Origin of the sequence: Clostridium sp. MT-14, assembly GCF_042436595.1 — a bacterium.
GTDB lineage: Bacteria > Bacillota > Clostridia > Clostridiales > Clostridiaceae > Clostridium_B > Clostridium_B aromativorans.
On sequence record NZ_JBHMIY010000001.1, the window covers coordinates 288,358 to 346,028 of the forward strand.

The window sequence follows — 57,671 nt, forward strand, 5'->3', positions numbered from 1 at the left end:
TTCGCACCTGATAATGATACAGAGAAAAACGAAAGTTACAATATCCAAAGGTTTTTTAGTATAAAATTTTTTCTCTATCCTGAATGCAGAATAGCTTTCCCCAACACTTTCAAAGTAAGTGCTTCATTATCTAGTTTTAAGCCGGACATAATACAACTCATGACCGAATTCAACATGGGAATGACTGGATTAATGTATGGGAAAAAGCACGGCATACCTACTGTATCTAATTATACAACTAATTTTTGTCAGTATCTGAATTATTATAATTTGGATTTTTTAAATAATTCCGTATGGGCTTATATGAGATGGTTTCACAATCAAAATAATTTGACCTTATGTCCGTCGGAAGAAATAAAATTTTATCTTAAAAAGAAAGGAATAGCAAATACAGATATTTTTTCAAGAGGCATAGATTCCAAAAAGTTTAACCCTGAATTGAGGAGTGAGGATCTAAGAATGCAGCTTGGCATCAATAATAAATTGGTGTTTTTATACGTAGGCAGGGTTTCACCCGAGAAAGACTTAGATATTTTAATTGATGCTTACGGACAAATCTACAATAAATATAGGGACAAAATAGCTCTTATTATAACAGGAGAAGGTCCATATCTGGATAAATGTAAAAATGATTTTCCAAAAAATACTATATTTACGGGATTTAAGAAGGGAAGAGAATTAGCACAAATTTATGCCTCCAGTGACATATTTGTGTTTCCTTCCTCAACAGAAACTTTTGGAAATGTAGTACTTGAGGCTATGGCTTCTGGCATCCCTGTTATAGGTGCTGACGCAGGGGGAGTTAAAAATATCATCGACCACAGAATTAATGGCCTTAAGTTCAAGGCAAGGGATATGAACGAGCTAATTGGTTTAATGGTAAAGTTAATTGAAGATGAAAATTTGAGAAACACATTAAGGACAAATGCCAGAAATACTGGGCTGAAAAGATCCTGGAATAAGGTTTTTAGCGGACTTATGGACACTTATAATAATATTTTACTTAATAAAAAGAATGGTGTTATCAGTGCTTAACTATGTTATAAAATCAGGCGGGACTAAAATTACAGCAAAAACCTATTGACGGTAAACAGTAAATTTTCAATGTTATATTTTCAAAAAAACGGATGGTTGTAAAAACTATTCGTTTTTTACTCCGCCGCAATACCAATCATAAAATTTTTCAATGCCCTGTCTTATATTAACTCTGGGATTATACCCAATGAATTTCTTTGCCCTGCTTATATCCGCATAAGTAATGGGCACGTCACCTTTTTGCATATCCATTCTATTGATAATAGCCTTTTTGCCTACAACATCCTCTATGATCTTTATTAAATCATAAAGAGAGATGATTTTACTGCTTCCAAAATTAAATATTTCAAACTCAAAATTTTTGTCTATCAAAGAAGCTATTCCATCCACTATATCGTCTATATATGTGTAATCCCTTTTACTTGAACCATCACCAAACATATTTATCGGTTTACCTTCATCTATATTCTTTGTGAACACGTGTATTGCCATTTCCGGTCTCTGCCTTGGCCCGTAAACAGTAAAGAATCTCAAGCAGGCCGTACTCATTCCATATAATCTTGTATAGGTTGAACAAAACAATTCTGCAGCTCTTTTTGCAGCAGCATAAGGTGAAATTTGAAGATCTACACTGTCGTTTTCTGAAAATGGAAGTTTTGAATTAACCCCGTATACAGATGAAGAAGAGGCTTCAATAAATTTTTTTACTCCTCTTTCAGCGCATACCTGAAGTAAATTTACAGTGCCTTTAATATCTATATCAACATATTCAAGGGGATCTTTCAGGGAGTTCCGTACACCCGCCATGGCAGCTAGGTGTATGACCAGTTCTATATCATTTTCAGCAAATATTCTATTTACCAAATCCCTATCAAGTATGTCACCTCTATATAGTGTATAGTTATCATTTTTCAATGCCATCTCAATGTTTTTTTCCTTTATTTCAGAAGCATAGTAATCATTAAAATTATCTATATTTATCAATTTGTATCCTAAATTCAACAACCTATCACACAAATTAGAACCTATAAATCCCGAACCACCTGTAACCAATATGCTGTTCATTTTCTGCCAACTCCTTCGTAATCAAAGCCAATCTTTTTCATTTCCTGTGGTTCATATACATTCCTAAAATCTAGAAACAGAGCACCTTTCATATTACTTTTAATTTCATTTAAATTCATGCTTCTAAATTGATTCCATTCGGTGGCTAAAACAACTGCTTCCGCATTCTTACAGGCTTCATACTCATTCTTGCAGTAATTAAATTGAATTTCAGAATAAAATTTCTGACAGTTATCCATAGCTATTGGATCATATACATTAACTTCCGCCCCCTCTTCAATCAACCTTTTGCCTATGTAAAGAGCCGGTGATTCTCTTAAATCATCCGTTTCAGGCTTGAATGACAATCCCCAAAGCGCAATTTTTCTACCATGTAAATCATTGTTGAATCTATTCTTTATCTTGCTGATCATTCTTTCTTTTTGTGCATCATTTACTTTTATAACAGTTTCTATAATTTCAGACCTCACACCAGCTTCTTTTGCTATATGTACTAATGCTTTAGTGTCTTTTGGAAAACAGCTTCCCCCATATCCTGGACCAGGATGTAAAAACTTGGAGCCAATTCTCCCATCTTGTCCCATAGCTTTGGCCAGTTTGTGAACATCAGCTCCAATTTCCTCGCATATATTTGCCATTTCGTTTATAAAAGAAATTTTAGTCGCAAGAAAAGCATTGGAAGCATACTTTATCAACTCTGCAGTTTCCAGATTAGTTATAACAAATGGCACACTTATAATATACAGTACTTTATAAATTTGCTTCATTATTTCCTCGGCTTTTTTGCTTTCAACCCCCACAACAACCCTATCCGGATGTGTAAAGTCTTTTACGGCAGCTCCTTCTCTTAAAAATTCTGGATTGGATACTATATCAAAGTCATAATTTACATTTCTCGCATTAAACACATCCCTTACCTTTGCTTTTACCTTTTGTCCCGTTCCTACAGGAACCGTGCTCTTATCCACAATGATTTTATATCCATTCATATATTTCGCCACTTCGCAAGCTGCATCAAGTACATACTGCAGATCTGCCGAGCCGTCTTCCAGTGGAGGGGTACCAACTGCAATAAATATAACTGTCGAATTTTCAACGGCATATTTCAAATCATTTGTGAAATTCAATCTGCCTTGATTCATATTTTTCTTTACTATATCATAAAGCCCAGGTTCATATATAGGCATTTCTCCATTTTTCAACTTTTCTATCTTATCCAAATCATTATCCATGCATATGACATTCATGCCAAATTCTGAAAGACATGCACCGCTGACCAAACCTACATACCCTGTCCCAATAACTGAAATATTGTTGTTAAACTGAACCATCAATTTACCCTCCCAAATACTAAAAATAATTAACGCTGTTAATTTTCTTCACAAGCCCTATGAATACATTTCTTAGCCTTTTTAAAATCTTTAGTATCTTTTTATTGTAATTTGCAAATCTCCAGTTCCCCAACAGTCAATATTAACTAAATTTCAAATAATCTTATATTTAATTACTCTTAACCACATTTTCACAACTATTATAGCATATGAGAAAGATAAAACACAGCATAAAAATAGGTGATCCCAAACTTCACTTATTTTATACAATAAGCCAGCCATCTAAAAAGCCTTCCTACATTTTCAAAAGAAACTAGTCTGCACAATAATTCAGTCAGCTTTCCAAACTTCCTATAAAATAAATTAAATGCTAAAAATGGAATCCATTGATTTTTAGATTTTGGCAGTCTCTTCATTATATTTTTAAACGTGTATACTTCTCTATATATCCATAGATAGCCATTATATAATTCTTCTGCTGTCATATTTTTGGGTTTATATACAACATGTGCAGTATTATAATTTGACAAATTATAATCTACAATTCTATCTTCTTCTATCAATGCTGAGTATAACTTTGTGCCGGGATACGGGGTGAGGATATGCGAAGTCACCGTTTCTATCTTATTTTTAATTATCCATTTCAATGTATCTTTAAATACGGAGATATCATCTTCATCTAGTCCGAAAACAAAACTTGCATTTATCATTATTCCTCTTTTGTGAATTTCATCTACAAGTTTCTCATATCTGTTTACACTGTTTTGTACCTTGTGGACACTGTCTATTGACCTGCTGTTTATACTTTCAAAACCTATAAACAGACTTTGGCAGCCAGACGCCTTCATTTCATCCAACAGTTCAGGCATGTCCACTATATTGGAAGTAACCGCTGCATTCCACTTCAGCTTAAGAGGTTTTATTTCCTTTAATAATTTTTTTGTCCATTTGGGATTCCCAATAAAATTATCATCAATAAACATTATATGTCTCGTTTTTAATACATTTATATCTTCAATCACATCATCTATGGGCCTATTGATATAAGTCCTAAGTACATTTTTGCAACTATTATAGCAGAAATCGCATTCAAAAGGACATCCTCTGCTTGTACTAATTATATTAGTATATAAATACTTTTTATCATCAATAATATGATAGTTTGGCGACACTATTTCTTTTCCGGCAATATTTTCCATGTCACAGTATATCTTCTTAAGTAAATTATTTTCTTTGTCCCTGAGAATTTTTATCCATACTCTCTCAGCCATTCCCACGCATATTGCATCAAAACTATCAGCAGCTCTCTCTGGATCTGCTGTAATATGTATACCTCCTGCAATTACTGTTACTCCACGATTTTGAAACTCCTTCGATATTTCCACCGCCCTGTTCATAACATCTACAGTAACAGTTATTGCTGCCAAATCCACAGGCTCGTCAAAATCTATCTTTTCAACATTTTCATTCTCAATAATAACTTCATGCTCCTTCGGCGTAAGATTTGCTATTGTGAGTAATGCCAATGAAGGGCTCATTCTTGTTTTCAACTTCGTATCCATAGGTCTTGGCAGCATTGCAGGTTGAATCAATTTAATTTTCATACATTGCCTCCTCAAACAAATTCAGCCAAATTATCGCGAATCATTTCTGTATTCCAAAATATCTCCAGGCTGACATTCCAAAGCCCTGCAGATTGCATCTAAAGTTAATAGTCGAATTGCTTTTGCCTTTCCATTTTTTAATATAGAGATGTTTGCCATGGTTATTCCAACTTTTTTCGAAAGTTCTGTGACACTCATTTTCCTTTTGGCCAACATAACATCAATGTTGATTATAATTGCCATGTTATTCACCTCAAATCGTTAGATCATTGTCTGATTTTATATCTACCGCATCTTTTAAAAGCTTTTGGAGAACAGCAGCAAAGACTGCGATCACAAATGAAGCAAAAGCAATGACCAATCCCAGTGCTACAATACCCGGGGCATCGTCCGCATTCGCTATAAGAACTAAAAATGGTATTAGTACTGCATATATAATGCTGATTGTAATAGCACAGTGTTTTATATTCTTCAAAGCTGTTACAGATAATTCCGAGAAGGCTTTGTTTCTGTCAATATAGCCTAAAAGTCTCAAGGCTTGGTACAATGCAGCAAAAAACGGTATTGCTGAAAGATAGGCACCTATTAAAACAGGCCAATAATGCAACTTTGGATAATGTTCTGCTGCTCCGTTAGCTATTGCAGGCAGGCAAAAAATGCATAATGCAAGTACTATAATTCCAACAAGAAAAACCACTATCTTTAAAAAAATTGTTGATCCTGGTTTCATAAAAAGCACCTCACTTATTTATTGTTTATTTGATTTTAACATATATTTTATTGTTTTACAATATATTATTATCGAATTAGATTGCATATTTATTGTTATTTTATTGTAACCCGATTTACAACCCTCAATAGCAATACGAGAAGCTACTTTGTAAAACTAAATGCAATGTTTGTAATCAACAACTTAATATTTGTAAAGGAAAATTTATCGAAAGATAAAAAGCATCCAAGTTTTAACCTAGATGCATTTTTATACTTAATAATTATCTATTATAAACCATGTGATCAGTCCTGCGACTAAATATCTTCACAGGTCAATCCTCTTATAATATCCTCAACTTTAATATTGGGATTGTGATATCTTCTGCGCCCGATTGTTTTCCTTCCATATTCTATTGCTTCATGTGGGCACCACTGAATACAGGCAAGACACCGCTCACAGCGATGCTGCCAAATCGGATTCCGGTCTTCTATTTTTATATTATTTACAGGGCATACTCTGGCACACAGACCGCAGCCGCTGCACTTTCCGCTCACCTCAAATTTTTTGTCCCATTCGGAGATCCCTTTGTATAAATAACTGCAACTGGCTATCTTACTAAGAAGCCTGGCCTTTCTTTTAATCGGCCAAACCTTTCCGCCCGCAACTGCCTCTGCAGCTTCATCTGCCTTTTTCATTGCATTTTCTATAAGCTTTTGTACAACATCTTTGGCAAAGGCTTGATACTTCACGATATAATTTCCAGGCATTTTTACTCCAGCTGCATAGGACAGACAAACACCCTTTTCTTTCAAAATATCGTCCAGCATTCCCAAAGTGTCCGCTCCATTCCCACCGAAATTTATAAATGCAAAGCAGTAAGTTCCTCTAATGATATTGAGGTTTTGTGCAAAGCGTTTTACAAGTCTCGGTAATCCTATATAAAAAACGGGAAAGACGAAACCAATCGGATTATCAGGACCGCCAACAGGTTCATCCGTCGCCCCTACAGCCATGGACTTAATTGTACAGTTCTCAAGTCCCTTTGCGATTTGTCGGGCTATTGACAACGAATTGCCCGTAGCGGAAAAATAATAAATTGTCGGATTCATTACATGTGCTTCCTCTTTTATTGTTCTCCTGACTATTTCCCCAGCATTCATTTATTTCACACCCTTAATAATTATTTATCATAATTATACCTTATAATCAGAAAAATTAAATTATCTGATCCAATCATTTAATTTTTATTCACATTTGACGGTCATAAGCCTGTCTATAACCCCAGTTCAATGGTTTCAATTAGTATATAAAGTAGGAGTACCGTTTATTATAACAAATTTCCCATAACTTGCACTACTCTGGTTACCCCTCCAAGACTTAGTAGATGTTCTCCTGCTTTTTTAGAATTATTTATATAAATAGATGTTCTGTTAAAATCATCAATTGTACTCTTAATTGTTTCTGAGGGACCCCATACATCAAGCCTGTCATAATGCTATTCTGACTTCCACGATTTATATAGGCTACAGTTTCCGGTATGAGTTTACTAAAATCAAATCTTTTATCAATATAGATATTATTTTTCTCACATGGATTTATTTGTTCCGCTGCAATATATATCTGAAAATCAGTTCCTTCAAATGCTTTAATCAAATTATCTACAACTGTCCTCGGCTTAATTGTTCCATAATCCAACTTGTAATCTTCTTTTTTTCTTGAACTCTAAATAATTGTGCCAGCTTGACTAATCTTTTTCCCATAAACATAGGAGCTCCAAATGGTGATGAAATTGGTGCATAATAGTTTTTTACATTCTCTATGTTTCTATAATTAACATCTTCCCCGTTACAGGATTTCTACATAGCCTTCTGTTCCATTAACCCGGATTCTCTGTCCGTCATTTATCAGTCTGGTGACATTTTCTACTCCCACAACTGCCGGCAAACCATATTCACGTGCGATAACTGCTCCATGGGTCATAAGTCCGCCAACTTCGGTGACCAGGCCTTTTATGGATACAAACAATGGTGTCCAGCTGGGGTCAGTAAAGTAGGTTACCAGTATATCCCCCTCTTCCAGATCAGCATCTTCCATATTTAAAATGACACGTGCCCGTCCCTCTACAACTCCGGAAGAAACAGGCAGACCTGCAATAGCTCCTTCCGGGAGATTCTCTTGCTTGTATTCACCTGCAATAATTTCGCCATCAGAGGTGATAACCCGCGGCGGAGTTAGTTTTTCATATGATTTGTACTCCTCTTTTCGCCTTTCTATGATCTGGTAATCCAGTTTATTTGTGCATACCACTTCCCGAAGTTCTTCGAAGGTGAGATAGTATATATCTTCTTTTTCATTAATAACGTCCGCTTGGACGAGCTTAACGGCTTCTTTCAGCAAAGCCTGCTTATAAATGAAGTAGCGATTAACCATGCCGTACTTTGGATATTCCCTAAACCCGCTGAAATTCCGGATCAGATCTATCATTCCTTTTGTTTCTCTGGCTTTTTGTTCACCATCCGCTAATTGCCTCAATTTATCCAATAACTCCTGTTCTTTTTTCAAAGCTTCCTGCCGTCCCTCCTCAAATTTCCGCCTACCAGCTTCAGGCTGGAAATTTTTGATGTTACTGAGAATCATGGGAACAAGTGCAGAGGGTTTTTCGCTCCAGCGAGGTTTGGTAATATCGATTTCTCCGGCACACCGCATTCCGTATTTATTGAGATAAGCACAGACAGCCTCCCGGGTTTCCTGTCCGCCATTAAACTTAACCAGGTCATCCAAAAAATTATCATCTTTTACATGTTGTAAATAATCAATTATCTGCGGATAAGGACGGATAACATCTGCTACATCCAGCAGCGCCAGCCCCATTTCCGAGGTAATATTGTTTGGCACAGACTGAGAAAGGATGTCTGCTGTGTTTTTTTCACCTAACCACTTCTCCATTTTTTCATTGATCCATAATGAAGCATCCATAGCAGCCATAAACACACGGGAACTTTGCGTGTCAAATAAAACCCTCCTTAACTCCTGAATATCTTCCAGAATAAAATCAAACAAATCCGATCCTGATGACCTCCGCATATTTTGTTTCAGCTCTTCTATGGATGTTTCACTACTTTTAATCAAATTAGAAACAACTAACGGATCGCTTTTGATCTGTACCCGGAAACCTGCAGATGACACAATTTTATTGCCTTTATCTGAACTCTGTTCTTTTTTATCATCTGGTACGAATTTTATAAAATCTCCTCGTTCTATTACAGTCATGAGCGCATCTTTCATAAGCGGATCGTGCTGTCCCATGGTATCCAACAAGATTTTCCTGCTGTCAGAGGAAGCAAGCATCTGTGTAACATCAACAAACAGCCTTCCGCCAGCTTTATGCATGGGTGCTCTGGTGGTCATCAGGAAAAAAGACAATCCCAACGGTTTCATGGGATCGGTCATCATTTGCTGGTGACCCACGGATACATAAACATGATTTTTCTGATCATCTGCTTCAGGTATGGGGTACAAAGTAGTGATTGGCCGGCTCTGCACAATGTAAAACGTATCATCTGCCAGACACCATTCCATATCCTGGGGACAGCCGAAATGTTCTTCGATCTTCCTTCCCAGATGCTCAAGCTGCAAAATCTGCTTCTCCGACAGCACTTGCTTCTTCTGCTTTTCAGGCTCAATCTTCTTCTCTTTCGTACCGCCGTCTTTTAAGGCATAAACAGCCAGTTTCTTGATGGATATCTTCTTATAAATAATTCTACCCTCACGCACCTTATAGTTATCTGCATTTACCAGGCCGGAAACAAGTGCCTCACCAAGTCCGAAGCCGGCATCAATGGACAATACCTTCCTATTGGAAGCGACGGGATCGGCAGTAAACAAAATCCCTGCCGCCTGAGGGAAGATCATCTTCTGAACAACTACAGACAGGTAGACTTTACGCTGGTCAAAACCATTTCGAAGGCGGTAAGCTACTGCCCTCTCGGTAAACAGCGATGCCCAGCACTTGCTTATATGCTTTAGAACGGCCTCCTTTCCGACAATGTTCAGATACGTGTCCTGCTGACCTGCAAAGGAGGCCGTTGGTAAATCCTCTGCAGTTGCACTGGATCGTACTGCATAGGCATTTTCTTCTCCGAGCCTTGCGAGAAAGCGGGTGATCTCTTCACTAATATCTTCAGGGATGGCTGTGTCTTCGATGATCTTTTGGATTTCACCACTGAGTTTACTGATTTTATCTCGGTCTCCCGCTTTCAGAAGTGATAACTCATCCAGTAATTCATCAATGGACGGCGTTTCCTCGATAATTCTTTTAAAGGCTTCAGTAAAAACACAGAAGCCATCTGGTATGTGTATTCCTTCAATCCTGGAAAGTTCCCCCAGATTTGCGCCTTTACCTCCCACAGCCATGAGCTTTGTTTTGTCAATGTCCTTAAAGCCAAGCACATAAGAACTCATATGTTTACCTCCCTTGGGTTCCACAATAATCCCTCCAACAAATCACATTAACGTGCTATTGCATTATAACACTGGCAGTTGGGAACAAACAGTCTGCATTTACAATTATTTATATGTTATAATTAAGATGGGAATTGTTAAATATTCAAAGAAGGAACTTTATTTTCACTTGTAACATCCACTGTTTATCCAGAAAGCATCCATTTTCAATTCACTATGTCACATGCTCATAATTTATCTCTTATCTTTCCCTGTCATATACCTGGCAGTCATCTTACTCATGATTTTTCCCATTTTTAAAGGAAACAGATAGCAGATCAATATCTGTATCTTTTGCCCCAAGCTATGGCAGATAATAAAAGATTTATTTTGTATGTGCTTTGCAAGACCGGTACCGACCTTTTCCGGATCGACCATAAATTCTTTGGGAACAGGCAGAGGTTCTGCTGATTTTGTCCTGGTAAGAGGCGGGTGAAAAATATGAAAACTGATGCCGTAATTTTGGTACTCAATATTAAGACACTTGGCAAGTGCTTCAATCGCATCTTTACTTGAAGAATAGGGACTGATATTGACAAATCCCATCACACTAACGCAGGAACTTGTAAATATGACTTTGCTGTTCCTTTGACTCTTCATATAAGGCAAAAGCCTTGGATAGATGAAGCGCTCCGTAATAGTTCACTTCCATTACATGATGATACGTTTCCTCACTGGTCTGCTCCATACTTTCAAATGTACACAGTCAGGCATTATGTACAGCACAATCAATGCTCCCGTATTTTTTGACGCTTTTACTTACGCAAATCTCCATTTGCTTCAAGTCGCGAACATCACAGGTCAGCGAAAAAAGAGAATCATATTCTTCACACAAACTGCTGAGATTGTCGGTTTTTAAATCCAGAACAGTTACATTATAACCTTCTGATAAAAGCTGCCTGGCCAGATAATAACCGATGCCATTTGCTGCCCCCGTAATTAAAATGTTTTTCATAGAAGACCATTCCTTTCAAATGATTTAAAGATTATTATCTTTCCACGAACCTAATCCTGCTACTATTTCATCTTCTATATATTCATTCCAAGGTATATTTTTACTTTTAACAATTGTCTTCTTAACGCTCCTTGTTGATATTTATATTTATGATGTTGATCCTCGGTCTTTTATGTCATAACGCTTCTTACAAAGCGGCTGCCAGTTGCTTTCATACCAGAACAAAGTTCTGCCACTTCTGCTTTGAACCCTCTAAAAAATCATCTCACCCGGTTTATAGCCCTCAGGCAATTCTTCTTCACTTAAAAACTTGAAATTGTCATCACCCAGTATGGGTAAAAATGCTTCATATGGAATCCTGGAAAACTCACAGGCATAATTGCTGGCTCCGAACCATTTGCCCTCCTTGCTGCTCAGGTTCAAGTCTCTGGCAAATTTTGTATAGTTCGAGCAATCATGAACCACTAAATCCCACTTTTCTTCATCGGCTGTTTTCATGAATTTCAAAGTCAGTTCCCTGCTCCAGATTGGAGATATGTAACCCTGCCTGGAAATATACATGTCTTCTCCATAATAATTGTTTATGTTATTCTCATTCAAGTGTAATTCTGCACAATTGATAAAATCAAGTTTTGTCTCCAAGATGTCCTGCTTTTTCATGAAAAAAATTTGGAAAAACTCAGGAGTCATTGGAGTTTCAATACCTACACTTTTAATATATTTTTTTGCTGTTCCGATATTTTCAATCACCTTGTCCGAACACTCAGAAGCACCCAGGTTGAAACGTATCTCGTCAAGGCCGGCTTCACCTAATGCTTTCAATGTTTCCTCTGTAGCTAAAATGCCATTTGTATACAGATGTTGATGAACTTGAGCATCACTAAATTTCCTTATTACCGGATAGTACTTTTCTATTTCCATAAACGGCTCTAAATAGACATAGCAAATGCCAGTGGGTTTCTTCTGAATGGAAAGAAGCAAATCAATATCCCTGTCATAAAATCTTGTGCCTCCAATTTCCCACATACCTTCGCCCACTGGAGGAATATTTTCCAGCTCTCCATAATCATAACAGAACTTGCACTCAATGTTGCACTTGTTGGTTTTCCTGATTGCATTCAGACCAGTACCCAGCAGGCAGGAACGGCATCCCCGGGGAAATTTACTTTCATTTCCCACAAAAAAAGTTCTGTTCTTCAAGCTTTTCAAACCCTTAATTTCCGACATTAACATATCATTTCTATAATCGATGGCTGCCTCAATTTGCGCAAAGGCAGAGTAAACAATCTCCTGCTGCTTTGTCATAATTTCCTCTTCCTCAGGCAGTGTTGAAAAAAATTCAAACCATTTCAGCGCATCTTTCTTTGAAATTTTCATAATATCCTCCTATAAGTTCGCCTTTTACAGTTCTAATTCTAACTCTTTCTTTTGCTGTATGGCAATTATCAACTCCAATATAACTCATAACTACATAAAAAGTCTCCTTGCCCCGTCCTTATTATACCATCATCATATAAAAACTAGCTCAATATCAACATACCAAGCTAGTTTCACTTTAGAATTTTTTCAATCCATCAACAGCATCTTCTTCAGAAGATACAAAGAAAATATCTCTTCCCCTATTACTTTCATATATAAAATCTTTCAGCGGCTTGCTTGTGTAGACGGAAAAATCGCCGACAATGGCTACTTCACTGCCATTGTCAGTAATTTTTTTATATTCATAACGGGATTTTCCTCCTCATAAATTTCGATTTTTATCTCTAATGTTGACTTATATATAAGATTCATGTGTATAATTATTTCATCAGAATTTTGCAGAGCCAAAAGTACATCGCGGAATTTTTTATTGCGGTGACACAGGTTACCTTACTCAAAAAATTCTTTACAATAAGCCACAGTTCCCTTAATGTTATCAAGACTTCCCTTCTCAAGTTCCAATGCCATAAACGATTCATCCGGTACATCAAATGGTGCCTTAATCCCCCATGTGTTTGCAGGTTTAAATCCAAATCGAGGATAATACCTGTCATGTCCAAGAACAATTACAGATTTGAAGCCCATTTCTTCTGCAAGCTTCAGACTTTCCTCAATCAAGCCTGTTCCAATACCTTTGTTCTGATATTCAGGCAAAACCGAAACAGGAGCCAGTGCCAACGATTCGTATTCCTTTTCACCATCTTTAATAATTAGCTTTGTCATCAGGCTATGACCTACAATTTTTTTGTTAATTTCGGCAATAAGAGAAAGCTCCGGTATAAATACATCGCTTTTTCTCAATTTAGCTACCAAAAACTGCTCTCTATGATCACTGTGCTCTTCATTTTCAAATGCTTTTTCCACCACTTTTTCGGAAAGTCTGCAGTCTTTTTCAGTTTCCTGTCTTATAATTATATCCATTCGTAAATATCCTCCTTTCCAATATCTCAATTGTGAAGTTTGACTCTCCATGTTCCTTCCAATCTTTTTGAAGTTCTTTGTTAGGATGATTTCCTAATAAACAGATTTATATATGGATGTTTTTCCAGCGCCATTAACACCGGCAAATAATACTTTTATGATATTGCAGAATATTTTTATCCAATGGGAATGCTTTATTTATACTTTTGCTCTTGACTATCAACACCTGCATACAACCTGGTAATCATAGTGTAAAACAAATGGATTTCTTCATCAGAATACTCATGAAACAAGCTATTGAGTTTTTCATTGTGAAAATAAAAAACTTCCTCAAAATAGCTATCACCTTTTTCCGTTAGCTGAATTGAGGTGTTTCGCTTATTAACAGGATTTTTCCGAATGGTTATAAAACCTTTTTTCTCCAGTGATGCAGCCAATTTCTTTATATTTTGTCTGGAGGAACCTGACAATTTCCCCAAGTGAGTAAAGGTGGTTTTACCAGTTGTATGTTTTATCATCACAAGCAGCATAAATTGTTTCAATGTAAGAAATGGATCGGCTTTATCAAAAATTGTCTGCAGACGATTTTGCAAAATAAATATACTCGCAAAGATACCACGTGTTTCTTTTTCCCGCTCACCGCTATAATTTTTAATCATATCATCAATCTGCATAACGTTTTCCCTTTCATTAACAAAAACTTATCCATTATATCCATTTACATTATAGTAACTAGTTGCTATAATGTAAATGGTAACTAGTTACTATATTGATGTCATACATCAAGGAGGGCTGTAATGAAGATGAATAAAACAAGCAACTTATTGGTGATTTTCATTATCATCTTAGCATCAATTGCTTCTGCATATGGTTTTTTTTCAAATAATGCTATCAATGAAAATCAAACAATTCAGACTATTCATAATGAAACCGTCAGGCTTTATGGGAAAGGATTATATCATAATGAATCAGTATCTATGGCAGCACAAGTAAGAGCTCAAGACGTTGTTACACTAGTCTTTGCCATTCCCCTACTGCTGGTTTCGTTGATTCTGAACAAGAGGTCCCTCAAAGGAAAATTGTTGTTGGTAGGAACATTAGGTTATTTTCTATACACCTATATGAGCTATTCGTTTTTAGCAATATACAACAATTTCTTTCTGATTTATGTGTTACTGATGTCACTGTCGTTTTTTTGCATTTATAATCAATATTACTTCACAGCAACTGCAGAATTTGGAGAAATGCTTTTCAGCCGCCATGCCCAGTAAGCCTGTTGGAATTTTCATCATCGTTATCGGCATTATTATAAGTTTGATGTGGTTAGGCAGAATCGTTCCCACCATTGGTAATAATACTGTGAATGGTTTGGAGCATTATACTACTTTCGTTATTCAAGCAATGGACTTAGGAATTGTCCTTCCAGTGACTGTAGTAAGTGGTGTTTTGCTATTGCGAAAGAAAAGTTTAGGTTACTTGCTTGCCCCAATCATTATCATTAAGGGCATAACATTACTGTTAGCTATTGATGTGATGGCTATTTCCATGGCAATTAGCGGTGTTTCAGTTTCGCCGATTGAATTAATTTTATTTCCATTATTTACCGTAATATTTGCTGTGATTTTGTGGATAATATTAAAAAATTTTAAATCAATAGATAATACTTGCACATATAAAGAAACGATTTAGTTAAATCAAAGCATTTTCATAGCCTTTTAGCACAAACTCTCTCAATGCCGCATTCAAAATTACGCTCCGTCTCTGCAGTTCTAAATCCAGCAATTTTATAAGCATGCAATGTCCCCCTTTTTTTATCTGTCAGGTAAATAAATTATATCATTATTTACCTGACAGATTAAAACTCCCTTGGTTATAAAGAACTCCAGGACTTTTCTGAGAGTTAACATATATTTCTATATTATTATTCTAACACATACTAACCGGACAAAATGAATTATTAAAATCAATACTTTCAAAACTTAGGCACTTAAATTTCATCCAGGGATTTTTGTTTTGTTTCAACTCCTAACACAGCAATAATAAATGCCACTACTACAAGTATGCATCCAAGTACTATAAAAACAGTCCTGGTATCATAGTTTTTAAGTATCCATGCTACTCCATAAGGACTGAATATAGTTGCCAGCCTTCCTACTGCATTACAAAATCCTGAGCCTCTAAGTCTTATGTCTGTGGGAAACAATTCCGGAACATAAATGGCAAGGCCAAGTGTAAGAAGTATATATATAATTACAGTGAGGAAAAAACCCATAGTCAATATTACAGTCATAGTATTTTGTGAAGCATATGCATATCCAAGTGCTCCTGCTGCAAGCATAAATATAGTAAGGCACCATTTACGCCCTAATTTATCTACAATAAAACTCCCAATTAACGCTCCAAGAGGTGCACCTATCATCATTATAGTTGTATATCCCAATGATTTAGAAACATTTATGCCTTTTCTCAAGAAAAATGTAGGTGCCCAGCTTACAAAAGTATATATCAAAGTATTTATTGCAATCAGCACTACACAACCTACAATAGTTCTCGAGATCATATTTTTACTGAATAAATCACTAAACTTCCCCGATTCTTTATCATGTTCCTTCCTTATGACATTAGGTTGTGCTATGGAATTATCAGCCTCCTTCTCTGCTTCATGGTAAAATATATTTACAACATGCTGTGCATCTTCTTCCATTCCTTTGGATTCATACCATCTTGGGGATTCAGGCATACTTTTTCTCATATACCATACAATTACGGAAAATACACCTACAAATACAAACATCCATCTCCAGCCAAACCGTGGTATTATAAGATATCCCAGAAATGCAGCCGCCGGTGTAGAAACGTTCGTTATAAGCGAAAGCATGGACATCCACTTTCCCCTCGTTTTTGAAGGCACAAATTCTGCAAGCAGTGCATATCCTGTAACAATTTCAGCACCGAGTCCAATTCCCATTATTCCCCTGCAGACTATTAAAAAAATCATATTTGGGGAAAATGCAGCTACAAGAGATGCTCCACCAAATATCAAAAGGTTCAGCTGATAAGAAAATTTACGTCCAAAACTGTCTCCTAAAAATCCAGTAATAAGTGACCCTATCAAAAGTCCTAAAAAAGTTACAGAAATAAAAGCAGCATTTAAGCTTATGCTTGACCATCCACTTTTTAACAGCACACCTAAAACTCCACCTGCCAGATATACATCAAATCCATCTAAAAATATTCCAAGACCGATGAGCCATAAAATTTTATAGTGTAATTTGGATATTGGAACATAATCCATTTTTTCAGAAATATAATTGACTTCTTCCATTAAAATACCTCCATTTAGTAAACAAAAATTTAATATATAATTTCACTGGCCAGTAAAAATTATTTTCTAAAAACAAGCATAAAAAATAGACCTTTCCATGGGGCGAAAGGTCTATCGCGGTACCACCCAAATTTATAACTTGAATATTTTAACGGCGTCACTGCCGGCAGAATCCTACTAATTTTCAGATTGCAGTTTAAGGGTGAGTTTCAATACAGTATAAATGTGCTTTTTCACCATGGGCACTCTCTTTAAAAGTATATCTGTATTTACTTATCCCTGGCATTACTTTTACAATATTAAGTTTTCATCAAAATAAAAAAGCGGTATTGTTTCTCTTGGAGCGAGAAACAATACCGCGGTACCATCCAAATTTTTTTCTTTATAAAATAACGGATTCACCCGATACAGTCTACTTGTATTTCAACCGATAACTCAAGGACGAGTTTTCAATACATGAGTATTGTGAATTTACAGCAAACATCACTCTCTTTAAATATCATATATTTACTTGATTCCTGTCATAGTTCTTAAATTTAATTTTTTCTAAATTATAGTACTAATCTTATATATTGTCAAGATTTAGATTTGATGAGGGTAGCTGTAATTTGTATATATTTACAGATTAATGCTACACCATATATATCTACTTCCAATCTGATATATTATATTTAGCCAATAATTCCCGTGATAATTTCATGCCTTCATCTGTAATTGCTACAGACTTAGAACGATGGCTCCCCTGCCGGATATAATCTTCCTTATCCAGTTCATTAATAATGTCGAAATCATATCCCTTCCAAGCCATATCCAAATCTGATCCAAAATAATCACGTTCCTTAAATCTTGTTAAATACATCAACAGCATGGTCAATTCTTTAACTGCTTTCTTCGGATTAGTCTTATCCATAATAAAATCTCTTCTCTCCGTGGTAAAATTACAATTTCATTGTTATACAATTTTTATGCCCATCATCATACTACAATATCCTTTTATTGGCAATCTTTTTTTCACTCCAGCCAAGTCTCTTTGACCAAGCACGAAGCTCATTACTTTCTACCTTGTCTTCACTTTCATAAACAGTCCCTAAAAAATTAGCAAATCCACTTAGTCCACCTACATCATCAATCAAAAAAACTCCATCTTTATAAATACAAACCGGCCTATGCTCATTCAGCACAGTATCATTTGCACAGACAATCTCTTCATGCGAAACAAGCCCGCCTTTAATCAGGTCTCTGTAATTGTCTTTCTTAGTTATGATAATAGTCCAATTATCCCCAAAATCATATTTATAAATGAGCTCCTTTGCTACCGGAAACAACCTTTTTTCACCAAGCAGTTCATGTTTACCTGCTAAAATCTTGCTAACTTCCAATCTCTCCAACAAGTTTTTTGTTCCACCCTCAATGATAATAGAAGAATTCATTTCTTCAAGAGTCAACTCAATCAAAGGAGCTTTACGCAAAATTTTAATCTCCTTGCCCTCAGCCTTTTTAGTCCGTTCTATGTAATCTTTAAATGACTCCCTAACATCAATCATCTTAAAATCATCCATGAGCCGCTGCACATCTCTTTTAGCAATTTCCGGATGCTCCAGTTTTCCGCCATAAAAATACGGTCCAATATATTTCTTCTTAATCCATGCACTTATACTGCCTTTTTTATAATCATCATCCCAGAAAATATCTCCCTCTGATTCGGACGGAGGCTGAAATAAAATTCCCACTAAATCCGACCAGCCTTTAACAGTGCCACTGGTCAGTTTTTGATATACTTCTTCCGGTAGATGAAAACTGCGTAAGTGTGAATTTCTCCAGCCATAAAGTTTTTGTATTGTATAGTGTAGATTATGAAGCGGCATATCAGATGGTATAAGAATATCTCTGCATATGGACTTCCCCGTAGAAGATTCTCCATATCTTTTAAGCATTATTTTCTGGTATTCCGTCAGGTATTCATCTTTCAATTCCAAATGAAGATGAACCGATGTGATTTCTTTTTTATCACCTCTTATTTTGTTTTTCATTTTGTCCTCCTTCCCAATTATCTTTATTTTTAACTTTGAACCACCATATGCCATTCTGCATTACATAATGCATCCATTCACTGCTTTTATCAAATATTCTACCCTTGTTATCAATACAACACACTCCACGTATCAGTAGACAAGCTATAGATATAATTATGCAGAAATATTAGCTTTTTTATTGCAGAATCTTTCTACTCCAATTGGGAATTGTATTTCTTTTCCATTTAACTGTTCCGTTGCATATATAGGCTGCGTATTTAAATTCATTTGTATTATCATATATATTTATTTCATTACATATACCCAGTATCTTTTTTAAATTATTCAATGATTAATAGTATCTTCTTTCTATATCTCTCTCATAATAAATAGATCTATATATGGATGTTTTTCCGGCACCATTTACTCCTGCGAATATAGTATAAATAGCCATTACTCTTTACCTATCACCTTTTTTTGCTCTCTTTGAAGCACTAAATCCGATAAAGCAGCATAAAAATCTTGTTCTTCTTTTGTCTTTGATTTTTTAAACAGTTCTTTTAAATCCTCATATGAATACCTAAGAAACTGCTTATACAAACTACTTTGCTGATTTATTTTTTCCATAACGATTCCCCTTCGATAAATATATCTTTATACTATATTGTACCCTAATATAGTGCTCCCATAAATAGCTGTACTTAACTGAATTTAAATTTTCAGGAATCTCACCTTTCTTTATTAAAGAGCAATAACTTCTTCAACCATTTTGGCACATGCTTAACTTTTTTATTTTTAGATACAGACTTTAATTAAATAGTAAATAAACTTAATCGTTTTTAAGTTTCTCTTTTAAAGAATTCAACATTTTCATTTTCTCACTGTCACCTTTTACATCTGGATGATATTTTTTTGCAAGTTTAGTAAATCCTGCTTTAAGCAGTTCCTTAAAAAGTTCACTTTCCTCCGCTGTCAGATGATAAGGATTAGAATTCCTCTGCTTGTTAATTTCTTTCCATCCTTGAGATTTGTAAAATCTTTTAGCCTCATTATATGTATTGAAATTTGTATTGTAGTTATAGTTGATTATATTTACATACCATTTTTTGAAATGCTCTTCATCATTGAAATTTTCATCATATTCTTCTTCATAATATATCATATACTTTATAATCTCATTTTCTTTTTCCTTACGCAAATGCAACCTATACTGGTTTTTAGTGAAATTATCTTTGAACTCATACTCATAAAAATCCTCAACTGACTCTATTACCATTCGCTCAAAAGACTTTTTCTGTACATTCAACTTATCTTGTACCTTATCAAATACCTTAAATTCTTCTAAAAGACTCATTATGTCATACCTATAAAACGATGAATCCCCAGTCTCCTCAGCATGGAATATTTCTTTCTCATCAAAATCAAACAGATGTATTTTGTTCCCATTGTCAGAGCAATAATCCACTGAGTACTTGTTTCGATACCCTTTTAAATATTTGCTGATTTTTACACACATAATCATTACCGCTCCCAAAACTACTATTGCCTTAAAACTAGCCAATAGTTTTGAATCTGCTATAACTAATTTCAGTATATCATGAAATTTAATAGAGTTAAATATTTAAAATTTTTGAATATAAATCATATAATTATTGATTCTCTATATTACATTATTCCTGCCCGGGCATAAAAGCGCATCATTTTATCAACTCAAATCATTTTAATTCTAGGTAATAAAAAATCAGCTTATATAACTACAACAAGCCGATTTTAGGAATGTTTTTAAGACAAGTTGTACTGCAACGCGGTATTCCATTTGAAATAAAACTGCCTGCAAATGCTCCGACTGTCTTTGGTTCACTTACCAAAAAACAATTTGATACTGAAATTAACAAATGTATGGACGATATAAAGAATAGAATATTAATTCTCAAAAGCATCTATCGAAAGATAGGTGCTTTTCTTATGCCAATTTTTAGGAAAGGACATGAATACTTATGGGAATACTACCCAGCCTTTCCTGATCACAGGATAATCCGGGAGTCAAACACCGACCCATTGCTCTTGGTATAAACTATTTCAACTCAATCAACTTGTCAAGAATTTGTTTTGTCAAATCCTTTTGTTGTGCCGCTGTTAAATTGGTTGAAGTTCTGATCACAACTGTTCCATGTACTTCGTGAGAACCAGAATTAAACATTTCTGCTCCATCAAACGCTGCTAGGTAAGCATTACGAGTTTCTGCATCTTTCTTAGTTGGATAGACTTCAATACATCCACCTGCATCAGTTCCTTTATCAACAATATCTCTGCCATCCACTTCTTCAGTCACATCTTTGTCAGTAAAATAAACTGCAGCGGTATATCCACCTTGTTTGTTAAGATTACCGTTCGGATCATTATTTTCTGTTACTGCTTGCGTTCCTGTGATTGAAGATACTTCCTTCAATCTTTGAATTACAAAATCGCTTGTTGGATTTGTAATTTGCTTAAGCTGCTTCACGCTGTTTTCAAATGCTTCACTAGCTGATTTCAATTCACTAATTTGTGTTGAATAGTCAATTGGCTTTTCTAATTCTTTGGTAGCTTTTTCGATTGCATCAGTCTTTTTAGGAACTTCGGGAACAGATACTAATGCTTTCTTGGCACTGTTATCAGCTGATTTTAGCTTACCTAATGCCGATGTATCATAAGCTTCTTTCTTAGAATTTATCAACTTTTCAGAATTATCAATCGATGTTTGCAGTTCCTTATTTTTTGCTTCAACTTTTTTCTTTGCAGTATCAAACTGAGTAACGGCTTTTTCATGTGGTGAATATACCTCAAAGTAATAACCACAACCGCCTGCAGCAATAACCAATAATGTGATAATCCCAATAATAGCTTTTTTCATTTTGTTCACTTCCGTTTTTTTGTCCATATCCTCATAATTCACGCCACACACCCCTGTCCTCAGCATTTATATATTATATTTTCTATTATATACATTCATACTGACATAGACTGTCAGCAACAATAAAATTACCTATATGTAAAAACAAAAAAGCCAATTAAGATGATTGTTCGCCTTAACCGACTCTTGAATTTCATTATTCAATTACAACCTCTTAAAAGCTTCTAAAATTAACTTGAAAGATATAGCAATTTTTAGAGTATATAATAAACCTACACTAATAAGAGCACAGCTACTAAAGTCTTCCTGCTGTGCTTTTTAATGAAATTATCATATCCACACGTATTTTGATAGAAAGTCAACACTTAAAAATTAGCCCTCTTTTTTAATTGAGAGGGCTTATTCTTAGAATAATATTTTCGAACCAACATCACAATTCATTTTCACAATACAATTGTCCGCAGGCAGCGCCAATTTCAGAACCAAATTGTGTCCTAACAGTTGCACTAACGCCTGCTTCCTTTAATGTACTGCAAAACTGGTTGATAGCACTCGATGGTTGAAATTTAAAAGTTGTTTTATTCGTAGAATTATAAGATATCAAATCAATATGATATAAATACTCCCATGAACCACGATTTTTCAACAAACCTATAACTGCCTTTGCATGTTCTTTAGAATCATTAATCCCTTCAAGCATAATATACGCAAGAAATACTCTTCGTCCCGTATGAATAATATGTTCATCTAATGTCTTCATTACCTCATGCAATGGAAATCTTTCATTTATAGGCATTAAATCGCTTCGTTGACTTTCAAATGGTGAATGAAGTGAGAAAATGAGATTTACTTGTGGAAATTCTTTGGTCAATTTTTGAATTCCTGGTATAACACCAATTGTTGAAATCGTAATTCTTCGTTGACTTAAACCAAATAAATTTTGATCAGTCAAAATTTTTAGTGCACCAAATAACTCTGGATTTGCAAAAGCCTCACCCATTCCCATAAATGAAACACTATTCAAACTATGTCTATAGAAATAAAAATAAAGTAATTGATCAGTTATCTCATCAGCAGTGAGATTTCGTTTAAATCCAGTACTTCCAGTTGCACAAAAACGGCATCCAAAACCGCAACCACATTGAGAAGAAATACAAAACGATTCCCACCCCTGTTTATACTGTAATCGAACAGCCTCTATTCTCTTTCCGTCTGTCAATTCAAATAACAATTTTTCAGCTTGCTTAGAATGTTGTGAAAAAACAGGTATTAAGCTAGATACATTATTCCCAAACTCATTTGTTAAAGCTATCCTTAATACTTTTGGCAACATAGCCATATCATCAAAATTATCTATCCTTTGACGAAAAATAGCTTTTGCAAGCTGTATATATCTATAATTTGGTAAATTTAAATCTGATACTATTTGTTTTATTTTTTCATATTTTGTTTTTGTCTGCTTCATGTAGGCTTCCTCCTCGCTATTAATAGTTAGGAAGCAAAGCCAGCATTGGCGACTTATACTACTCCATGCAAATGTCGCCTAAAACATCTGACTTTGCATGGAGCCTATTATGTGTTACTTGTATATTCATATTAAACATATTAATTCCATTCTATCCCTTCAATTTTATAGTTTTTGTTGCAACATTTTCACAAAATGCAATATCATGCTCAACAAATAAAATTGTGGGCTGATATTCAATTAACAATTTCTCAATCTGCATACGAGAAATTACATCGATAAAATTCAATGGTTCATCCCAAATATATAAATGTGCCTGTTCACACAAACTTCTTGCAATCAATACCTTTTTCTTCTGTCCCCCGCTAAAATCCTGGATATTCTTTTCAAACTGCTCTCTTGAAAAATCAAGCTTTCTAAGAATTGATTTAAATAAGCTTTCTTCAATACAATATTTATCTGCGTATTCAGACAAGTTACCATATAAATCTGATGTATCTTGTGAAACATAAGAAATAATCAACTGACTACTTTTCCTCACAATTCCATTATGCGGGATTTTTTCTCCATAAATTAATTTTAATATACTTGATTTCCCACTGCCGTTTTTCCCTTGAACAGCAATTCTTTCACCCTGCTCTATGGTGAAGCTTACTGCTTCACAGATAATTCTATTATCGTATTGAATTGAAACATCCGCAAGTTCCACAAGCTTTTTACCATGGAAAGTAAGCGGTACTATTTTTAAGCTTTCATTGGATTCAATATTTTTAAGAAGCCTTGATTTTTCCTCAATCATATTCTGTTGTCTAGCTTCTATATTTTTAGCACGCTTCATCACTTTTGCAGCTTTATGTCCAACATACCCCTTATCCAATTTGCTCCCGGAATTAGCAGCTCCATATTTACTGCTTTCAACACTATCTGACCATGCAGATGTACGTTTTGCTGAACTGGAAAGCCGGCTAATATTCTTTTTCAATTTTTCGTTTTCTGCTAGTTCAAAACCATCTTGTAAGTCTTTATTTCTCCACCATGAAGAAAAATTTCCTTTCTGTATCTCAATATTAGTTCTATTAATGGCCAAAATATGGTCAACGCAATTATCTAAAAAATACCTATCATGTGAAATCAGAATAAATCCTTTCTTCTTTTTTAAATAATTGCTTAGTTTTTTTCTAGCTTCAACATCCAAATGATTTGTAGGTTCATCAATAAGTAAGAAGGAGTTCTCCTTTAAAAACATAGCAGCTAGTAATGCTTTGGTCTGCTCTCCTTTAGATAGTGTATAAAATTGTCTATATAAAGCATCATAATCCATATCTAACAATGATAATTCTTTAATTATTTCCCAATCCATTGAATTTGGACTGATTTCCCTTATGATATCTATGGTGAAATTTCCTTGTTCCTGCACCTTATAAGGAAAATATTCAAAAGTCACATCAGCTGAAATATTTCCATTATATTCGTATTTCCCAAGTAGGAGATTTAAAAAAGTGGTTTTTCCCCTTCCATTTCTTCCGGTAAACCCCAATTTCCAATCTGTATCAATTTGAAAACTTATATTTTCAAAAATATTATCATAACTATCTTCATAAGCAAAGGTTAGGTTTGTAACATTTATTAAAGACATATTTTTGTCCTCCTCTGTAATTAATAGTATAAACAACAAAGTCGGAACAACAGGCGACTGTGTTTATTTACTTCATATAAATGTCGCCTTCAGTATCCGGCTTTATATGGAGATTATCATGTGTTAGCAAAGTGTCTTTGTTTTTCATAATATTAATTATCCTCCTTATTCTAATTATCTATAAAAAATAAGAGCCGCAAGAAATTATCATTCTTACAGCTCATAGATATACTAATTAAGCTAATCGTTATAGCATAACACAAGAGTATATATTAAGAGAAAAAAGAATAACTTTCTTGCATAAGTACGACAAAATAAACAAAATACATCCTTTTATCTTTTTGTCAATTGTACTTTAAAAATTAGCAAGAAAATTAAATCATCTTTTCACCTCAAACTTCAACTTTTTTACATTGTATCACTATATATTGAAAAAATCAACAAAAGCTTGAATCAACTACTTTGCTGATTTATTTTTTCCATAACACTTCCACTCCGATAGATATATCTTTTACTATATTGTACCCTAATATAGTACTCCCATAAATAGCTGTACTTAACTGAATTTAAATTTTCAGGAATCTCACTTTTTTTATTAGAGAGCAATAACTTCTTCAACCATTTTGTACATGATCAACTTTTTTATTTCCTGAAATATATTGATTATTTTATCTTATGAAATTCTATTTGATAGAAGTCAAGTTATACGTATAGATTCTTAAAAAAGATAAAATAATAAAAAAGATTCTGTAAATGTTTAAAAAGCTATCTCACAATACATATATTTATGAGATATTTTCCCTTCACTCTTCTATTTTTTTCCTCATCTCGTCCTTTAATGCAGGTCTTCTATTGTTTTCTCTTATAATTCCATCATAGTAATCCTTAAACTCATCTTCTTTATCAAGGAAACTAAATATTTCTTTAATTATACTACAATAATATGCTGCCTTAGCATATCGTGATCTTTTGGCAGCATCTATATGAAAACTAACCATTTCTTTAAGTATTTTCGTAGCTTCATCTATATAAAAATCTTTTTTATTTATATCTCCATTTAGTACTAACATGTCTTCAATGCCCTCCGCATCATATTCATCGGTTTTTAATATAAAGTCATTTAAATTTTCATAACTTAATTTTTTATCATAAAATAAACGGTATAATAAAGATCTGCATGTGTATTTTAAATAATAATATTTATCATATCCACTTGATTTCTCTACAACCTTTAACAGCTCATCTACTTTCCCTTCATAGGATAGAATCTTTATAAATATCCATGCAGATCCATAACTTTTCATAACTCTTAGTCGTTTTTTAGAATCCCCCATAAAACTTTCTAAGTTATTGATCTTTTCCGCAAAATAATGGGCTTTTTTATAGTTTTTATAAGTAGTATCTTCATAGAATAAATTTTTTGCAGCACAGAATGCTCCCTGAAAATCATTTAATTTTTCAAGGGAAGTTATAAGCATATTTTGTAATTCAACTCTTATTGATTGAATTTTAATCTTATTTAATGCCTCTTCAGTTAACTCTATACTTTCTTTCCATCTTTCTAATTCAAAATATGCTTTTACAATGTCGTAATAAAAATTAACGTTATATTTGAAAAAACTTTTAGCAAGCTCTATTCTGTTATATCCTTTTTCATACCTTTCATAAAAGTTTTTAAGGAGCTCAAAAATTAACTGTTGTTTATTCCATTCATCATATAACTCTATTTTTTCTCTTATAATTTCTTCTAAAATAGAGATATCATTTATATGTGAAAGCATAGCTTTTTCGCATTTTTCTCCAAAATTCAACCATTCTTCAAAACACTTATCTATACTTTCTTTCTTGTCTTTTATACAATTTATGATACAGGTATAGTATTCATCAAATACATCTTCCCAATTGATATCTATGTAATATTCAGGGTTTTCTGTTCCTAGAATTTCTTCATCAAAAGAAGCTTTGTAGATGCAATTTAAAAGTAGTTCAAAGACTTCAAAAGCAACATCATAATTTTTGCTTCTAGAATATAGTAAAACTGTATTAAAGTATTCAGTAAACTTTTGTACCCACTCACTATCTTCAAAATTCACATCATCATAATTATCTAAATAATCATCATAATAAACTTCTATATAATATTTCCCTTCAAGACAGCTTTTATAAAAGTCTTTAACTTCTTCTAGAAATTCCAGCTCACCTTTTTTATTAGCTGATTCTATAGCCAATTTAGCGTCTATATTTTTAGAAATAAATTGTATTTTTTCAGTTTCATCAAGTCTATTTAAAAGATCAACAACTAGCCCTGCTAATTTTTCTTTATCAAATTTTAATAGTATTTCTATTTTTTCATCCATAAGTTTTACCTTTCATTTTCTTGATTGCTCTGTAAACATCACATTTAATCTCAATGAAATTATCAAAAAAATTTATCTATTAATTTCCAATCCATTATCACTACACCAATCTAATGCAATTTTATTAAATTCATCATCCTTAAACTTGTACCATTCCTTTTCTACATTAAATCTTATGACTGCATCCTTGAATCTCCTAAAAGCTCCCTTTCCATTTAATGCATTCAATAGTTTATTGGATATTTTATCATTATCTAAGGAATAACAAAATTGAACCATAATATCATACTCATTAATATCAAATTTTGATGGCAATGAGATATAGTTATCCCAATTTTCTTCCACGTCAATAGCAACTTTAACATCATCCAGCTGCCATTCTAGCAGCCTCTCTACATCATCTTCATCATAATTCTCAGCCATTCTTCTTGTCTCATCATCTATATAAATAATTTTACCTGTAATCTTATTATAATAACAGTTTCCCCCATCATCAGCTAATTCTATTGCTTGTAATACATCTTCCATTTTAACTTTTCCCATTTTTTACATCTCCTTAATCATTCCATACTGTAAATCATAAAATATATGGTTAGCCTTTTATGACCTCTTTTAAATGTTCATATCCATTTTCTGTAAATAAATAGTCAATTACTCTATTTTGTTTCTTAACAATAGTCCTACAATGTCCAATTAGACAATTTGCTTCTTTCTTGCGCAAATACAATCTGCACTGCTTTTAGTTGATATCTTCCAAGCTTTTTTCAATATTCTCTAAAGCTTTCTTCAATATAGTTTTGGGGCATGCAAAGTTGATTCTTTGGAAATGTTCTCCTCCAGCGCCAAATATATAACCATCATCCATTACAACTTTAGCTTTCTTCCGCTTTAGCTTTCTTCCGCATCAATTGATGAAGCTCTATATCCGTCAAGTTAAAATCACTAAAATCAAGCCATGCCAAATAAGTTCCCTCCGGCCTAATCATCTTTACTCTTGGAATTCGTTCTTTTAGAAATTTATCAATAAAATCTAGATTATTTTGAAGATATATAATAAGTTGTTCAAGCCATTTCTCGCCTTTATTGTATGCTGCTATTTGAGCAACAGATGCAAAAGTTCCTGGAGCGATATTGATTGACGATAGTTTACGATTTAATTTTTTCCTTAACTTTTCATTTGGTACTATAATGTTAGAAACCTGTAACCCTGCAAGATTAAATGTCTTTGAAGACGATGTACATACAATTGAGTTCATCTCAAATTCCTTAGAAACCTTACCAAATGGAATGTGACGATTGGGAAGGTATATTAAATCCAAATGAATTTCATCTGAAACTACCAATATATCATTCTTTAAACAAATCTCCCCTAATTGCTTCAGCTCTTCACTTGTCCATACACGCCCAACTGGATTATGTGGACTGCATAAAAACATTAGCTTAGTTTTACTATACTGAGCAATTGTTTCCAATCCCGAAAAATTCATTTCGTATTTTCCATCATTGAGCACCAACGGATTATTGACAATATGACAGCCATTATTAGTGATAACATTGGCAAATGGATGATAGACAGGATTTTGAATTATCACTTTATCACCTGGACAGCAAAATGTTTTTACAATAAAATTGAGTGCCGGTATTATTCCCGGCGTAAAAAGCATCCATTCCTTTTCAATATTCCATCCATTCCTCTTTTTCTGCCAGTTAACTGCAGCCTCCATAAATTCAGCACTCTTATGACCATACCCAAAAATACCATGCCGCGCCCTATCTGTTATCATTTCGACAATTGGCTCAGCTACTTTAAAATCCATGTCTGCAATCCACATTGGAATAATTTTTTCATCTCCAAATTTTTCTTTAAGAAATTTTTCAGACCATTTTATAGAATCTGTTTTTCTTCTATCAATGATTTCATCAAAGTTATATTTTATCATAATATTTCCCTTTCCCATAATTGTAAATTAACTTTACTATACAATATTATCGCTTAATTTTATACATTGAAATAGTTTTTTACAAATAAAATTGCTTCACTGTCCACATATTGATACTATTAAAATCCGCTATTTAAAACAACTTAACATTAAGATACCTGTTAAGAATGCTGCTGAGGTAAAAATTCCAACTACTAAATTCTGACATATGGTTATAATAAGAAAATAGATGTGTTTTTTCCAATTACTGATTTGCGCATACACTAATTATTTCGGAAAGAATTAAGCAGGCAGCATTTCATTTAAATGATCAGCGTTAGGCAGTTTTCGATAAATCAAAAGGAGAGATTAATAATGTTAGAAAAAGTAAAAGGAACCGATTTATTTTACCAATATTATTCACAATGGATTTCAGTATACAAAGATGGTGCTATAAGAAAAGTGACTATGGATAAATATCTTATGACTAAAAAGTGGCTTGAAAAACTTATTCCAAACCTTATAATTTGCGATTTAAACCGTATAACCTATCAGCAATTACTTAATGACTATGCTGCATGGCATGAGCGTCAAACGACGATGGATTTTCATCATCAATTAAAAGCTGCAATTTTGGATGCAGTGGATGAAGGTCTAATTGACAGGGATCCTACGCGAAAAGCAATAATCAAAGGGAAAACTCCAAAAGATAAAAAAATAAAATACCTGAATCAGTTTGAGCTGCATACTCTATTAAGCAATCTCGATTTAAAGCCTGAAGTAAGCTGGGATTGGTTCATACTATTAGTTGCAAAAACCGGGATGCGCTTTTCAGAAGCATTAGCGCTTACACCTAAAGATTTTGATTTTTCACATCAGATTCTTTCAATCAGTAAAACATGGGATTATAAAGGAAATGGCGGCTTTCTTCCAACAAAAAATCAATCCTCCGTACGCAAAGTAGAAATAGACTGGCAAACAGTAATTCAGTTTTCTGAGTTAATAAAGGGATTGCCGGAAGGCAGCCCTATATTTACAGAAAACAAAGTATATAATTCTACTGTTAATAACATATTAACAAGACACTGTAGGGATGCAAAGATTCCAGTAATTTCAATTCACGGATTACGCCACACCCATGCCTCTCTTTTGTTATTTGCCGGTGTATCAATTGCAAGTGTTGCCAGAAGGTTAGGGCATGCTAGTATGACAACAACCCAAAAAACCTATTTACACATTATTCAGGAACTTGAAAATAAAGATGTAGATTTGGTTATGCGTTCATTGTCAGGATTAAGTTAACTGGAAATCATTATCAGAAATGACTTACGCTGATGAAGGGTGATAAGATCGTCAAGTCTATCTAAGAAATCAGAAATTGTGTTTTGTTCTTCTATAGTTTTAGGAAGTAAAATAACAATTTCACTCATTACATTATTCATTAACTTTGGATTTCCAACTTTTGAAACATACTTCCATGAAATATTATTTAGCACTTCTGAAACCATCTTATTTGCATATCCATCATCAGACAACAAAACCCCGCAAACATTGGTACAATAGAACTTTCCGGCACGATAGTTAACCGTTCCAGCATTAGCTCCATCAGTTGTCCAAGTGATAGCATTTTCATAAAGAAAGTTTTTGTAATACCCCAGTAAACCATTATCTTTTGTTTGAGATGAGTAAACTGGATAAGGTGTTTCATCAGTTTTCTTATCCGTCGTTTCAGTAGCTGCAAGGACATATCCACGGGTTACTTTGAATATATCTTTAACCTTACGCTGTTCCCAAGCAAGCGTGGGAAAGTAAATGCATTAGCTCCAGATTAAAATTCGAATTATTAATTCTTTCCTATAATCATAAAAACTCAATAGTATTTATATTTTTTAAATCAATTTTTAATCATATCAACAGGAGCTTCTGGTTTCTTATATTTTGCAATATCAATTAAAAGACAGATATCATAATTGGGTATAATCATACTTGTAAATTCATTAGCCGTTTAACTGTCTCCATAAGCGCTGTTAGATTCATGGTATCATCATTTTCTCAGGCATAATAAGCACCTACTATAAAAGTAAGTACCTATTTATGATTTTCTATCCATGATATTATATCTTTCTGATTTAACTTCCCGGATGCTATATCCACACCTAAATCCACTAATTCTTTTTGGGTAAATTCTAATTTAATATTGTTATATTCAAGAAGCATAAGCATAACATATATTCCAGTTCTTTTATTGCAATCCACAAATGCATGATTTTTTATTATATTAAAACAGGTATTTGCGCATTTAGATTCAGCAGTTGGATATAAATCTTCCCCACCAAATGTAGCCCTGGAATTTTCTATTGATGATTTCAAAAGTTCTATATCCCTAATTCCTTTTGATCCTCCTGTAATACCTATCATCTTATCATGCAATTTTATTATATATTCCAAAGATATATATTTCATCTATCAGCCAGTTCCTTAAAAGCTTCTATATTTTCTTCAAGAATTTTATCCGCAATCCTATCAAGGGTCTGTTCTTCAGATACAGCTTCTTTAGTAAATTCTTCAAAGTCCAAAACTACATATTTGGGCTTGTTATTTTTCATAATAACTACCGATTTGTCCTCATCAACCATCTTGGCTATTTTAGAAAAATTCTGGTTAGCCTCTGACATTGAAACTATCTTTTTAGTATTTACCAGCATTGAAACCCCTCCTAACACTATAATATGTTTATATTATACCATAAGTAGGATAAAAATATCCTACTTATATAAAATTTTAAATCGCATCTAACTCACACTGTTCCCAGCACCGGCAAATCTAAATTTTTACGCCTAAGATCTTCAATTGTTCATTAATCCTTGTTTCAAGTTAAACTCATTTTCCCTGATTTCCTCAATTGATGCCACATGGGCATTATTTAACGTCATATTGTTATATAGAGCAAACTGCCCTAAAAATCTTTTTATATAATAAGTTTTACTTATAACTTCATTTTTAGCCTTCTGCGAAGATTCTAATAACCCTATCTGTTACCTCTTTTATTTTTTCTTCATTCAAATGCCCAATCTTATACAAAACTATATCTCTGTCAGCTGTAAATATCTTATTAGGTCTGATATTACTATTTTTTATCAATGATCCCTCTTCAAAGTCACTATTCTTCAATTTTATTGAATATGAATCAAATACATTTTGACTTGTTATTTGGGAAAGAATTAAATCATATCCTTCTAGATCAGCTAATACTAAGGCCGGTCTCTTCTTCGATTGCGATAAATCTGAAAAGGGGAAAGGTACAACGACTACGTCACCCTTTACAAGTCTTCCCATGCTTTATCCTCCTCAGGTTTAAGCCAATCTTTTGCTAGATTCTCTTCACTTGCTAATGTTATATCATCTATCTTTAAATTGCTTTTTCTATTTTTTTTAAATTCTATATAATCTATATAATCAGCTACTTCCTGCAATAAGTAAGGTGGTAATGTTTCAATTTTTTTTACTAAGACATCCTTATTAATCATATAAATCACCTTCCTGTATATTCTTTATTTTACTATTATTATACCATATTAACTAAAATATCATTGTCTAAATTCGTTGGTTTCATATTACAATGCCGTACCTTTCTTCGGAATATAGAAAAAATTCTGATATTCCCTTTCTATCTTTAATAACTCTATTTTTCTGTCCATGCCGCCTGCATATCCCGTAGGGAACTTACCATCACTTACCAATGTTATTTTTCCAAGTGGTGAATTATATCTTTCGATATAATTTCACATTCTACATCTCGTCCATTTTCCCGTTTTTATTGCTCCGACGGCACAAAGTTTGAAATCCGTATTCTTTTAAGTTACTTTATCTGAAATTGCACCCGGCTTACTCTGCTTCCAGCACCGGCAAATTTAAATTTTTACACCTAAAATCTTCAATTGTTCATTGATCTTTGCTTCAAGTTCTGCAATTTCTTTATTGTCTTGCTCTAACTGCTTATTTACTTCTTCCAAATCAATTGGAGCTTCTTCTTCAAAAGTATCAACATAACGTGGAATATTCAAGTTAAACTCATTTTCTCTGATTTCCTCAATTGATGCCAAGTGAGCATATTTATCAACATCTTTGCGTTCTTTAAATGTACTTACGATTTTATCTATATTTTCATCATTCAAGTTATTTTGATTCTTTCCCTTTTCAAAATCACTGCTTGCATCAATAAATAGTATGTCTTTGGTTTTACGATTCTTCTTAAATACCAAAATGACTGTTGGTATACTTGTCCCATAGAATAAGTTAGACGGCAGACCAATAACCGTGTCAAGATAATTTTTTTCAATGAGAGTCTGACGGATTCTGCCTTCTGCTGCACCGCGAAACAGCACACCATGAGGCAGAATAATAGCCATTGTGCCAGTGTTGTTTAAATGATATATGCCGTGCAATACAAAAGCATAATCTGCTTTTGAGGCCGGTGCCAATTTCCCATAATCGCCAAAACGTGGATCTTTTAATTTGGTTTTATCATTATCCCATTTCGCAGAATATGGCGGATTTGCAACCACTGCATCAAAACTGCGCGGGTGGTCAATCCCTTTTCCATCTGGTCCATCCGGCCAATCGTTTTCCAGAGTATCAGCATTATTTAGTGTCATATTGTTATAAGACACATTGTGCATCATCAAGTTCATACGGGCCAAGTTATACGTTGTTGTATTCAACTCCTGACCAAAATACTTCATAGGAGTACCATCAGGCAATTCCTGTCCAACAGTAAGCAGCAAGGAACCTGAACCCATTGCCGGGTCATATATATTGAAAAATTCATCTGATTTTTCTACACCGCTGGTGACTATTTTAGCCAAAATCTTACTTACTTGATGAGGCGTATAGAATTCCCCGCCCTTTTTACCAGCACTTGCAGCAAATTTACCAATTAAATATTCATAGATTTCACCTAGAATGTCTTTTCCATCATCTCCCTTGTATTCAATTTCGTCCACTAACTTAACTACATTGTTAAGTGATTTTGCACGTTCATTTGTAGAACTTCCAAGACGTGAATCCCCCAGGTTAATATCGTTGAATATGCCACGAAAATCCTTCACCGCTTCTTTATTTAATTCAGCATTTTTATTAAAGTCATCAAAAATAGTCTGATAGTCGCTGGGAATAACTTGTGCATCATTAATTTTATTAATCAAAGACTCCCATGTATCATCTGGCGCAATTGCATACCCCAAACTTGATGAAATATCCTGTAAATAGTCATCCAAATCTGCACCTGCCGCTTGTTTTAGATAAGCATCATTGATAGATTCTCCCTCTGCAATGTCAATAACATTATTTTTCACTAAATACTGCTCTTGATGTTCCGAAAGGTATCTATAAAACATAAATGCCAAGATATAGTTTTTGTACTCCGACGCATCCATTGTGCCGCGCAGTTCATTTGCCATAGCCCAAAGTTTACTGGTAATTGTTTGTAGATTATTGCTCATTGTTTTAATTCCTTTCTTTTAAATTATTTCATATAAACATCTGTTGTAGTAATGCTTTCTTTTGTTCCTGCAAATGATTTAACTTACGTTGATGAAGGGTGATAAGGTGATCTAAGTTTTTAAAAAACTCGCCAATTTTAACTTGTTCATCCATTGCCGGTGTTAAAAATTCAAAGTTACGAATTTGACTTAGTCCTAAGAATTTTTGAGTTCCACCAGCGTTTTCTTTTCGCATATATCTATCAAAGACGGGAGATTTCAACAGCTGAATTAAAAACCTATTATCAACTTCTCCACCATTTTTCAACAGAGCGACATTCTTAATAGCAAAGTCATCACGTTCTAGAATTACAGGGTTTCCAATAGTTCCAATCATTCCGAAAATAATATCACCAACATCAACTTTTGAACGTTGATTAATCGCTTCAAAGTCTTCATCAGAAATCAATGAAACATCAGACATATCTAAGCCGTGGTCAGTAAGATTTTTTGACGTAACAAGCGGATGCCCTTCGTTGTGATACTTCGGAGAGTCGTGAGTTCCATCTCGAACATTCTTCATATCTGATAGCTTACGCTGTTCCCAAGAATCAGTGAATCCCGGAAAACGAAGTTCCGGAAATTTTTCGCCATTTTTCGGGAACATTTTCTGTAACAAACCTTTCTTCTCATCCTTCAGATGATTTAACTTACGCTGATGAAGGGTGATAAGGTCGTCAAGTTCAATAAAAAATGCACCTATTTTCTTCTGTTCTTCATATTGGGGAAATTTAAATGGCAATGTTGCAAAATCTTTATAGCTAATACTTCTTCCATCTCTAATTCCATATGTAATTAATTCCAATCTTTTTATAAAAGATTCTGAATTAAAAATGTATTTCCAAAAGTGATCATAATGATTACTTTTCTCAACAAAATCCATTACGGTATAAGCTGGAGAGGTTATTCCTTCTATATTTGAGTGAGCAAATCCTCCTTGAAAAGAACGTAAATGAATTACAAATTGTCCCGGCATTACTCTTTTATATCCAATTTCATTTTCTTTATTGTAAGAAATATTAATTCCTGAATTATCCCTCTTTATCATTCCGAATTCTTGGCTTGCAGAAAGTACAGGAAGTTCTGGATGATTTTTATCAACTACCGTAAAAAAAATATCACCAGCCTTACGCTGTTCCCAAGGGTCGGTAAATCCTGGAAATCTTATTTTAGGTACATTAGCTTTATTTTTATCCATTTTATCTCCTATCTTAACTGTCAATTGATAATTAGCAGTTCAATAATTAATTTTAAAGTTTTATTAGATATGAATTAGCTTTCAGCATGCTCATCAGCCAATTCATAAATGGCTTTACGCAAACCATTACGGTACTTGATTTTAGACAAAGATTGTATCTTTTCGTCATGTGCCAACATCTTATAGTCAACGCTTGCTTTGGCAATTATATCCCGGATTTGACCAGCATCATCTAAATCCTGCATGCCATAACGATGATGACTAAATAGTTCACGCATCTGAGCACTTGTGATAATGTCTGTAATTCCCCACTTCACCCGAAAATCCAGGAACATTCTATCAAGGCTGACATTGTTGGCCGCCTGAATAATTTGTTCACTATCTCTCAATTTTACTGGATATTTAAGATTATAACCTTCGATTGGAAAATGCCCTTTTATAATAGCAATTGCTGCATTCATAACCTTCGCAGCATAATTTCTGTCTTCCAAGCCAGTGGCAAATTGATCAATTTTCTCTTTCGTAGCTTGCGCCTCCTGGCTCTTGCCCTCATGCACCTGGTTTAATAATTGTTCAACCAGTTCAGTTAGATAATCATAATCTATTTTCACATCCTTCACATGGGTCATTTTCAACTCAATTTGATAAAAAGGAATTTTCTTCTTTTTTGACATATATTGTTTAAGCTCATTGGTTAAAACTGTGGTAAGCATGGTTTCTTGAGCACTTGTCATACCTAATTTTTCAACTAACTCATCAGGATTGTCGTAATTGAAACCTACTGTATTTCCATCAACTTCTTCAGGGGTATATTGTTTTAATTTAGCCATTCCAGCATTATAATCACGCAGTAAATCAAACATATATTCTTTTTGCTTTTCAGAAGGCGGTAATTGCTGGAACTTATTAGTTAAGGTGCCTAATTTCTGAGCAACCTCTTTAACTTCATTAAACTCATCTTCAAAAGGTTTAGCGATAATACCATCTCTTTGATTGGATTTACGCTGCTCATTTTCTGATAAAATTGCTGAATCTTTATTGGCATAAATTGCGAGAGCTTCATTCATCAGCTTCTCATTTTGAGCAGGCCAGCGATAGTTCACAATACGCCCCCAGGGTTTTTCCTGCATGTCAGCAATACGATTTGTCCTTGAATAGGCTTGAATAAGTCCGGCTCCTTTAAGTGTTCTATCTACATAAAGTGTATTAAGTTCCGGTGCATCAAATCCAGTCAAAAGCTGATCTACCACAATCACAATATCCAGGAAGTTCTTGTCCGTAGCAGTTTTATTCAAACGACTAGTAACATCCTGTGTATATCCAGCTGCATCATCCATGCCAAAGCTTGTACCAAATTCTTTGTTATAGGCCTTTATAGCATCATATAAACCTTGATTGGCAGCAAGCATACTGTCATTATTGGATGAGTTCTGGCTAAATGTAACTGCTACTTTTAATGTCTGACCACCATTTTTCCTATTCTCATCATTTACTTGCTGAAATTCACTAAAATACATCATTGCCATTGGAGTACTGGCTTTCCCGCCACCAACATGAGTGGTAAAGAGGGCATTATATTTACCTTCATTTGAACGATTTCTCCAGTTCTTGAAAATATCTTCAACTACTAACTTGATATGATCCGGATTTTCATCATAAAAGCTTGGTTCAACTGCGTCATCCATATCTTCCTGACTTAGATTATTGATCTTATCTTTAATTTTTTGTTCAGTCCACTTCGGATAGCGTTCCCGGTAGAAATTTGGCAGATATTTGGTTTTCATTTGCTCTTCATCAATGGTTGTTTCAAAATCCACTTTAAAACCTAAAACATTTCTGTCTGCAATTGCTTCACGAATAGTATAGGCATGTAGCAGTGGTCCAAAAATGTCTTCAGTTCGCAAACCGCTGGTAGTTTCATCAAACATGGGTGTTCCTGTATAACCAACCCAGGCGGATTTTCTAAAAGCCTTTTGTATCTTTGCAAAACTTTCGCCGCCAGTTGAACGGTGTGCCTCATCCACGATAAATACAATATTTTTATCAGGTGCTTTAAAAGATTTACGTTTCACTAAAGTATCAAGTTTTTGAACAGAAGTAACAATGATACTATTATCTTTGCTCTTTAATTTACGGCTTAAATCAGTAGTATTATTGGTATCTTGAACACTTCCAATCATATCTTCACCAGCATCCGGGTCATAGGCCCTGTAATTTTCATTTGTCTGTTTCGTTAAAGCAATTCTATCCACTACGAAGACAACTTTGTCAACTTTGGGCATGCGGCTTGCAAGCCATGCTGTTTTAAAACTGGTTATGGTTTTGCCGGAACCAGTGGTATGCCAAACATAACCTACTTTATTTGTACCCAGTTCAAAATCAACTTTCTTTAATTTTTCAATTACATTCTGAGTGGCGTATACCTGATACGGACGCATTACTTTTAACATTTGTTTGTTTTTTGTGCCATCCAAAATCATATAATTAGTAGCCATCTGATGTGCCATTGGAATACTTAGCATTGAATCCGCAAACTCTTTCCAATTACGAACAATGGTATTATCACTTTTACGCTGCCAGTTAAAAGCAAAGTCCTTATTGAACTTATCCGGCGTGGTATTAGCCATATACTTCACGTTATTTGGCGTAATTGCCACTAATATCTGCAAGGTGGAAAAAATATCACCATATTGGTTTTCTTCGGAATATTGATGCATTTGATTCAGCGCTTCATTGACATCATGCGTATCACGTTTTTCTTCAATTTGTATGATAGGCAAACCATTAATAAGAAGTGTAGTATCAAAACGACGATTTTGTTTCCCGGCGATAACTGCAGGGCGTTCAATTTGATTAACCACTTGATATACCGTATCCCCAGCACCGATTTGTTTTTGATCGAAAACCGTTAAAAACACGTGACGGCCGTCATCTAAATCAATTTCAATCTGCGATACACCATTAAGTCCATATAAAAATTGTCCGGCTTCATATGGTGTTTGAATATCAGATATAATCTTTTTAACTTGATTAAATTCAACAGTACTTAGTGGATGATCAAGTGTATTTTGATTGTGCCTCTCAAGAATTTCTTTGAAGTTATCCCAAAGCTGGTCTGTAGTTTTAATTTTTGGTTCATACTTCCACAGCTTTGTTTTCACACAGTAATCAGCAGATTTTTCACTAACCTTAAAGCCACCAATTACTTCCAAATGTTCAGGTTTAGTTATGGTTCCACTGGTAATATATTGTATTAATTCAGTTTCAAATTGCTCTTCATTCATTTTTCACCTGCCTCCTCTAATTTGGATAATATGATTTTTGTTTCAAGTTCTGCTGCTCTATTCTTAACAGCTTGCAGCCTTAACTGATTAAAATAGACTTGTCCTATAATTTTTTGCTTATCTATGGAAGGTATATTCGGTATTTTAAGCTCTTTAAGCTGCTTCAGGGTATATTTTAAAACTTGTGAACCCTGCAGTCCCAACACAAACTGTTTCTTGATTGTTTTGTTTTCATTAATAAGATAAACCAAAAACTTCGGATCAATGTTATTGCCAGGTAATAACTTAACGTAGTTTTGCGTATAAAGATATCCCTCGTGTTCTTTTCTTACCATGGCTGCAGTTCCCGTGATTAAACTAAACACCACATCACCATGGCACAAGGTATTTACTTTGTCATTGGTTCTAACTTGTTTATTGTCCGCACCGTTTGAAATAATACCCACCAGATCATCCGTTAAATCTGTTTGACTATAATAGGCAAAAAGCGGTGCTTTCTCATCAAACACTTCAGTAATTCTAAACTGGGGGGATCCACTTACTAATTCAACCAATTCACTCAACTTTTTCATAAAATATTGTGCCTTTCTAAAATTAACTTTATTTACTACGATGTAATCATATCATAAAAGAATTTTTATTGCAACTATAAAAATGTAATTTTTAAAAATTACATTTTTAGATTTTAATTATTTTTTCGATACTTACTTTCGCATTAAATTAATTCATCTCATAAGCTTTATCAATATATTCCTTAGCCTTCTCAAAATCCTTAGCATTTTTTATTGTAACTTCCAAATCTCCAGTTGCCCAATGTTCAACTTTACTCACATCTCTTGTAAAACCATTTTCAAGCACAATATCTTCCGGACTTAACCTTAAATATAACATTATGCTTTTCGTTCTAACCTCTACACATACAATATTTTTTATTTTCTTAAATGCACTATACAATTTCAATTTATTTTCTGTAACATCATCACCTAATGCCAAGATATAGTCTCTAATAGAATAATACAATTCTATTAATTTTGAACTCGTCGTTTCCAATTGTTCATCAAAGGTTTTATCTGTGCTCTGCTTAACTACTTTTTCTGTATTTGTGTCCTTAAATGCTGTAGCTACATTAGAATTTATGAGGTCAAACATCAAAAGTTCCTCTCCAAATTTTTTATATCGTATTAAGTCTATATTCCTATTTATTTGTTTTACAGCATATTCATCATATTTGGTAAAATCTCCTGCTATGCAAAGTCACAGTAAAAATTTATATGGCGCAGATTTTTCCTCAATATGAATACTCTTCCTTTTTTATTATGGGCGGAAACTGTCCCTTGTATTTTAAAAATGCATTTTTGATACTTATTACAATAATTTTAATGTGAAATTAAATGCCTGACAGGCTTTTTAGTATTTCTCTGGTTCTCGTAACTTTACCCTGTCCATATATTATGCTGCTTTTCATACTTTCATTATATTTCCCGGCTTTTTTCTGCCCTTTTATAAGCGCTTTCACTTCGGCATTTATGGTTTTCCTGGATTCTTTCAATTGTTCTTTGATAATTTCATTGATATCTATGAAGTCTATAACCCTCCCATTCCTCAATATAGTCCTTAACTTCCCTTTTAATTCGTCAGAATGTTTCAGACATAGAATTTTACTCATATGGTTTGCCCCGTCTATAGACCAGGCTGTCCCGTTGCCTTTCATTCTTGAAGCTACTACATTCCTTATAGTACTCTCCATAGTACCCAGACCTCTATATTCTATACCTTCAGGCGGCGGTATAGTGATATCATCTCTGTCCTGGTATCTTGCAAGTGCATTAAAATTGTTCTTATAGTAACTGTACAACTCTTTCAGTTCATCATTTGCTTTTTTATCTGTCTCTAAATTTATAAGTTCCTTAATTTTTTCCAATGCTTCATCATACTTTTTTTCTTTTAAGAGCTTTTTTACCGTCTTTCTGGATTCTTCGTCCTTAATCTTACGATTTGCCTTCTGGAATATATGAAATAGATCCAGCTGGTATATTTTCTGGGTGTCATTTTCTGTTTCAGCGCTAATCCATGGGGCTCCATCACCATTTAGAATAGTATACTGAATTTTATCCTGGTTGTATACTTCTGAAATATGGCTGTTTATCAGGTTATCAAAAGTTACTGCCTTTTTCATACCCTGAAAAATACCTGGTCCCAACAGTCCTGTATCCATCATTCTTTTTAATCCACCCTTCGTATATTTTACCCACCTTGAGTTCCTGTTTATTCTTTTTACCCTGTATTTTTAAGTAAACCCCATCCTTTTCTTCAAAGAGCACATTCACTTCTCTTTTACCTCTAAGTTCTCCTTTAAGGTATTTTGTAACCCTGTTATTTTCAATCTTTTCTATAGCACTGCCAAAGTAGTCTGCTTTATTTTTTATAGTCTGGTGGCTTACTTTTGTTAATGTGGATTTTTCTATTTTAGCTGCACTTTTCCTGTAAGAGCTGTCAACCGCGGTATCTATCATTTTCTCAATTAAATTTTCACTTGTTCTGCCCACCAAATTTAAATTCAGTGCATCATCCATGAGAAAGACTCCCCGGTTATTGTATTTATCTATATAGTATCTCCTGCTGAAGGTCAAATCGCCCATTATTGTCTGAATAGTTTTTTCTGTTTTGAACTTATACCTGTATCTTTTGGTATTCCTGCTTTCAAGTATCAAGTTGTCTACATTTTCCAGCATGAGCTTAATCCTTGATAGACCTGCTTCACATACAATACCATAAACTTCCTCTTCTATATTGTTGAAATTCAATTCTAATTCATCTAAAATTATATTGTTCATGCTAAAGCTCCTTTCTATTTTTTTATGGCAATTTAATTATAAAAAGTCTTTAGTATGAATAAAAGGCCTTTCAGCCAGGTAATTGCTGAAGGCCTTTTCTTATTTTCTGCCTAAAAATATTTTACTTACTCGTAACGATATATTAGGGTATGTTTTAATTTAATGCTGAAATTTGATATAATTATATTATATTTGATGGAAGGAGTTCATGACTATGGCAAATTCAAATACTATGATAGAAGAGATAAAAAAATTACCATTACATAAACAAGATCATATATATTCTTTTTTAGAAGAAGTACTTGTGTTAGGCTCACAAATAAAACAAATTACATAAGAAGTTAAAGAATTTAGATTTTGCAAAGATAAATTCTTCCCTCATTGTGGTGCTGAAACTGTTTCAAGGAATGGGAAAATGGCATATCAAGAAATAGAAAGGCTCTATAATGACTGTATAGGGGATAATTCTATACTTTGTACCGAATATACATTACCAATAAAAATGGCCATAGGAGGGAAAATATGAATAAAAAATTTTTTTCAACAATTATCATAGTATCTTTGCTTATGACGGCTTGTGGAAGAACCAATTCAACTAATCCTCCGCAACAAAATAACCAGTCGACACCTAATACCACTACTCAAAATAGCACAAATACAACAACTTCAAAGTCAGAGTCTGATACTAATAACATAAAAAATATAAAAGGTTTTGCCGCTATTGAAAATCAGTCTTTTACGGTTGATTTAAATTCATGGGGTAATGTCAAATTTGTATCCGGGAAAATTACAGGTGGCAATCATATACCGACAGTATTTTATTTAACCAATGAAAATGGAGATATTCTTTATAGCTTTGAAGATACACCTTTCCCGTATAATGTAGATGTTAAAGCAGTTTCATTTCAAGATGTAAATAAAGATGAATTAAAAGATATAATCATCATTGTTACTGACAACGCCAACTCTGGGAAACCAATATCCGCTGTTTGGTTACAAAATGCTGATAAAAAGTTTATTTGTGACACGAAACTATCTCAAGAGATGAATGAGTCTGGAAAAAACAAAGATATAAAAACTGTAACGGACTATCTTTTTAAAAAATTCTAAATGCCTTAAAGGCACATTTAGGGAAATCAGAATGACTTCCCTAAAAATTTTGTAAGTGAGTCAGAACGAAATCAGCAAGTAGAAAATAGCCTGGATAGAGTTCATAATTCAAATAAGAAAAGTTCGTCAGATTTAACTAATGAAACAAAACAAAATGATAATATTCAAAAAGATAATACGATAAATACAATAGCAAAAATAAAGGAAAGAAGAAAAGAGTTATTACGGAAAATCTTATGATATATATGATACCTTATATGAGAAAGAAAGAAGTGTAAATATGGGTATGGGAAGATGAATATAGATTAGTCTCATTTATGACATAAGATAAATATAATAAATAAGTGATAATAACAAATTTTATTATATTTTGGAGGGAAAATAAATGAGATTTATAATAGATAATAAAGTATATGATACTGAAAAATCTGAAAGGATTATAAAATATAAAAAGGAATATCCACTAGAGGGCCCTTTAGGTCTAATAATAGAACCTAAGTACGATACTATTTTGTATAGGACCAGAAGAGGTAATTGGTTCTCGGTGGCTATAAAAAGTTTTGACAAGAAGGTAGCATACAAAGAAACTAATGATACGGTGAAAAAATTGTTTAAAAGTTTGAATGAAGTTGAGCTTTATAATAAATATTTTGGTACTTTAGAAGAAGCATAAGGGGAGGTAGTTAATGTCTATAAAAGCCGTAGATAAGTCTTATAAATAACGTAGCCAGAGATCCGGGATGTGGTGGATTTGAAATTCAACAAGGATTTGGCACATGAAACGTATAAGTCAAGCCGAAATATGCTTAATGCCCTGAGTACAGAGGTTAGTTCTCTGAAGAGTATATTATAAGCTAGGCATTATAGAGAATTAAATATTTGCCTAGGCCTCCTTAAAAGGTGGTCTAAGAGGCATGTTTAAAAAATTGATTTGAATGGATAAATAAAGCAAGCCCTTGAATATAAAAATCCACGTTAATCAATTAGAGATATTCATTCTAGGCACAAACTAGGCACAAAGAGCGATTAGAGAAATTTTCAAGAAGGGCGTAAATTGATACCCCCTAAGGAAAACAAGAAAAGGTAGTAGAGTATAAAACAATTTTCATATTTTTTCCAGTCAAGTAAAAAAAGACAGCATATAAACTATCATTTTAGTTTATATGCTGTCTTAGTATACCATTTTTATTCAATGGTGAAAAAAAGCGTTTTTAGAAGAGTATGTGTTTATACCTTGGATAATTTGTCCTACATAATACTGTAGATTTGAAGCTGTATAAACACATATTTCGGGTGTTTTTTATTTTTCTCTTCTAAAAATGTTTTTATAGGATACATGTCCTAATAAAGTGCACCTTTTTATCTGTGTACAAATTATAGTAGCCCAGCAAATTAAAACCGCAAAAGTTGATATTGACATAATATATTCAAAAACTTTGTCAGGAACATAATAATTTAAGATTACAGCAATTGTTGTAAGTCCGCAGCTAATTAAGACTCCAACGTAAGGTGATCCAGATTTACTGATCTTACTAAATAGTTTTGGGGCATTGCTTTCTAAAGCCATACTATAAATGATTCTTCTACTAACATATAAGTCACTATTCATAGAAGAAAAGGCAGCTGTCAATACTGCAAAATTTATAACAGATGCAGCAGCCGGAATCCCAACTTTTGCAAATACAAGTACGAAAGGACTGCCATTTACCCCAATTTCACTCCATGGATAAAGAGATAACATAACAAAGAGTGCTCCAATATAAAAAATAAGTACTCTCCAAAATATACTGTTAATTACAGTAGGTATGGGTTTTTTAGGATTTTCTGTCTCAGCTGCAGTTATCCCAACAAGTTCTACACCATAAAAAACAAAAGCTACAGCAGTAAAAGACAGAATAAACATTTTAAATCCATTAGGGAAAGATCCTCCATTTCCATCAGAATCATTGCCGTTTCCTATAAATATAAGACAGCCAGGAATCTTTTGTAAAAACGTGCCAAAATCTTCAGGAGCCATCCACTGCTCACAATTTCCATCCACATTATTTTCACCAACAACATTTCGAGCTGCTCTTACCGCAATATCAACACATTTTGCTGAGTTAACTGTCGGTGCGAATTCGTGGGTATATTCAAATTTACATTCTGCTCCATTTACTTTGCAAATTCTCTCACTAATAATTTGCATCCTTTCTTCTAACAACTTTTGTACCTCTGAAGCATAACTTCTAGTATCCCCTTTAATCATTACATCTGAAGTATTTGTTTCTTCAAAAGCAGTTTCAGGATACATATGAAAATAATGTCTCCACTCAATAAGCTGTTTTTCAAAATCCTCATTGCTCATATTAGTCTATCACTCATAAAATAATTTTTTTAGCCGCTATGAGTTTAGCAACTACATCAAGTAAAACGTTAGCTCCAGCAGCTAAGTCAGATTTCGCTGTAAACTCTTTAGGGTTATGGCTAATCCCATGAACGCAATGTACTATTTTTGAATATATTACCAATTATCTGCTTGTGATAAGTGCCAAATTGCTGCTTACAACTAACGATTCCATTGCTGACGTAGCTTATCAATGTGGTTTTGGCAGTACCAGCTATTTTATTGAAAAATTCAAAAACAAAACTGGAGTAACACCCTTCGGCTATCGAAAAGATAAAAATAGATAAATAGAAAAACAATCCTTACGACGATGTAATAAAGAAAAATATATTAGAATATCATATTGTTTTTGTTTTAATATTTATTAGGGTGTGTCTGAAAACTAAATATTGCATAAGAACTGAGTTTTAGTTAAAATAAGATAAAAAAACTGGGGTGGTTACAAATACGGCACAAAAGCGTTATGAAATATCAGATTAACAATTGGATCAGATAAAAAGCTTAATTCCAGTAGCAAAAACGGGCAGACTTCCAAAGATAATAGATTTATATTTAATGCAATTCTATGGATTACAGGAAGTGGAGCAGCATGACGTAATTTGCCAGAACGATTTGGCTCATGGGAAAACGTGTACAACTGTTTTTGCAAGTAGTGTTACACTTGGAGCCTTGATGTCCATTTTTAAACAGTTAAATTCTGATGCAAATTATGAGAATATCAGCATCGCAGTTGCCGCCGTATCTGCTACAGGATTTACAAATTCCACTTCGTCATTATAGTCAAATTCTTTTAAAGGAACAGCGGCTGAAATACTTACTTTTATCATACAACCCTGTCCACGGTATTTAAGGCCATAAGTACGCTCTTTTATTTCATCACTTACCGTACATCTCCATTGTTGATATGCACCTCACGGCGAAGTGTAGAAAATTTCAGCACTCCAAATGTCTTTCCCTTGTTTAGAATAACGTGCTTTAATTCTATATACTTTAGCCTCTTTTCTTTTTTATTTATAATAGTTAAATTGTAATTGTCTCCTTATTCTGCCGGATGTATACCTTTCTTGCCTGTTCTTTATCAAGGGCAAGCTTACGTGCTTCGCACCCTTGACAAAGTCCGGTCAAAAAGGTAAATAGCAGGTAAGCAGAATATTGTATCTCCACACTCTATATCAATTACCACAGAAACGTTGATATAATTTTTTATCTCTTTATTTCGGCTTTTATCACTATTTTCTATAAACACGATATGCTTGAGAAAGTGCTTAAAATCAAGGATCTCTACATATGTTTTCTTTGTAGCGAAACTATAGTCTCCACATGTGCCGTCTCCGGGAACATGTCCACTGGCTGCACCTTTTCTGCCACATATCCCAGATCCCGCAGTATTGCCAGATCTCTGGCAAGGGTGGCAGGGTCACAGGATACATAGACTATGGTCCTTGGAGCCATGTCGGCGATGGAATGAAGAAGTGCTGCGGCACATCCCTTTCTGGGAGGATCCACAACTACCACGTCGGCCCTTGTACCCTGTTCTATGAGCCGGGGGATGATTTCCTCGGATTTACCTGTTATAAACTCCACATTGTGGATTCCGTTTTCTGCCGCATTTATCCTGGCATTTTCCACGGCTGCTTCTATTATCTCCACGCCGTAGACCTTTTTTGCCTTTTGTGAGAGAAAGAGTGAAATGGTACCGGTGCCGCAGTAGGCATCAAACACAATTTCATTTCCCGTGAGACCTGCGTACTCCAGTGCTTTGTGGTAGAGAACCCGGGTCTGCAGCGGATTCACCTGAAAAAAGGATAGGGGAGATATGTTGAACTTGAAATTGTCTATATAATCACTTATACTGTCTTTTCCCCATAGAGTTATAGATTTTTGTCCCAATACTACATTGGTTTTTTTGTCATTTATGTTTTGGATTATACTCACTATATGAGATATATTTCCAGTTAAAATTTCTATGAATTCATCCTTTGCTGGAAGTTTAGAACCGGAAGTTACAATTACCACCATTATCTCACCTGTCGTGAAAGCTTTTCTTATCATTATATGCCTTACAATTCCCCTTCCGGTTTTTTCATCATAAACTGGTATGTTGTATTTTTCAATCCACTCTCTGATAAATTTCACCGCTTCATCTGCAGATTCATTCTGTATGAGACAGCTGTCCATATCTATTATGTCATGGCTTCTGTTGGCATAAAATCCAATTTTCAATTTGGAATTGAATCTGCCCACTGGAAGCTGTACTTTATTCCTATACCTATAGGGATTCTTCATGCCTATGGTATCGTATAATTTTAAGCCATTTTCTGAAATGGTCTCAGCCACCTGAAATTTCCCTATTCTCTCAAGGCAGTCCTTTACTCTATTTTTCTTGAAATTTAATTGTGCCCTATAGGACATGTGCTGCAGCTGGCAGCCTCCACATCTCTTGTATATGGGACAGGACGGATTAACTCTCTCTGAAGATGGCTCAATTACATGAAACAGTTTCCCAAAGGCAAAACTTTTGTTTACCTTTATCACCTTTATGTTTACTTTTTCTCCCGGCAGGGCTCCAGGTACGAAAACTGTAAATCCATTTATTTTCCCGATTCCCTCTCCCTGATATCCCATACCATCTATTTTCAATATGTATTTTAGGTTTTTCTCTATTTTATCATTCATATTTTCACCTGCTAAAAAATTAGTTACCTAAATATAGTATACATTATTTCATCAGAAAAAATCTATGTCATCAAATCAAACACTTTGTACACATTCAAAAAAATTGCACCCCTAAAGGTGCAAAAAATATAGAATCAGTTGTCTTACTTTCCATCATACAATTCTAGCCACATATTTATTTATTATACATCAAACTCATGATTATTTCCAATTTTTTAGGAAGAAAAAATTTAAAACATCAAATGATTTTAATGTTCACAGTCATTTACTTATGAGAGAAATCTTTTTTAAAAACCTCAGAAGGGCTAATTCAGACAAAAATAAATAAAAAAAAGCATTGACTATTTATTTTAGTGTGCTATAATAATAATTAACAAATAGTAATTATTAAATAATATGGCACAATAGTTAAATTTATCATAAAATTAATAAATTGGAGGTATTTATTATGAAAGATAAGAAAGATTTAAAATCAAAGAAAAACGTACATGAAGGAGAAGTACATGAAGATGCAATAGATAAAAATGCAGTATTTGCGGGTGAAGATGATGAAGTAGTATTGAATTGTGATGGAGAACCTTGTAATTTTTCTTACCGCAAAGATCTATCGGATGATTCAAAGGATTCTCAAAAATAATTAAATTAATCCTAAAGAATATACTTATATTTATCAAATTTATCCAGAGGGATGGCATTGCCTGTCATTTCTAATCTTGAAGAAGTTTGAAATGTCAGCAATGACAGCCGGAGGATAAAACTCTTATTGCCCATTTCATATATTTTATTTTAAAGCAGCTGATCAGCTGCTTTTTTTATCTATATTCTACAATTCAAATAGCTTTTTATATGTTATATTTTCTACATTATGTTGGCCCTGCCGTTATATACAATACCTCTTATAACATCCATAGTTATGAATGTACCCGTTTTGAGTATTTCAGTAGCTCCTCCTGCACTGCATATAATCGGTATTTCCCTGGCTATACATTCAATGGCCAGGTGTGATGTCAATCCACCTTTTTCCGCTATAACTCCCGACACTCTATCCAGCACATTCATGTATCCTCTATCTAAATTTTTGACTACTAAAATATCATCTCTTTCCACAACCTCATCTGCTTCTCTAGGACTGGCTGCTATCTTTACATTTCCATATCCGGGTCTGATTCCAGCTCCTCTTCCCTGAACCAATATATCTCCTACTATGTGGATCTTGAGCATATTTGTAGTTCCCGAATAACTCACGGGTATTCCAGCGGCTATGACTACCAGATCACCCTTCTGCACATAATCACTTTTCAGCGATATGTCTACTGAATTCTCTATGAGTTCATCTGTGGAGTTAACTTTTTTGGTTACCATGGGATATACTCCCCAATTCAATGCCAGGCTTCTCGCCACTCTATGACTTGGAGTTACGGCTATAATATGACACTGAGGCCTGTACTTTGAAACCATCCTGGCCGTATGGCCGCTCTGTGTAGCAGTTATTATAGCTGAAGCTTTTAATTCCGAAGCAGTTGTACAAGTTGCAAGACTTATGGCATTGGGGACATTTTGTATATGGGCCTCTCTCTTTTTCTCCAGCAAGGCATCATAATCAATTTTTTTCTCTGCACTTTGGGCTATCTTCGCCATGGTCTGTGCGGCCTCTACAGGATATTTACCATTGGCAGATTCCCCACTTAACATTATGGCATCTGTCCCGTCAAATATAGCATTGGCTATGTCGGACGCCTCTGCTCTTGTAGGCCTTGGATTTCTTATCATGGAATCGAGCATTTGAGTGGCGGTTATAACAGGTTTCCCCACTCTGTTGCACTTTTCTATTATTATCTTCTGAATTAAAGGGACCTCTTCTATGGGGATTTCCACTCCCATATCCCCCCTTGCAACCATTATCCCATCAGAAAATTTTATTATCTCGTCTATATTGTCAACGCCTTCCTGACTTTCGATTTTAGAAAATATCTGTATGTCTTGTCCTCCATTTGCTTCAAGCACTTTTCTTATAGTCAACACATCCGAGGCCTTCCTTATAAAAGAAGCCGCTATCATATCTATTCCCATTTTACATCCAAACTTTAAATCCTCTTCATCCTTTTTGGTAATGGCTGGAAGAGATATGGAAATTCCCGGAATATTTACCCCCTTGTGATTGCTGATAGTCCCGCTGTTTTCAACTAAACAGTGTATTTTATTATCTTCAACAGTTTCAACTTTCAGATCAATTAATCCATCATCAATTAATATATGATTGCCTTTTTTGACATCTTCACACAGCCCGTCATAAGTTACATAACATCCATGACTGTCACCAATAACATTTTCCCTGCAGTAAATAGTAAACTCTCCATTTTCCTCCAGCTCAGCTTTATCTTCCTTAAAATTTCCTGTCCTTATTTCAGGTCCCTTGGTATCCAGCATAATCGCTATGGGTTTATCATACTTCTCCCTCAATCTCTTTACAGCATTTATTCTCTCTTCATGCTCAGCGTAATCTCCATGAGAAAAATTATGTCTCGATACATTCATGCCAGCTTCAATAAGCTTTGATAAAACTTCCTCTGAGCCGCTTGCAGGTCCAATGGTAAAAATCATTTTAGTTTTTTGCATAGTATATAACTCCTCCTCAACACAAGATTTACTTGAAGCTTCCGTCAAGCCAGTGCATTTGCTATTTTATATAATTTATCATCAAAATATCTTGGTACACTTAAAGCTTCATCTATATCCAGGTCAATAATTTTTGCGCCTTTAATTCCAACAACTCTAGAAGTCTTTCCCTCCTCCAGCAGTTCTACAGCCCTATACCCAAATCTTGAAGCCAATATTCTGTCCATACAGCTGGGACTTCCTCCCCTTTGAATATGTCCAAGCTTTGTGGCCCTGGCTTCTATACCCGTAACCTCCTGTATTTTTTTTGCAAGAGCTTCAGCTCCTCCAATACCCTCTGCTAAAACTATCAAATTGTGCAATTTACCCTTAATTTTTTCCTCTAGTATATTTTTGCACAATTTATCCTGATCATATCCCTTTTCAGGTAAAATTATATTTTCGGCTCCTCCTGCCAGGCCAGAATAAAGTGCTATATCTCCACAATTTCTTCCCATAACCTCCACTACACTTACCCTCTCATGAGAAGTAGAAGTATCTCTCAATTTATTTATGGCGTCCAATACCGTATTTACCGCCGTATCAAATCCTATAGTAAAATCTGTATAGGGCAGATCATTATCTATAGTGCCAGGAATTCCAACAGTTGCTATAGACATCCTGGATAATTCCTGTGCTCCCCTGAATGATCCGTCTCCGCCAATTACCACTAAGCTGTCTATGCCAAATTTTCCCAGCATCTGCACTGCTTTTTTTCTTCCATTTTCTGTTTTAAATTCTTCACTCCGGGCAGTTTTTAATATAGTTCCTCCTCTTTGTATAATATCTGCCACACTTCTTCTTTCCATAGGTATCATTTCACCATTTATGAGTCCACTGTATCCTCTTTCTATTCCCATCACAGTAAACTTTTTATCTAAAGCCGTTCTCACTACCGCTCTTATGGCAGCATTCATGCCTGGAGCATCTCCACCGCTTGTCAATACAGCTATTGTTTTCATATTAGTACCTCCTGTGACCGCAGGGACTTTTTATGTCCCGCTAAAAGTATAAACAAAGTTTTTATACCATGACTTAATTATATCATATAATGATTGTCTTTTCACCACATTTTTACATTAATTTATAGAGCATATTCTCTAAAAACAAAATTTCAACAACTACCAATACTTAAAAATCGGGAAGAAATTTCCCTATATTATTTTGTTTACATGGTACTAAAAATATACTAGTTTTTTAAATAATTTTTAGATTTTCTTCCCCGAACCTTCTCTTCAAAATAGATACAAGTTCTGAACTGGGTTCTACCCAAAGTTCTCTATCAAGTCTAAACTTCTTTCTTTCTTTCTTAGTACATAAGTATACAGGCATATTTCCTCTGAAATTTGAAAATATAGTTTTAATTTCATCTACAGTTTCTTTCAAGGCCAATTGATCTTTAATTAATATATAAAGCTTATCTATATCCACTCTCACCAGAGGTTCTATATTTTCGCAGAGAAGTTTAGGATCCTCTTCTTCTCTCACGCTTACCCTGCCCTTTACTATAATCATGGAATCATCATAAATTAAATTCTTGAATTTTTGAAATACCTTTGGAAATATTATTATTTCCACAATACCATAGAGATCTTCTATTTTTGCAAAAGCCATCATGTCATTGTTTCTGGTTATTTTCTTGGACACTTCTGAAAGTACTCCTCCAACTGTGACTCTATCACCGTCTTTTACCTTGCTTTCCTCCACAAAACCTTCTTCCAGTGTTTTTACATTTACTATGTCAGATATTTTAGTATCTGTTTGAAGTTTTAGAGTTTTAACGTACTCTTCAAGAGGATGTCCTGAAAGATATAATCCGGTCATCTCTTTCTCTAACGCAAGCATATCCTTTTTTGTGAATTCTCCTATTTTAGGATATTGTATTTTTACACTGTCATCTTCAATTTGCGAAAACAGACTTACTTGTCCCTTTATATTTCTTTTCCTGGAGTTTACTACACTGTCAATCACTTTTTCATGCACTGCCACCAGCTGAGATCTATACACATTGAAGCAGTCAAAAGCTCCTGCTTTTATAAGGCTCTCTACAACTCTTTTATTTATTGAATTCATATCTATGTTATTGCAAAAATCAGCTAAATCCTTAAATTTTCCATGCTGGTTCCTGGATTTGACTATGCTGTCTATTATGTTTTCGCCTACATTCTTTACAGCAGACAGACCAAACCTAATTTTCCCATCTTCTACTGTAAATTTAGCACAGCTCTCATTGATGCTTGGCGGAAGTATTTTTATTTTTTCACTTTTTGCAAATCTTATATAATAGGCAACCTTTTCACTGTCCCCTTTTACACTGTTTAACATAGCTGCTATAAACTCAACAGGATAATAATGCATCAGATAAGCAGTTTGAAATGCTACCACTGCATAAGCCGCTGCATGTGACTTATTAAAAGCATAGGAGGCAAAATCAATCATGGAATCGTATATCTTATTGGCAATACTTTCAGATACACCATTTCTTATACATCCTGGTACCTGTATTTTTCCATCCTCATCCACTATTCCATATACAAAATTATGCCTTTCCTCCTCCATAACGTGGTGCTTCTTTTTAGACATAGCTCGCCTTACAAGGTCGCTTCTGCCCATGGAATAGCCTGCCAGATCTCTTACGATCTGCATTACCTGTTCCTGATACACCATACATCCATAAGTAACAGAGAGTATGTGTTCAAGCTGTGGAGTTATATATTCGATTTTATCTGGATTATTCTTATTTTTAATATATTTTGGAATTTCTGCCATTGGTCCTGGTCTATACAGGCTTATTCCTGCTATGATATCCTCCAGTGAATCAGGTTTTAATTCCTTCATGAAGGAGGTCATTCCAGGAGACTCCAACTGAAACACCCCTGTGGTCTTTCCCTGGCCTATCATGTTATATACGGACTGATCATCATAATCTATGCTATCCAGATCAATTTCTTCACCCTTATCCTGTTTCACCATATCCACCGCATCTCTTAGAACGGTTAAAGTACGAAGTCCCAGAAAATCCATCTTTAAAAGCCCAAGCTCCTCCAAAGTATTCATGGTAAACTGGGTTACTATATTGTCTTCATTTTTTTGAAGGGGCACATAATTCACAAGTGGTTTAGATGCTATTACAACTCCTGCCGCATGGGTGGAAGTGTGTCTTGGAAGTCCTTCAAGGGCTTTCGCCACATCTATGAGTTTCTTAGTTCTTGGCTCAGCATCATAGGCTTCCTTGAATTCAGGGTTCATCTCAAGTGCTTTGTCTATTGTTATATTCAAAACTGTGGGGATCATCTTGGCTATTCTGTCCACTTCAGCATAGGAATAGTTCATAGCCCTTCCCACGTCCCTTATAACTGCCCTGGCTGCCATAGTTCCAAAGGTTACAATCTGGGACACGCTGTCTTTTCCGTATTTTCCGACCACATAATCTATAACCTCTCCCCGTCTTTCATAACAAAAATCGCTGTCAATATCAGGCATGGAAATTCTTTCAGGATTTAAAAAACGTTCAAAAATAAGATTGTATTTTATGGGATCTATTTTTGTAATGCCAAGGGTATAGGCAACTATGGAACCTGCTCCGCTTCCCCTTCCCGGTCCTGTCATAATCTTGTTTTCTCTTGCAAATCTTATAAAATCCCAGACTATGAGAAAATAATCTACATATCCCATGGTCTTTATTACACCAAGTTCATATTCAAGTCTGTCTTTTAATTTTTCAGTTATATTTTCGTATCTCTGTTCAAGTCCCCTATAACACAGTTCTTTCAGATACTCATAGGCATCTGTTCCTTCTGGAAGAGGAAATTTGGGGAGTTTAGATTCATGAAATTCATAGTCAAAATTACATTCTTCCGCTATCTTAACCGTGTTTTCCAGTGCTTCCGGTACATTTGAAAACATACTGCACATTTCCTCCGGTGACTTCAAGTAGAATTCATCAGAGGGATACCTCATTCTATCTTCTTCCTCTACGGTTTTTCCAGTCTGTATGCAGAGTAAAATATCATGAGCTGTATAATCTTCTTTTCTTATGTAGTGGACATCATTGGTGACAACCAAAGGTATATGAAGTTCTTTAGACATAGCTATAAGCTGTTCATTTATTTTAAGCTGCTGTTCTATTCCATGATACTGAAGTTCAAGGTAGAAGCCATCCTTAAAAGTATCCCTGTAAAAAAGTGCTGCATTTCTGGCTGTTTCAAGATCATTTTTTAATATATTAGATTGTATCTCACCGCTCATACAGGCACTTAAAGCTATAAGCCCACTGCTGTGAGATCTCAGGTAGGCATGATCCACCCTGGGCTTATAATAAAATCCTTCAATGGAAGCAGTTGAAACTATCTTCATCAGGTTTCCATACCCCTCTTTATTTTTAACAAGAAGTACAAGGTGATAGTTTTCATTTCTTCCGTTATTTTGTTTTATATGCATATCTCCCTGGGAAACATATATCTCACAGCCTATTATAGGTTTAATTCCCTGTGCTTTGGCTTCTTTATAAAAATCCACACATCCGTACATAACCCCATGATCCGTTATAGCCATGCTATTCATTCCCAATTCCTTGGCCCTTGCTATAAGTTCCGGAATTTTAGCCGAAGAATCCAAAAGGGAATACTCCGTATGCTGGTGTAAACTCACCCATTTACATTTTTTCTCCATAATCAATTACCCCCTTGTTTGAAGGAGCATCATGAAATTGAATCTGATACAAGTTTAATCTCATGTCCACCAACTATTAACTATTAAAATCTACAGATACCGAAGAACTGACCAATGACTTCAAATTGGCCTTCACTTCATTTAGATGCACTGGATGAACCTGATAGGCATCCATATCTTCTCTGGAATCAAAAGTAGCAATAAGGGCCACATCATAGGATCTATCAGATCCCACTACATCCGTGCCAACCTTTATGGTATTCAATGTAGGCACCTTACCGTCTACACGCATTAATATATTTTTTACTTTTTCCATGTTTTCCGCATTTCTCTCTTTCAATTTAAAAAAGACCACATGAACAAACACAGCTTATCACCTCCTTATCATTCTTGCAGATAAAATACATTTACCAACTATATCCTTTTTTCCATCAAACATGTCAACTTCCACTTTACAGTAGTTTATGCCTTCATCTATTGCATTTACATATATTTCAATTTCACTGTCAATTTGCACAGGCTTCATGAAATATGTATTTATACTGTCCACTAAAATATTTGCATTATTTTTCTGCCTCAAAATCATGATTGCCATAGTGGATAGAAGCATATTCAGTGAACTCCATGAAGCAGTACCAATAGGATCCAGCATTTCAGGCGTTATCTTACCCATAAAATGTGCTACATTATCTTCAATATTAAACTCAAATTTCTTTAATATGGAATCCTCAAGAGTTTCTCCAGCCTGAGGCTGTCTTGCCATATATTGAAGTGCTTTTATCACGTCTCTCCTGGTTATAACACCTACCAATCTTTTACCTTTTACTACAGGAAACAGCTCTATGCCCTCCCAGCCCATTATATGAGCTGCATAAGCTACTGTAGTTTGAGGCGTCACTGTAATAGGATCTCTGTGCATTACTTTGCTTACTGGTTCATCATCCACATAGTGATTTGATAAATCCTTTAGAGATACAATTCCAACTATCTTTTTTTCACTATCTACTATAGGATATCTCTCATGTTTAACCTCCTGCATTATATTTTTCCATTTTTTAATTGTATCTGTAACTTCCAAATAGCAGGGCTCATCCTGCATTATATCTTCTACAAGAACTATATCTTTTTTTATCATATTTTCAGAAATAGCCCTATTTATCATACTAGCTACAGTAAAAGTATCATAGCTGCTGGATATTATGGGGAGGCATTTCTCATTTGCCAGTTTTTTTATTTCATTAGTGCATCCAAAGCCACCTGTTATAAGGACACCTGCATTATTTAAAAGTGCAAGCTTTTGTGCATCTTCTCTATTCCCTATTATAACAAGGCAGTCCTTTCTTATATATTGTTTCATGGCTTCTATAGTCATTGCCCCTATTATAAAACTATGGAGTATTTTATGTATTCCATTTTTTCCCCCCAGCAAACTTCCGTCCACTACATTTATAACCTCACCATAAGTTAAAGCCTCTATATTTTTTTTCTCAACTTTTTCTATTCTGACAGTTCCAACCCTTGGAATGGTGGTAACTATCCCCAGAGTATCAGAATCTTTTATAGCTCTATATGCCGTTCCATCACTAACACCTAATTCACTTGCTATACTTCTAACTGAAATTTTGGTGCCAGCTTCCAGTGAAAGTATATACTTGATTATATCTTCATGCTTAGACATATACTCTGTTCCTACCTTTCTTTTCTAAGCTCCTCTGCTATCTTTTCAATTCTCCTCAACCTGTGGTTTACTCCAGATTTGCCCACTTTAGGTTCCAGCATTTCACCTAATTCCTTTAAAGATTCGCCCGGATAATTTAATCTGAGTTCGGCGATCTCTCTTAAATTCTTAGGGAGCCTATTTAGACCTATTTTCTTTTGTATAAGCTTTATGCTTTCTGTCTGTCTTACCGATGCATTCACAGTCTTGCTTAAATTCGCAGTTTCACAATTCACCAATCTATTTACATTATTTCTCATTTCCTTCATTATTCTTATATTTTCCAGTTTCAAAAGTGCAGAATATGCCCCTATTATACTTAAAAGATCCGCTATCTGTTCTCCCTCTTTGATATATACTATAAAACTGTTCTTCCTCTGTATTATCTTGG

At 34.4% G+C, this 57,671-nt stretch carries 56 protein-coding genes, 3 pseudogenes and 2 other annotated features (2 of these 61 only partly in view); of the genes and pseudogenes, 10 read left to right on the forward strand and 49 right to left on the reverse strand.

Going from position 1 to position 57,671, the window contains the following annotated elements; genetic code table 11:
* Positions 1–1,035, forward strand: the 3' portion of a protein-coding gene (locus ACFHWD_RS01380) for a glycosyltransferase family 1 protein (RefSeq protein ID WP_150356403.1). The gene continues 111 nt to the left of window position 1, outside the view; only the last 1,035 of its 1,146 coding nucleotides appear in the window; the start codon falls outside the window, past its left edge; the stop codon is at positions 1,033–1,035.
* 105 nt (positions 1,036–1,140) lie between these two features.
* Here ACFHWD_RS01380 and ACFHWD_RS01385 read toward each other — a convergent pair whose 3' ends face one another.
* From ACFHWD_RS01385 to ACFHWD_RS01455, 15 genes are all read right to left on the reverse strand, one after another.
* Positions 1,141–2,100: an SDR family NAD(P)-dependent oxidoreductase gene (locus tag ACFHWD_RS01385; protein WP_150356402.1), complete on the reverse strand. Its 960-nt coding sequence runs from the start codon at positions 2,098–2,100 to the stop codon at positions 1,141–1,143.
* On the reverse strand, positions 2,097–3,431 hold the full coding sequence (locus ACFHWD_RS01390) for a UDP-glucose/GDP-mannose dehydrogenase family protein (RefSeq protein WP_150356401.1): 1,335 nt from the start codon (positions 3,429–3,431) through the stop codon (positions 2,097–2,099). Before ACFHWD_RS01390 ends, ACFHWD_RS01385 begins: the two co-directional genes overlap by 4 nt.
* 257 nt (positions 3,432–3,688) lie before the next feature.
* Positions 3,689–5,035, reverse strand: coding sequence for a radical SAM protein (locus tag ACFHWD_RS01395; RefSeq protein WP_150356400.1), 1,347 nt, complete (start codon positions 5,033–5,035; stop codon positions 3,689–3,691).
* A 30-nt stretch (positions 5,036–5,065) separates the two neighbouring features.
* Positions 5,066–5,278, reverse strand: a complete 213-nt coding sequence (locus ACFHWD_RS01400; RefSeq protein WP_150356399.1) for a helix-turn-helix transcriptional regulator — start codon at positions 5,276–5,278, stop codon at positions 5,066–5,068.
* Positions 5,279–5,288: 10 nt separating this feature from the next.
* Positions 5,289–5,765, reverse strand: a complete 477-nt coding sequence (locus ACFHWD_RS01405; protein ID WP_378059916.1) for a DUF2975 domain-containing protein — start codon at positions 5,763–5,765, stop codon at positions 5,289–5,291.
* Between the two features lie 296 nt (positions 5,766–6,061).
* Complete coding sequence (locus ACFHWD_RS01410) at positions 6,062–6,907, reverse strand: EFR1 family ferrodoxin (protein WP_236035045.1); 846 nt, start codon at positions 6,905–6,907, stop codon at positions 6,062–6,064.
* Positions 6,908–7,157: 250 nt separating this feature from the next.
* Positions 7,158–7,442 (reverse strand): hypothetical protein, encoded by a 285-nt coding sequence (locus ACFHWD_RS01415; RefSeq protein ID WP_179977976.1) that lies wholly within the window; start codon positions 7,440–7,442, stop codon positions 7,158–7,160.
* A gap of 150 nt (positions 7,443–7,592) precedes the next feature.
* Positions 7,593–10,208 (reverse strand): phosphoenolpyruvate synthase, encoded by a 2,616-nt coding sequence (gene ppsA / locus ACFHWD_RS01420; RefSeq protein WP_229980753.1) that lies wholly within the window; start codon positions 10,206–10,208, stop codon positions 7,593–7,595.
* A 234-nt stretch (positions 10,209–10,442) separates the two neighbouring features.
* Positions 10,443–10,847: an SDR family oxidoreductase gene (locus tag ACFHWD_RS01425; protein WP_179977978.1), complete on the reverse strand. Its 405-nt coding sequence runs from the start codon at positions 10,845–10,847 to the stop codon at positions 10,443–10,445.
* A gap of 106 nt (positions 10,848–10,953) precedes the next feature.
* On the reverse strand, positions 10,954–11,202 hold the full coding sequence (locus tag ACFHWD_RS01430) for an SDR family oxidoreductase (protein WP_179977979.1): 249 nt from the start codon (positions 11,200–11,202) through the stop codon (positions 10,954–10,956).
* 252 nt (positions 11,203–11,454) lie between these two features.
* On the reverse strand, positions 11,455–12,579 hold the full coding sequence (locus ACFHWD_RS01435; protein ID WP_106008593.1) for a radical SAM protein: 1,125 nt from the start codon (positions 12,577–12,579) through the stop codon (positions 11,455–11,457).
* A complete protein-coding gene (locus tag ACFHWD_RS01440; RefSeq protein ID WP_268905665.1) occupies positions 12,542–12,667 on the reverse strand; it encodes a hypothetical protein in 126 nt (41 codons plus the stop codon). The genes ACFHWD_RS01435 and ACFHWD_RS01440 overlap by 38 nt, the downstream gene beginning before the upstream one ends.
* A gap of 90 nt (positions 12,668–12,757) precedes the next feature.
* Complete coding sequence (locus ACFHWD_RS01445) at positions 12,758–12,913, reverse strand: DUF4180 domain-containing protein (protein WP_106008608.1); 156 nt, start codon at positions 12,911–12,913, stop codon at positions 12,758–12,760.
* 158 nt (positions 12,914–13,071) lie between these two features.
* On the reverse strand, positions 13,072–13,602 hold the full coding sequence (locus ACFHWD_RS01450; RefSeq protein WP_106008594.1) for a GNAT family N-acetyltransferase: 531 nt from the start codon (positions 13,600–13,602) through the stop codon (positions 13,072–13,074).
* A gap of 194 nt (positions 13,603–13,796) precedes the next feature.
* Positions 13,797–14,276 (reverse strand): MarR family winged helix-turn-helix transcriptional regulator, encoded by a 480-nt coding sequence (locus ACFHWD_RS01455; protein ID WP_106008595.1) that lies wholly within the window; start codon positions 14,274–14,276, stop codon positions 13,797–13,799.
* 123 nt (positions 14,277–14,399) lie between these two features.
* Between ACFHWD_RS01455 and ACFHWD_RS01460 the strand changes: the two genes are divergently transcribed.
* Together ACFHWD_RS01460 and ACFHWD_RS01465 are read left to right on the forward strand one after the other, a co-directional pair.
* Positions 14,400–14,873 carry a hypothetical protein gene (locus ACFHWD_RS01460; RefSeq protein WP_242977492.1) on the forward strand — a complete coding sequence of 158 codons (474 nt, stop codon included), beginning with the start codon at positions 14,400–14,402 and terminating at the stop codon, positions 14,871–14,873.
* Entirely contained in the window at positions 14,839–15,291 is a 453-nt protein-coding gene (locus ACFHWD_RS01465) for a hypothetical protein (RefSeq protein ID WP_378059923.1), read from the forward strand. Before ACFHWD_RS01460 ends, ACFHWD_RS01465 begins: the two co-directional genes overlap by 35 nt.
* A gap of 298 nt (positions 15,292–15,589) precedes the next feature.
* On the opposite strand, the gene ACFHWD_RS01470 is transcribed toward ACFHWD_RS01465, so the two are convergent.
* From ACFHWD_RS01470 to ACFHWD_RS01525, 12 genes and pseudogenes are all read right to left on the reverse strand, one after another.
* A complete protein-coding gene (locus tag ACFHWD_RS01470) occupies positions 15,590–16,927 on the reverse strand; it encodes an MFS transporter (protein ID WP_106008596.1) in 1,338 nt (445 codons plus the stop codon).
* Positions 16,928–17,022: 95 nt separating this feature from the next.
* Positions 17,023–17,222, reverse strand: a binding site (T-box leader).
* Positions 17,223–17,263: 41 nt separating this feature from the next.
* Positions 17,264–17,461 (reverse strand) — a binding site (T-box leader).
* Between the two features lie 112 nt (positions 17,462–17,573).
* Complete coding sequence (locus ACFHWD_RS01475; protein ID WP_106008597.1) at positions 17,574–17,837, reverse strand: DUF6429 family protein; 264 nt, start codon at positions 17,835–17,837, stop codon at positions 17,574–17,576.
* Positions 17,838–17,907: 70 nt separating this feature from the next.
* A complete protein-coding gene (locus ACFHWD_RS01480) occupies positions 17,908–18,957 on the reverse strand; it encodes a hypothetical protein (RefSeq protein WP_378059926.1) in 1,050 nt (349 codons plus the stop codon).
* Between the two features lie 178 nt (positions 18,958–19,135).
* Positions 19,136–19,393, reverse strand: a pseudogene (locus ACFHWD_RS01485) (hypothetical protein).
* Positions 19,393–19,566, reverse strand: a complete 174-nt coding sequence (locus ACFHWD_RS01490) for a hypothetical protein (protein WP_170065736.1) — start codon at positions 19,564–19,566, stop codon at positions 19,393–19,395. The pseudogene ACFHWD_RS01485 and the gene ACFHWD_RS01490 overlap by 1 nt, the downstream one beginning before the upstream one ends.
* 202 nt (positions 19,567–19,768) lie before the next feature.
* Entirely contained in the window at positions 19,769–20,500 is a 732-nt protein-coding gene (locus ACFHWD_RS01495; RefSeq protein WP_106008599.1) for a hypothetical protein, read from the reverse strand.
* Positions 20,501–21,013: 513 nt separating this feature from the next.
* On the reverse strand, positions 21,014–21,874 hold the full coding sequence (locus ACFHWD_RS01500) for an EbhA (protein ID WP_242977494.1): 861 nt from the start codon (positions 21,872–21,874) through the stop codon (positions 21,014–21,016).
* A gap of 388 nt (positions 21,875–22,262) precedes the next feature.
* The gene (locus tag ACFHWD_RS01505) at positions 22,263–23,297 is read right to left on the reverse strand and encodes a Cfr family 23S rRNA (adenine(2503)-C(8))-methyltransferase (protein WP_106008600.1); all 1,035 of its coding nucleotides are present in this window, start codon (positions 23,295–23,297) and stop codon (positions 22,263–22,265) included.
* Between the two features lie 151 nt (positions 23,298–23,448).
* The gene (locus ACFHWD_RS01510; protein ID WP_106008601.1) at positions 23,449–24,933 is read right to left on the reverse strand and encodes an Lsa family ABC-F type ribosomal protection protein; all 1,485 of its coding nucleotides are present in this window, start codon (positions 24,931–24,933) and stop codon (positions 23,449–23,451) included.
* Between the two features lie 803 nt (positions 24,934–25,736).
* On the reverse strand, positions 25,737–27,290 hold the full coding sequence (locus tag ACFHWD_RS01515) for a hypothetical protein (protein ID WP_150358259.1): 1,554 nt from the start codon (positions 27,288–27,290) through the stop codon (positions 25,737–25,739).
* A 72-nt stretch (positions 27,291–27,362) separates the two neighbouring features.
* Complete coding sequence (locus tag ACFHWD_RS01520) at positions 27,363–27,833, reverse strand: UPF0158 family protein (protein WP_378059930.1); 471 nt, start codon at positions 27,831–27,833, stop codon at positions 27,363–27,365.
* Positions 27,834–28,162: 329 nt separating this feature from the next.
* A complete protein-coding gene (locus ACFHWD_RS01525; protein ID WP_378059932.1) occupies positions 28,163–29,230 on the reverse strand; it encodes a MalY/PatB family protein in 1,068 nt (355 codons plus the stop codon).
* Between the two features lie 354 nt (positions 29,231–29,584).
* Here ACFHWD_RS01525 and ACFHWD_RS01530 point away from each other — a divergent pair, with 354 nt between their 5' ends.
* Entirely contained in the window at positions 29,585–30,511 is a 927-nt protein-coding gene (locus ACFHWD_RS01530) for a site-specific integrase (RefSeq protein WP_106011077.1), read from the forward strand.
* Here the strand turns inward: ACFHWD_RS01530 and ACFHWD_RS01535 are convergent.
* The 13 genes from ACFHWD_RS01535 to ACFHWD_RS01595 all read right to left on the reverse strand — a co-directional run bounded on the left by ACFHWD_RS01535 (position 30,508) and on the right by ACFHWD_RS01595 (position 42,065).
* A complete protein-coding gene (locus ACFHWD_RS01535) occupies positions 30,508–31,023 on the reverse strand; it encodes a restriction endonuclease subunit S (RefSeq protein ID WP_378059998.1) in 516 nt (171 codons plus the stop codon). The genes ACFHWD_RS01530 and ACFHWD_RS01535 overlap by 4 nt on opposite strands.
* A 274-nt stretch (positions 31,024–31,297) precedes the next feature.
* Positions 31,298–31,672, reverse strand: a complete 375-nt coding sequence (locus ACFHWD_RS01540) for a type II toxin-antitoxin system death-on-curing family toxin (protein ID WP_179977985.1) — start codon at positions 31,670–31,672, stop codon at positions 31,298–31,300.
* Positions 31,669–31,914, reverse strand: a complete 246-nt coding sequence (locus ACFHWD_RS01545; RefSeq protein ID WP_106011075.1) for a type II toxin-antitoxin system prevent-host-death family antitoxin — start codon at positions 31,912–31,914, stop codon at positions 31,669–31,671. The genes ACFHWD_RS01540 and ACFHWD_RS01545 overlap by 4 nt, the downstream gene beginning before the upstream one ends.
* A 295-nt stretch (positions 31,915–32,209) precedes the next feature.
* On the reverse strand, positions 32,210–32,545 hold the full coding sequence (locus ACFHWD_RS01550) for a type II toxin-antitoxin system PemK/MazF family toxin (protein ID WP_179977986.1): 336 nt from the start codon (positions 32,543–32,545) through the stop codon (positions 32,210–32,212).
* Entirely contained in the window at positions 32,530–32,736 is a 207-nt protein-coding gene (locus tag ACFHWD_RS01555) for a DUF2281 domain-containing protein (RefSeq protein ID WP_179977987.1), read from the reverse strand. Before ACFHWD_RS01555 ends, ACFHWD_RS01550 begins: the two co-directional genes overlap by 16 nt.
* 87 nt (positions 32,737–32,823) lie before the next feature.
* Positions 32,824–32,949, reverse strand: a complete 126-nt coding sequence (locus ACFHWD_RS01560) for a hypothetical protein (RefSeq protein ID WP_378059936.1) — start codon at positions 32,947–32,949, stop codon at positions 32,824–32,826.
* Between the two features lie 171 nt (positions 32,950–33,120).
* The gene (locus ACFHWD_RS01565; protein WP_179977989.1) at positions 33,121–34,710 is read right to left on the reverse strand and encodes a type I restriction-modification system subunit M; all 1,590 of its coding nucleotides are present in this window, start codon (positions 34,708–34,710) and stop codon (positions 33,121–33,123) included.
* A gap of 28 nt (positions 34,711–34,738) precedes the next feature.
* A complete protein-coding gene (locus tag ACFHWD_RS01570; protein WP_378059938.1) occupies positions 34,739–35,947 on the reverse strand; it encodes a restriction endonuclease subunit S in 1,209 nt (402 codons plus the stop codon).
* Positions 35,948–36,021: 74 nt separating this feature from the next.
* Positions 36,022–39,231, reverse strand: coding sequence for a type I restriction endonuclease subunit R (locus tag ACFHWD_RS01575; protein WP_378059940.1), 3,210 nt, complete (start codon positions 39,229–39,231; stop codon positions 36,022–36,024).
* The gene (locus ACFHWD_RS01580) at positions 39,228–39,803 is read right to left on the reverse strand and encodes a restriction endonuclease subunit S (protein ID WP_106008126.1); all 576 of its coding nucleotides are present in this window, start codon (positions 39,801–39,803) and stop codon (positions 39,228–39,230) included. Before ACFHWD_RS01580 ends, ACFHWD_RS01575 begins: the two co-directional genes overlap by 4 nt.
* Positions 39,804–39,951: 148 nt before the next feature.
* A complete protein-coding gene (locus tag ACFHWD_RS01585) occupies positions 39,952–40,380 on the reverse strand; it encodes a DUF5655 domain-containing protein (protein ID WP_179977993.1) in 429 nt (142 codons plus the stop codon).
* Between the two features lie 238 nt (positions 40,381–40,618).
* Positions 40,619–41,449, reverse strand: coding sequence for a UPF0236 family transposase-like protein (locus tag ACFHWD_RS01590; protein WP_378059943.1), 831 nt, complete (start codon positions 41,447–41,449; stop codon positions 40,619–40,621).
* Complete coding sequence (locus tag ACFHWD_RS01595; RefSeq protein WP_378059945.1) at positions 41,385–42,065, reverse strand: UPF0236 family transposase-like protein; 681 nt, start codon at positions 42,063–42,065, stop codon at positions 41,385–41,387. The genes ACFHWD_RS01590 and ACFHWD_RS01595 overlap by 65 nt, the downstream gene beginning before the upstream one ends.
* A 214-nt stretch (positions 42,066–42,279) precedes the next feature.
* Here ACFHWD_RS01595 and ACFHWD_RS01600 point away from each other — a divergent pair.
* The 3 genes and pseudogenes from ACFHWD_RS01600 to ACFHWD_RS01610 form a co-directional block, all read left to right on the forward strand.
* Positions 42,280–42,480: pseudogene (locus ACFHWD_RS01600) on the forward strand (IS1595 family transposase); the annotation flags it as partial.
* Positions 42,481–42,587: 107 nt separating this feature from the next.
* Positions 42,588–43,175, forward strand: coding sequence for a hypothetical protein (locus tag ACFHWD_RS01605; RefSeq protein WP_378059947.1), 588 nt, complete (start codon positions 42,588–42,590; stop codon positions 43,173–43,175).
* Between the two features lie 385 nt (positions 43,176–43,560).
* Positions 43,561–43,848 (forward strand): hypothetical protein, encoded by a 288-nt coding sequence (locus tag ACFHWD_RS01610; protein ID WP_150356721.1) that lies wholly within the window; start codon positions 43,561–43,563, stop codon positions 43,846–43,848.
* A 627-nt stretch (positions 43,849–44,475) separates the two neighbouring features.
* On the opposite strand, the gene ACFHWD_RS01615 is transcribed toward ACFHWD_RS01610, so the two are convergent.
* Positions 44,476–45,522, reverse strand: a complete 1,047-nt coding sequence (locus ACFHWD_RS01615; RefSeq protein WP_378059949.1) for an amino acid permease — start codon at positions 45,520–45,522, stop codon at positions 44,476–44,478.
* Positions 45,523–45,665: 143 nt separating this feature from the next.
* Between ACFHWD_RS01615 and ACFHWD_RS01620 the strand changes: the two genes are divergently transcribed.
* Both ACFHWD_RS01620 and ACFHWD_RS01625 read left to right on the forward strand, forming a co-directional pair.
* On the forward strand, positions 45,666–45,848 hold the full coding sequence (locus ACFHWD_RS01620) for a helix-turn-helix transcriptional regulator (RefSeq protein ID WP_150356748.1): 183 nt from the start codon (positions 45,666–45,668) through the stop codon (positions 45,846–45,848).
* A gap of 196 nt (positions 45,849–46,044) precedes the next feature.
* The gene (locus ACFHWD_RS01625; RefSeq protein WP_150356722.1) at positions 46,045–46,341 is read left to right on the forward strand and encodes a hypothetical protein; all 297 of its coding nucleotides are present in this window, start codon (positions 46,045–46,047) and stop codon (positions 46,339–46,341) included.
* On the opposite strand, the pseudogene ACFHWD_RS01630 reads toward ACFHWD_RS01625, so the two are convergent.
* Positions 46,287–46,546, reverse strand: a pseudogene (locus ACFHWD_RS01630) (YdcP family protein); the annotation flags it as partial. The gene ACFHWD_RS01625 and the pseudogene ACFHWD_RS01630 sit on opposite strands and share 55 nt — an antisense overlap.
* Before the next feature lie 296 nt (positions 46,547–46,842).
* On the reverse strand, positions 46,843–48,237 hold the full coding sequence (rlmD, locus tag ACFHWD_RS01635; RefSeq protein ID WP_150356723.1) for a 23S rRNA (uracil(1939)-C(5))-methyltransferase RlmD: 1,395 nt from the start codon (positions 48,235–48,237) through the stop codon (positions 46,843–46,845).
* 448 nt (positions 48,238–48,685) lie between these two features.
* Here rlmD and ACFHWD_RS01640 point away from each other — a divergent pair, with 448 nt between their 5' ends.
* Positions 48,686–48,874 carry a hypothetical protein gene (locus ACFHWD_RS01640; protein ID WP_150356724.1) on the forward strand — a complete coding sequence of 63 codons (189 nt, stop codon included), beginning with the start codon at positions 48,686–48,688 and terminating at the stop codon, positions 48,872–48,874.
* Positions 48,875–49,095: 221 nt separating this feature from the next.
* Here the strand turns inward: ACFHWD_RS01640 and pyk are convergent, their stop codons facing one another.
* The 6 genes from pyk to whiA all read right to left on the reverse strand — a co-directional run.
* Positions 49,096–50,853: a pyruvate kinase gene (pyk, locus tag ACFHWD_RS01645; RefSeq protein WP_378059953.1), complete on the reverse strand. Its 1,758-nt coding sequence runs from the start codon at positions 50,851–50,853 to the stop codon at positions 49,096–49,098.
* 44 nt (positions 50,854–50,897) lie between these two features.
* The gene (gene pfkA, locus ACFHWD_RS01650; protein WP_150356726.1) at positions 50,898–51,854 is read right to left on the reverse strand and encodes a 6-phosphofructokinase; all 957 of its coding nucleotides are present in this window, start codon (positions 51,852–51,854) and stop codon (positions 50,898–50,900) included.
* Positions 51,855–52,089: 235 nt separating this feature from the next.
* Positions 52,090–55,563, reverse strand: coding sequence for a DNA polymerase III subunit alpha (locus ACFHWD_RS01655; RefSeq protein WP_378059955.1), 3,474 nt, complete (start codon positions 55,561–55,563; stop codon positions 52,090–52,092).
* A 76-nt stretch (positions 55,564–55,639) separates the two neighbouring features.
* Complete coding sequence (locus ACFHWD_RS01660) at positions 55,640–55,930, reverse strand: Dabb family protein (RefSeq protein ID WP_150356727.1); 291 nt, start codon at positions 55,928–55,930, stop codon at positions 55,640–55,642.
* Positions 55,931–55,936: 6 nt separating this feature from the next.
* Complete coding sequence (locus tag ACFHWD_RS01665) at positions 55,937–57,241, reverse strand: DRTGG domain-containing protein (RefSeq protein WP_150356728.1); 1,305 nt, start codon at positions 57,239–57,241, stop codon at positions 55,937–55,939.
* Between the two features lie 11 nt (positions 57,242–57,252).
* Positions 57,253–57,671, reverse strand: partial view of a DNA-binding protein WhiA gene (whiA, locus tag ACFHWD_RS01670; RefSeq protein WP_150356729.1) — the 3' portion only. The gene runs 532 nt beyond the window's last position; the window shows 419 of its 951 coding nt (coding positions 533–951); the start codon falls outside the window, past its right edge — the gene reads right to left on this strand; its stop codon occupies positions 57,253–57,255.

Coding starts and splice junctions, on each gene's coding strand:
- ACFHWD_RS01385 (WP_150356402.1), bottom strand. CDS start 2,100: ATGAACAGCATATTGGTTACAGGTGGTTCGGGATTTATAGGTTCTAAT.
- ACFHWD_RS01390 (WP_150356401.1), bottom strand. CDS start 3,431: ATGGTTCAGTTTAACAACAATATTTCAGTTATTGGGACAGGGTATGTA.
- ACFHWD_RS01395 (WP_150356400.1), bottom strand. CDS start 5,035: ATGAAAATTAAATTGATTCAACCTGCAATGCTGCCAAGACCTATGGAT.
- ACFHWD_RS01400 (WP_150356399.1), bottom strand. CDS start 5,278: ATGGCAATTATAATCAACATTGATGTTATGTTGGCCAAAAGGAAAATG.
- ACFHWD_RS01405 (WP_378059916.1), bottom strand. CDS start 5,765: ATGAAACCAGGATCAACAATTTTTTTAAAGATAGTGGTTTTTCTTGTT.
- ACFHWD_RS01410 (WP_236035045.1), bottom strand. CDS start 6,907: ATGAATGCTGGGGAAATAGTCAGGAGAACAATAAAAGAGGAAGCACAT.
- ppsA (WP_229980753.1), bottom strand. CDS start 10,208: ATGAGTTCTTATGTGCTTGGCTTTAAGGACATTGACAAAACAAAGCTC.
- ACFHWD_RS01425 (WP_179977978.1), bottom strand. CDS start 10,847: ATGAAGAGTCAAAGGAACAGCAAAGTCATATTTACAAGTTCCTGCGTT.
- ACFHWD_RS01430 (WP_179977979.1), bottom strand. CDS start 11,202: ATGAAAAACATTTTAATTACGGGGGCAGCAAATGGCATCGGTTATTAT.
- ACFHWD_RS01435 (WP_106008593.1), bottom strand. CDS start 12,579: ATGAAAATTTCAAAGAAAGATGCGCTGAAATGGTTTGAATTTTTTTCA.
- ACFHWD_RS01440 (WP_268905665.1), bottom strand. CDS start 12,667: ATGAGTTATATTGGAGTTGATAATTGCCATACAGCAAAAGAAAGAGTT.
- ACFHWD_RS01450 (WP_106008594.1), bottom strand. CDS start 13,602: ATGGATATAATTATAAGACAGGAAACTGAAAAAGACTGCAGACTTTCC.
- ACFHWD_RS01455 (WP_106008595.1), bottom strand. CDS start 14,276: ATGCAGATTGATGATATGATTAAAAATTATAGCGGTGAGCGGGAAAAA.
- ACFHWD_RS01460 (WP_242977492.1), top strand. CDS start 14,400: ATGAAGATGAATAAAACAAGCAACTTATTGGTGATTTTCATTATCATC.
- ACFHWD_RS01470 (WP_106008596.1), bottom strand. CDS start 16,927: ATGGAAGAAGTCAATTATATTTCTGAAAAAATGGATTATGTTCCAATA.
- ACFHWD_RS01475 (WP_106008597.1), bottom strand. CDS start 17,837: ATGGATAAGACTAATCCGAAGAAAGCAGTTAAAGAATTGACCATGCTG.
- ACFHWD_RS01480 (WP_378059926.1), bottom strand. CDS start 18,957: ATGAAAAACAAAATAAGAGGTGATAAAAAAGAAATCACATCGGTTCAT.
- ACFHWD_RS01490 (WP_170065736.1), bottom strand. CDS start 19,566: ATGGAAAAAATAAATCAGCAAAGTAGTTTGTATAAGCAGTTTCTTAGG.
- ACFHWD_RS01505 (WP_106008600.1), bottom strand. CDS start 23,297: ATGAAGCAGACAAAAACAAAATATGAAAAAATAAAACAAATAGTATCA.
- ACFHWD_RS01510 (WP_106008601.1), bottom strand. CDS start 24,933: ATGTCTTTAATAAATGTTACAAACCTAACCTTTGCTTATGAAGATAGT.
- ACFHWD_RS01515 (WP_150358259.1), bottom strand. CDS start 27,290: ATGGATGAAAAAATAGAAATACTATTAAAATTTGATAAAGAAAAATTA.
- ACFHWD_RS01520 (WP_378059930.1), bottom strand. CDS start 27,833: ATGGGAAAAGTTAAAATGGAAGATGTATTACAAGCAATAGAATTAGCT.
- ACFHWD_RS01525 (WP_378059932.1), bottom strand. CDS start 29,230: ATGATAAAATATAACTTTGATGAAATCATTGATAGAAGAAAAACAGAT.
- ACFHWD_RS01530 (WP_106011077.1), top strand. CDS start 29,585: ATGTTAGAAAAAGTAAAAGGAACCGATTTATTTTACCAATATTATTCA.
- ACFHWD_RS01540 (WP_179977985.1), bottom strand. CDS start 31,672: ATGAAATATATATCTTTGGAATATATAATAAAATTGCATGATAAGATG.
- ACFHWD_RS01545 (WP_106011075.1), bottom strand. CDS start 31,914: ATGCTGGTAAATACTAAAAAGATAGTTTCAATGTCAGAGGCTAACCAG.
- ACFHWD_RS01550 (WP_179977986.1), bottom strand. CDS start 32,545: ATGGGAAGACTTGTAAAGGGTGACGTAGTCGTTGTACCTTTCCCCTTT.
- ACFHWD_RS01555 (WP_179977987.1), bottom strand. CDS start 32,736: ATGATTAATAAGGATGTCTTAGTAAAAAAAATTGAAACATTACCACCT.
- ACFHWD_RS01565 (WP_179977989.1), bottom strand. CDS start 34,710: ATGAGCAATAATCTACAAACAATTACCAGTAAACTTTGGGCTATGGCA.
- ACFHWD_RS01570 (WP_378059938.1), bottom strand. CDS start 35,947: ATGGATAAAAATAAAGCTAATGTACCTAAAATAAGATTTCCAGGATTT.
- ACFHWD_RS01575 (WP_378059940.1), bottom strand. CDS start 39,231: ATGAATGAAGAGCAATTTGAAACTGAATTAATACAATATATTACCAGT.
- ACFHWD_RS01580 (WP_106008126.1), bottom strand. CDS start 39,803: ATGAAAAAGTTGAGTGAATTGGTTGAATTAGTAAGTGGATCCCCCCAG.
- ACFHWD_RS01585 (WP_179977993.1), bottom strand. CDS start 40,380: ATGTTTGACCTCATAAATTCTAATGTAGCTACAGCATTTAAGGACACA.
- ACFHWD_RS01590 (WP_378059943.1), bottom strand. CDS start 41,449: ATGATGGATACAGGACTGTTGGGACCAGGTATTTTTCAGGGTATGAAA.
- ACFHWD_RS01595 (WP_378059945.1), bottom strand. CDS start 42,065: ATGAACAATATAATTTTAGATGAATTAGAATTGAATTTCAACAATATA.
- ACFHWD_RS01605 (WP_378059947.1), top strand. CDS start 42,588: ATGAATAAAAAATTTTTTTCAACAATTATCATAGTATCTTTGCTTATG.
- ACFHWD_RS01610 (WP_150356721.1), top strand. CDS start 43,561: ATGAGATTTATAATAGATAATAAAGTATATGATACTGAAAAATCTGAA.
- ACFHWD_RS01615 (WP_378059949.1), bottom strand. CDS start 45,522: ATGAGCAATGAGGATTTTGAAAAACAGCTTATTGAGTGGAGACATTAT.
- rlmD (WP_150356723.1), bottom strand. CDS start 48,237: ATGAATGATAAAATAGAGAAAAACCTAAAATACATATTGAAAATAGAT.
- ACFHWD_RS01640 (WP_150356724.1), top strand. CDS start 48,686: ATGAAAGATAAGAAAGATTTAAAATCAAAGAAAAACGTACATGAAGGA.
- pyk (WP_378059953.1), bottom strand. CDS start 50,853: ATGCAAAAAACTAAAATGATTTTTACCATTGGACCTGCAAGCGGCTCA.
- pfkA (WP_150356726.1), bottom strand. CDS start 51,854: ATGAAAACAATAGCTGTATTGACAAGCGGTGGAGATGCTCCAGGCATG.
- ACFHWD_RS01655 (WP_378059955.1), bottom strand. CDS start 55,563: ATGGAGAAAAAATGTAAATGGGTGAGTTTACACCAGCATACGGAGTAT.
- ACFHWD_RS01665 (WP_150356728.1), bottom strand. CDS start 57,241: ATGTCTAAGCATGAAGATATAATCAAGTATATACTTTCACTGGAAGCT.